The organism is Drancourtella sp. An12 (genome assembly GCF_002160935.1).
GTDB classification, from domain to species: Bacteria; Bacillota; Clostridia; order Lachnospirales; family Lachnospiraceae; genus Sellimonas; species Sellimonas catena.
Map to the genome: position 1 here is coordinate 1 of NZ_NFLO01000026.1, position 51,772 is coordinate 51,772.

Below are 51,772 nucleotides of genomic sequence, written 5' to 3' on the forward strand. Positions count from 1 at the left end.
GGACAAGGATAGTATACTGGAAAAAAGGCAAAAAGAAACCATGAAGTTACAACTGCAACTTCATGGCCCATATGCCTTGTAATTCTAACTGCAACAACCTATGTTGCAATTAATTTTTCAATTAACCATGGTCTTCACTCTCAGGAAGAAATACAACAGGTGGCATACCCACACAACCGCCAGACAGATCCGACCGGCCGGAACATTGCTCATCATCAGAAATCCCGCCGCCATGACCACGGTCACGGTCCCAACAATCCGAATCTTTGTCCTCATAGTCATGGCACGCTGTTTTACAAAACTGTCCAGATGTTTTTTATAAAGTTTCGTTCCGACAAACCAGTCGTGAAGACGCTTTGAGCTTTTCGCAAAGCAGAATACTGTAGCCATGAAAAAAGGCACGGTCGGAAGAACCGGCAGGACGATTCCTGCCGTGCCAAGTCCCAGGCAGAGAAAACCCAGTATGATCCAGAAAATCCTGAACGGATTCTTATTCTTCATTATTATTTCACTCCCGTTAAACCGGACCGGATGTGAGCTGTCACACGGTCAGGACAAATTTTTTCCCTTCAATGGTTGTCACTCCCAGAGAGATCCCGTACAAATCCCGGATGCATTCTTCTGTAATCACTTCATCCGGAGCTCCCTGAACTGCAACCTCCCCCTCTTTCAGGCCGATGATGCGGTCTGAAAAGTGGATCGCCTGATTCATATCATGGAGCACCATGATAATAGTGATCCCATACTCCTGATTGAGTTTCTTCACCAGTTTCAGGATCTCGATCTGATAACGGATATCCAGATAGGTGGTCGGTTCATCCAGAAAAAGGATCTTCGTATTCTGCGCAAGCGCCATGGCGATCCACACCCTCTGACGCTGTCCGCCGGAGAGACGGCTTACTTCCCTGTCCCGGTATTTTAAGATATTGGTAACCTCCATGGCCCATCGGATCATTTTTTCATCCTCGTCGCTTCGTCCCTGCATCATCTTTCTGTGAGGAGTTCTTCCAAAGGATACAAGCCTCTCCACAGTAATGTCATCCGCGGAGGAATTATACTGATGGACAATGGACACCCTCTTTGCGAAATCTTTCAGACCCAGATTCTGGATATTCTTCCCGTAAAGGAAAATATTCCCTTTACGCGGATAAAGATTCTTGGTCATCAGATTGAACAGGGTTGATTTTCCGCACCCGTTCGCTCCCATGATGGTTGTGATCTTCCCTTCTTCTATGGTAAAAGACGTGCCCTTTAAGACTTTGTTTTTCCCGTAGGAAAAAAACAGATCACGCACTTCCATGGACGGTTTCCTCTGTTTTGTATCAGGCTGCATATTTCTTTGACCTCCTTAACAAAATGATAAAGAACGGACCGCCGATCACGCTCATTATAATGGACGCCGACACTTCGTAAGGTGCTGCCACGGTCCGGCCGATGGTATCCGCAAGCAGAAAGGTAAATGCACCTGCCAGCATGGAAAATGGTACCAGTGCCCGGTGGTCGCTCCCGACAAGCAGCCGCCCGATATGAGGTACGATAAGCCCCAGGAAGCTGACAGCTCCCACGACCGCTGTAGAGATACTGGCCAGAAGCACCGCAACCAGAGAAACCAGAATCCGAATCAGATTTACGTTGACACCAAGACTTCTGGCTGTCTTGTCTTCCAGAGACATCAGGTTGCACATCTTTGTAAACAAAAGTGAAAGGACAAGCCCTGTAATTACATAGGGGAGAAGGGTTTGTACATCTTCCCATGTTTTCTGAGTGATATTCCCTTCCACAATGGATGCCACACCGGAGGAAGTTCCTCCGCTCATTGCATTCAGGGCATCTGAAAGACCGGTGAACATGGCGCTTACCGCAACACCGGTCAGGATGATGCGAAGCGGGCTTAATCCTCCTTTCCACGACAGACTGTATACCAGAAAAAAGGCCAGTACCCCGCCTGCGAACGCGAAAAGCGGGGTAAAGAAATAAAGGGCCGGCAAGAAGGCCGTGATCAGTACCGCGACAAAACCGGCTCCTCCGGAAATCCCGATAATTCCAGGGTCTGCCAGCGGATTTTTCAGCACTGCCTGGAAAAGGACGCCCGAGACCGCTACTGCTGCCCCTGCAAACAGGGAGATCACGATCCTCGGGAAACGCAGGTCATAAATAGCCGCCACATCATCGATCCTTTTGATGAACAGTCCCCTGAACAACTCTGAAGGAGAAACCTTCAGGCTTCCGATATTGACGGACACAACGATCAGCAGCACGAGCAGGACTCCTGTGACGATAAAGGAGGCTGCCGCCCGGGCTGTTTTTCGTTTTTTCCGGCTTTGGTCCTGCCTGCCGGATTCTTCTCTGTCTTCACTCATAGCTCATCCTCCTTACTTTTCCTGTTTCTCATCCTCTTCATTCTCCGGATAAAGCATCGGCTGGAGTTCCTCCAGTGCTTCCGGATAATTGAAGTTCGCGCTCATACCAAAATATTCATAGGTCAGATCGTATACCCGTCCGTTCTTCACAGCGTCAAAATGCTGCCAGATATCATCAGTGGCAAATTCTTCGTTGAACATCTCCACGATCTGATCCGGGAGCGCATGTGCCGCACGCATAATCACATCCGGCTCTTTCGTCTTCATATCCTCGGTATTCACCGTAAGGAATTCCTGGTCCGTCCCGGCGTAGACGTTCTCACCCCCTGCCAGTTCCACCAGACTTCCCACATAGGAATTTTCCGTGGCAATGATATAGCTTCCCGGAAGACCCATCAGGATCAGAACTTTCGGAGCATCCTTTCCTTCGTTCTTATTTTTGTAATCCTCATAAAACGCCGTAAACTCGTCCACCATGGTCTGTGCCTGCTCTTCTCTTCCAAAAATTTCCCCCAGTTCCTGAATAGAGCGGTACATCCCCTGAACACTTCTGAGATTTAAAAATGCCCAGTCCGTATTGATGGCTTCGTATTTCGGCTGCAGATCCGACTGAAGGGTGGCAGGACTCAAAATCCAGTCCGGGTCTAAGGAAGCCACAATCTCCATATCAGGAGCCATAGCGGTTCCAACTTCTTTCACTTCGTCATACCGCTTCGGAAGTTCCGAAACAGAACTTGAACATACGCCGGTCAGGTCGAGCTCCAGCCGGTCACAGATCTCTGCCGTAGAAGGAGATGTGGCAATAATCTTCGGTTCTTCCCCCATTCCCTTTACTTTGGCTTTTGCTGCTTCTACAGCGGCCTTTTCTTCCGGATCTGTGATTTCAAGCATGGTACTGACACTCCCGCTCTGCGTGGAAGCACTGTTGTCCTCCGTAGTTTTATCCGTGTTTCCAGCGCTTTGATCCACACATCCTGTAAACAGGCTACAGGAAAGAACCGCAGCGGCTGCAAGTACGGAAATTCTGCTTTTTCCTTTGATCTGGCTATACTTCATCGTCATCATAACCTCCACCCCAGCGTTTCCAGTTCTTTCGGAAGAAAAAGATAATTACTGCCGCTGTACCCATCAGAATCAGACCGGAAACTGTGACTGCCGCTCCGACGGCAAAAGGGCCTCCTACACCGGAACCCGCCGTCTTTTCCGCCTCTTCGGATGCATCCGCTGCCGTGGAAAGACTTAATCCCTGTGCCTCATCAAGTTCCGTATCCGTAGATGCGGCCGGCTGAGCCGCTTCATCTATGGAACTGGACAGTGCCGGTGTCTCCGTACTTTTTTCTCCGGATTCTGTGTCCGCATTTTCGGAGGATGTCAAACCGGAGCCGCCCGAAAGCGAGGAACCTGACAGATTGGAACCGCCCCCGGTGCTTCCGGTATCCGCATTTCCGGTTTCTCCTGATCCACTTTCCGTGCCTGCACTGCCGGAGCTGTCCGTTGTCGCTGTTTCTCCGTTTCCGGATGCTTCTGTCACCATGGTCGCATTCATATTTGTATTGTTCCCGGCAGCGTAATCACTCGGATACAGGTAAAAGACCACGTCTCTTCCCATAGGTGCCACGTACATCGAGCAGCGGACTACACAGTTCTCGCCCGGCACCTGTATGCAGATGTCTGCCGTTGTACCATTGTCGTCCGTTCCGTTTCCGGTTACTCCAACTGCCGGTGTTGCCCAGCCGCTGTCGCCTACATTCTGCACCCAGAAACTGTGTCCGGAAGTCTGATCCATCAGGCTGAACCGGACTGTCAGATAGTATTCTCCGCTGTCCGTCAGTTCCAGAATTCCCGTTGTGTACACCACTCCGTCTACCATGCCCTGACCGGTGGCGTAAGATGCCTCGCCGCCGGAATCTTCTATTTCACCGGTAACCGGATGGGCGTAGCATGGATGAACCGTACAGGTATAAACGTTCCCGGATGCCGCCTGTACCGGGAATGCTGTTGTCCACACTCCTGCAAAAACAAAGAGTACAGCGGCCAGAAACCCGATTCCTTTATTTTTAACTTTTTTTCTTATCTTCATCTATTTTTCCCGCCTCTGTTCCCTGTCTTGTTTTCTTTTCCGCCTGCCGGAACGAACAGTTGTCAGTACACCCGCACCCAGACAGATGCATCCTGCAGCCAGTACTGCGATCCACAGACCCGAGTTTGAAGAAGTATCATCTGTCTTTACACCGGATGCAGACTTCAGACTGCTTCCTCCAAGAGAACTTCCGCCAAGGGAACCGCTTTTCAGCGAATTGCCGCCAAGGGAACTGCCCCCAAGGCTGCTTCCACCCGGAAGTGTACTGTTCCCAAGACCACTTCCACCTGTCAATCCTCCCTGGCCGGAACCGTCATCCTTGTCTCCCGTATTATCGTTATTGCTTCCCGGTTCATCGTCATCTGAAAACGACGGATCATCTTCCTCCGCAGCTTTCAAAGTCGCCCAGTCAAGAGCCAGATAGACTGACTGGTCACCCAGACCTTCAGATATCGATTCCATCACCGGCACATAAACTTTGAGAGGGACAAATCCATCATCCAGAGCTTCCGGAATCAGTTTGAACGTAACAAGATCCGGATAGTCCGTACCGTATTCATCACGGATCCGGTCACCGTTTTCATCTGTCTGATAAGAGTCTACCACTGCATCTTCCAGTTCTCCCTGAGGATATCCGTACTGATCTTTCGTATATCCGGTAAGAAAATACTGAAGCCCGCCAAGATACCCGAGTTTCCCGCTGATATTCATCCCTTTCATATCCAATGTGACTGAATAGACGCCATCTTTTACAGTCAGCCTGATCGTATGGTTGATGGCATTATCTGCCATGGAAAGTGTGGACTGGTCCACCTTTACCATCCTGCCCGTCACTGCGTAAGTGCCGTCTTCCAAGTTGTGAATATCCAGTTCTGTGTCTCCCGGATCCTCCGGATCCTTCGAGTCCTCCGGTTTCTCTTCCTCGTCTATATTATCACCATAGGTAATGGTAAAAGTTGCCGTTCCCGTATAATTTCCCGGAGATGCCGCCGCAACATCTTTTCCTTTGATGGTAATATTTCCGTTCAGTACAATCCCCGTCTCTGTACCGCCCGCTTTTGCCACTCCGGTCTCTGAAGCTGTCTGTGAGCCAAAGTCATTTCCGAAAGGAAGTGTTTTTGATCCACTGTAAAGATTGCCGCCCGCCGGCGCGCTTACCGTGACCGTCTCGCCCGGTTCAACATCAGATACACGGATCTCATAGGGCTGTACATTATCGACAGTTGTCTCCAGTTTTCCCATGGAAAGGGACTCCGGGATCATGATCATGCCGTCCGGCTTCGATGCCTGATTGGAAACATTGGCAGTAATTTCCATAGACTGCTGTCCGGTTTCTCCGCTGCCGTGTCTTGTCAGTGTATTCCAGTACATGGTAACGATAGTTTTTACGCTGAACTTTCCGTTTTCAAAGTGTATGCCGTTGATTTCGCCGTTTAAGGCGCTCATAGCCGGTACATAAATCTTAGTGTTGTTATAATAATACCGGCTCAGCCCGGTAAGCGGAAATGTGACGTCCGTCACCACTTCATAATCTCCCCGCTGTTCCGTTGCATAAGTTACGTTCTCCATGGAAAGTTCCCCGGCCGGATCGTTGCCTTTATAATAGCCGTTAAACCCGAGGATATACATCGGTTCCTGTTCCGTTCCGGAAACCATCGTGTAAGAAAGACTCATTTGTCCGTCTTCACTGACCTTCAGAAGAGCTTTTGCCGTTTCAGTCTGAACAAGGCTGTGATCTACCACATCGCTTCGTACCGCAACGGTCACGTCATAGATGCCCGGATCCGGTAGTTTCTCCGGAACATCCTCCGCAGACTCCTCAGCAAGGTTCAGACCCAGTGCATCTGCGACTGCCTCCTTAATTCCATTGGAGGAATAGGTCGCGCCTGCCACGGCATCCAGATCCCGGATACCCTCTGCGTCGTTATCCGCCAGTCCGGAAAACATCCCGGAAATGCCATCAATGGCGGTCTTTAGTTTGCCCTTGTTTACCTCCGCATATGTTCCGCCGAAATTATCTCCGGTAATCGTCACATCCGTGATTTTTCCGTCTGTAACAGTTACTTCCGCATCAATATCGTATTCGCCAAACTGGTCGATATGATAAGTTCCGCTTTTGATATACGATCCGCTCTTCTCCCCTGGCGCCGCTTTTGCCGCTCCTGCCGGAGTCAAGGCTGTCATAGCAAGCAGTCCTGCCAGGGCAAGGGCGGTCCATCTCTTCCTGTTTCTTTTTCTTCTCATTCTTTCCTCCGTCCGAAACTATCCGTTTTTGAAAAACAGAGATCCCCACAAGATATCGTGCGGGGATCTCTGCATCGTTCGGCTGACATATACTAGTTCGCCGCGTATGAAATCATAAAGGTTGTTGTTCCTGTGTAGTTTCCGGCTGCCGCTTTCGCCACATCTGCGCCGCTAACTGTAAGCTTTCCGCTCAACGTTTTGTCCGCCACATCTTCTGTTACGCTCTGGCTGCCAAAGCTGTTCGCAAATGCAAGTGTATTATCACCGTTTGTCAGGCTGCCGGCTGCCGGAGCAGAAATCGTCAGTTCACCATTCAGATTTGCAGCATCAACTTCTACTGAATACACTGTTACATTATCTTTCTCTGTACTCAGAGTTCCCATGCTTGCAGATTCCGGAACAGTTACCGTATATTCTGGTTCGGAAACCACTTCCTGTACATCTGCGGTAATCTGCATATTCTGCTGATTCTGTGTGTCCCCTCCCGGTTCCTGGCTTCCGCCTGCCGCCTGCAGATCAGTTACCTTTACAAAGAAATTCTGTGTTGAATTCATAACCACATTCACATAGGCGCTGGCCGCTACTGTACCGGCCTCCAGATCATCCAGCACATCCCGCGGAAGCTCCACAGTAAGCACCTGGGTCGGCAGAACGTCTCCGGCATTGACGCCAAACAGCGCTGCATCTGTATCAAATTCTTTTTCCGGTTTTGTAGTAATGTCCGATTCTGCCGTATATTCTGTTCCGTCTACCGTAAATTTCACATCTTTTACAGTTCCATCTGTACCCTGATCCGGGAATGCCGGGATCGGGTAAGCCACATAGAATGTAAGCTCGGCAGAATCCGCCGTCAGTTCTACATCTGCCTCGTGTACAAAAATCGGATCACACATGCTGTTGCTTCCTGTTCCGTTTGCATTCAGGAAATGGATTTCTCCTGTATAGCTGCCGTCCGCCGGCTCCGCTGCGAATGCGGTTCCGCACAGCATCGTAGATATCATCGCCGTTGCAACGGCACCGGATAAAATTTTTCTGAATCCCATAATTGATTCTCCTCTCTGTTTATGTTTTTGTTTATGCTAAAGTGCTTTGCACTGTAACATCATCAGCATCTTTTTTCACACAGTTCTTATGTGACTACAAGTGTGCAGTTGACTTCCGCCCCGTTCCTTGGAGTCATCTCTTCGTCTGCAGTAAATGTTTCATACTTCACCGTCAAGGGATATTCCCCCGTCTCCATCTCCTTTTCCAGCGTGATCTCATAGAGACTCTGTCCCGGTTTGATTATTTTTGACGTGTAGATAGTCTCCTCTGTCTCAGGCAGATAAAAGGAAATCCGGAAATAGACCTGATTCTCTTCCGGGTTATTCAGCTCAACGGACACATCTTTTGTTCCGGAAGGAATTTCTATTGATTTGTATCCCGGAATCCGGATCCCCTCTCCCACGGAAGGAGTTGTAGATTCACTCTCCGGCTTTTCCTGATCTTCCTCAAACGCCACATCATAATTGGTCACTTCTTTTGGCCTGGTATAGAACCAGATGCCTGCGGCCGCAATTATCACCAGAAGGATCAGGATCCCGATTTTTTTCTTACTCTTCATATCATCTTTCTCCATAGTTAATTCAGTTAGTTATTACTAACTCTTGTTTTAAAAAGAATCTCACATAAACAAAGAATGAAATATGTGAGATTCATACACCGGAATTAGTTTCAACTAACTATCGTAATCATATCATACCATTTCTATTTCTGTCAATCCGTGCTAATGATACTAATTCTCATTTATTCTATTTTCTGTTTCTTCTGTTTTCCGGGAATCCACGCACACCGCATGAACCGCGAACCGTCTGCTATATCCGCTGTCAGTGCATGTGGAAAGCGTCATTACTTTATGACTGCTGTCCGGATGAATTCCTGTGTCGATCAGAGAATTACAGACCATACTGTCAATCAGCTTCTGATATTTCTCCCCCGGTTCATATCCGATCTTATAGACATCCCCGCCGTTTTCCGCTTCGTGGCAGGCAAAGATCTGATACCGGTATACTGCCCCTTCTGTGTACAGGGTAAAATACGGATTTTCTTCCCAGAATTCTTTTTTCCGGTATTTTTTCAGGCCGCCGAACATGCTCCCGTCATTCATGTTATGCCCGTATATGACTGTATAATAATCCACGAAATCCGGCCGGTTCAGTCCCTCCAGAAAGATGCTCCCAGCGATGTGGGATTTGCCATACAGATCCCGTCTCAAATATTTCTCATTATCTCCCGAGTAGAAAACCGGATAATCGATTCCTGTATTTTCCGGATCATCTGACCGGATCCATGCCACGATATCCGGATTTTCTTCTCTTAATTCGTCAAACCGGATCATCACATCCGTGAGCCACCAGTCTTTTTCCTTTTCCCCGCCGTCCCCTTTCCGGATCTTTGTATAGCTTTCTCTCAGGTTTTCATAGGTCCAGGATGAATTATGTTTATCAAGATAATCCGGGAGAATGTTCCCGAGAGAAAGACTGATCAGCACAAGGGATACCGGGATCAAAAGTTTTGACAAACTGAAATGTTTTCCCTCTTTACAGTCCTGCTTTTTTCTATTCATTTTCATTTATGCCGCTCTCTCTTTTCGGCATCTCCTGACTATGATAAATAATCTTTGATATTTTCTTTCCCTTGCCAAGATAACCACATTTTCTGACTCCATCCCGGACAATCTGATCCAGCTTTTCTTTTGGCATCCGGAACACAGTACTGTCCTCCAGAATAATCTCGCATCCCTCTTCATCTGTAAGATCTTCTGCACATTCCACTTTGTACATATTTTTTCTGTTGATCGCCCCGATCTCTTCCAACGCATTGATCATACGGTAGACAGTCGCTACTCCGATCCTGTTGTCTTCCCGCGAAGCCTTATAAAAGATTTCCTTGCAGCTTGCACAGTTATTTTCCAGAATAATGTCAATCAGTATCTTCCTCTGTCTTGTAATACGGCATCCGTTTTCTTTCAGTCTCTCAATAATCTCATCTTTTCTGTTCAAGATACTATCCTGCTTTCTGCCCGTAAAACGTAGGAACCTGCACTAATATGTTAGCCATATCTACTCCTCCATACACTGCTGATTATCATTATTCTGTCATATTTTTCTTTCCTTAAATTAGTATAGACTAACTGAATTGAAAAATCAACAATTATTCATGTTGTTTTATATTTGACATGGTATAAAAGAATACTGTTAACAGAAAGAGGGAGATTCCGCACACAACGTGAATCTCCCTTTTTGAATGATTTTTATTTCTTTTCATCAGTCAGCAGATTTCTCATGCTCCTGAGACTGATCAGCAAAGTCGATGTGTTATGAAAAAGAGCTGATGACGTTGGCTGAATCATGCCTGCAACGCCAAGAAGGATCAGTCCTGCATTGATACCGATGATCTGATGATAGTTTTTTACGACCCGGTTCATCATTCTGTTTGCAAGATGTTTCAGTGTAACCAGTTCCCGAAGGTCTTCCGCCGCAATGGTAATATCGGCAATTTCCCTTGCAAGTTCTGCACCATCGCTGATAGCAACACCTACATCCGCCGCAGACAGGGCCGGAGAATCATTGATTCCGTCCCCGATCATGATCACCTTATGCCCCAGCGTCTTCTCTTTCTCCACAAACCCCGCTTTTTCTTCCGGGAGCACTTCCGCATAATATTCGTCTACGCCGACCCTCCGGGCGACTGATGCTGCGGTCTTCTCACTGTCGCCGGTCATCATAACGGTTTTCTTTATTCCTGCCGTTCTCAATGCCCGGATCATATCCCCAGCCTCTTTTCTCAGCGGATCTTCAATACATATCACTGCCGTCAGTTCCTGTTCAATGGCAAGATACAGATGAGAATATTCGTCCGGCAGTGATTCGAATCTGTCCCGGTATTCCGGACGGACTTGACATGCTTCATCGTCAAATACAAAATGGCTGCTGCCGATTACCACTTTTTTCCCGTTAATATGGGAAGAGATCCCATGGGCAACAATATATTCTACTTTGGAGTGCATTTCCTCGTGGGCAAGATTCCGTTTCTTTGCAGCATCCACTACGGCTTTTGCCATGGAATGAGGGAAATGCTCCTCCAGGCACGCTGCAATCCGCAGGCATTCTTCTTCCGGCACATCACCAAACGGAACCACTTCTTTCACCGTTGGTTTCGCCTTTGTGAGCGTGCCTGTTTTATCAAAGACCACCGTGTCAGCTTCCGCGGCCGCCTCAAGGAATTTTCCGCCTTTCACGGTGATCCCGTATCCGCCTGCCTCCCGGATTGCTGAAAGTACGGTGAGAGGCATGGCCAGTTTCAGTGCACAGGAAAAATCCACCATGAGCACGGATAAGGCTTTGGTTACATTCCGGGTCAAAAGCCATACCCCCGCGGTTCCAAGCAGGGTATACGGTACGAGCCTGTCGGCAAGATGTTCTGCTCTGCTCTCCATAGAAGATTTCAGCTTTTCAGAATCTTCGATCATTGCCACGATCTTTTCAAATCTGGTGGAACCTGATACCGCTTTTACCAGAACATCAAGTTCCCCTTCCTCAACTACTGTACCCGCATAGACGGACTGTCCCTGTACTCTGCGTACCGGCATGGCCTCTCCCGTAAGAGAAACCTGGTTTACCATCCCTTCCCCGCCGGATACTTCCCCGTCAAAAGGAATGACATTTCCCATATGTACGGTCACTATGTCACCTTTCCGGATCTTGTCGGCCTTTACAAGAATTTCCTGTCCGTCGCGTTTCAGCCAGACTTTCTTAATATTCAAAGACATGCTCCGCGCCAGATCGCCAACTGATTTCTTATGGGTCCACTCTTCCAAAAGCTCTCCGACTCCGAGAAGAAACATCACAGATCCTGCAGTATTAAAGTCCCGGCGCAGGACAGAGACGCCGATTGCCGCTGCATCCAGAAGTGGGACTTCTATCTTTCTTTTTCGGATGCAGTGCAGCCCGGCTGCAAGATATTTTAAAGACCTGGCCGTCACAACCACCGCCCGGAGCGGTCCCGGAACCAGAAGCCGGCATCCGTAGTGCAGCAGCATTTTTGCAATCAGCTTTTCTTTATATGACGCATTCAAGGATCTCCCGGAATTCCGGATCATGTTTTCCGGTACGTTTACCTTTTCGTACCGGAATTCCTTCAACATCCGGATCAGTTCACCACGGTCTCCTGTATAGCAGATGACAGCGTCTGAGGTGCGTTCATACACTTTGACATCTGTTATATTTTTCTGCCTGTCCAGATACCAGAAAAGAGTATCCGCCTCCTCACATGTCATTTTCTTCTGAACGATGTGAATCCGGAGGCGGCCCTTGATCTCATGCTTGATAATATATTTCATGAGCGGTTACATCTTTCCATTGTCAGAAGAGGCCGCACCGTCTTCTTCCGCCTCCTGGACTGCCGCTTCTTCCACTGCGGCTCTTTCCTCATTGATCTGCTGTGCTTCTGCAAGAATATCCTCTGCGTTTTCCTGAACATTCGTTACCGTTTTCATCACGCAGTCCTTTGCGCGCAATGCAGCCGCCGTACACGTTGTATATACTTTCTTTGCATCTTTACTGGATAAAATCTTTACCCCTGCCGTCCCGAAAAGGACTCCTCCTGCGAATAATCCGATTTTCTTCATCAATGAATCACTAAACATATGTTTTACCTCCTGCTATAAATTTTTTTGATGTTTGAATTACTTATGCTTGTATCCGGTATAGAATACCATTATGAAACAGAACACGGCAGCCCATGCCCAGAATCTATGCTGCTTCATGCGCCATCACTTCCTTTTTTACTGAATTATCATAAGGATACTCTATAAGCATAGCAACACATTTTCAGGCTAGTCAAACCTAACCGGTCTTGTTGATAAATCTTCTCAATATCGCATATAATCATCGATGTTCCCTTAAGTTCTATAACAAAACGGACCGAGGAGATCTGCTCTCTTCGGTCCGTTTGCCATATCTTAATCTATTGGGTTCCTGACGATTACGCCATCTGCGTCGCTGCGTTTTCGATACAGCGGTTTGCATTCAGGCTTCTCGGATATCCGATGTACGGAAGAATCTGAGAGACAACCCGTACAAGAAATTCTTTGTCATTTCCCAGATTCATATTTCCGATGGCATGGGATGTCAGCTGCGACTCACAGCCTCCCTGTGCCGCCAGAAAGCAGAAGGTAATCAGCTCTCTCTGCTTGAGATCCAGTCCTTTTCTTGTATAAATATCTCCAAAACAGTTGGATGCAAGCCAGCGGTTGATATGTCCGGCTTTCCATGCTTCCAGCATCTGCGGTCCGAAGATTTCAGCCTGGGCAGCGGCTCCTTTTTTCAGACGGTCTTCCATCGTAGTCGTTCCGCGGTTCTCATCCGGATTCGGGATTCCGTTTGCTTCAAACACTTCATTAGTTGCTGCAAAAAATGGAAAAACTCTTCCAAATCCAAGATAGTCTACTGCCTGATAAACGACTTCTTTTACCATCGCCGGAGTCAGGGCGCTTTCGACTGCCTTTGGCAGATAATACCGGTATGCGTCAACGGACTGGCTTCCGATCAGCGCAGCAAGGACTGCAAGATATCTGGTGGTCTCATCCAGTGTCTGTCCCGGTTCGTTTACAACTTCGTTATATGCAAATGCTTCCCACCGTTCCATAAATTCTGAATCTGTCTTGTGAAAATTCATTGTTTCTGTCATCGTTTCTGCCTCCTGTTTCTATGTGAATTTCAGGCTCTCCACCTCTTCTTACAGTATAAAACCCCGGTTTTACAAGATCAAATACTTAATCTGAATAGGTATATATAACCAGAAGCTATGCTTCCGGCTTCAGCGGCCCGTAAAAATACGATGCTGTTGCTCCTCCATCAATAAGTATATCTGCTCCGGTGATGAAAGCGCTCTTTTCACTCATCAACAGTTCCGCCACATTGGCCACTTCATCGGCGGTACCCGGACGACCTGCCGGACATTTGGCGAACATATTTTTATAGAAATCTCCACGTGGTCCGTTGAACTCGTCAATTGCAAGCGGTGTCACAATGATACCAGGAGAAATTGAGTTGATACGTGTCTTTGATCTTTTCCGGCTGAAGGATATCCAGCTTCAAAAGTTCCTCTGTCGGTATACAGGCAAGCATTTTACTTCTAATGTCTGTTTTCTTACATATGACCAGATTATGATTGTTTCAAAAGCGCCCGGTTCATATTGAACCGGGCGTGGTATCTAAATATATCATATCTTTACATATCTTTGGTTCCTGCTGTTAGGTTTATCTGGAATTGTCATACGGATAAGATTCATGTCTACTGCCGGCCGTAAATAATTTCTTCGAAAACCTTCCTTAGATTTCAACCCCAGTTTTTCCATAAGTGAATTGCTTGTATAAGGAATATCATATTCCATAACATCAAGCAGTTTCTTAATGTATTCCAAAAGCTGCCCATTATCTTCACTGATCTGAATGGAAATGTCATCCAGAATTTTATCAATTTGTGACAACATAAATTCAATGAAAATTGTTGATGCACCATCCAGATGGCATTTAGCAATCGCGTCATAGTATTCTTCTTGAAATTTTTCGATCTGACTCTCAATTGGAATAAATTCAAATATCGGCTTCCACTTGGAAAGGATCGCAGTATGCCATAATCTTGCCATTCTACCATTGCCATCAGAGAACGGATGGATAAAGACAAATTCATAATGAAATACGCTGCTTAAAATAAGAGGATGAACACTATTTTGTGCTTCTTTCATCCAATCAAAAAGTTCATCCATTAACTGGGGAACAAATCGTGAAGGTGGTGCCATAAAAATGCACTGATCGCCATTAAAAACACCTTCTTCACCTCGACGGAAGTCACCTGATTCTTCTACAACATATTTGGTCATTATGCCATGAAATTTTTTCAAATCTCTTATGTTGTATGGATTGATCTCGGAAATTTTTTCATATGCGGCATAGGCATTTTTTACTTCCTGAATTTCCTTTTGTTCACCAAGCACTGTCTTTCCGTTGATTACATCTCTAACCTGCCCCAAAGAAAGAGAATTCGCTTCAATCTTCAATGAAGAATGAATGGACTTGATACGATTGTTTCTTCTCAAATGTGGTTTGGATTCTAAATTACTGGTTGCCGAAATTCGTCCAATCTTTTCTGAAATCGAAGATACATATGATAATATTTCATTTGTTATTGTAAAAGGCGGTTTATACACTCCCATGACAGTACCTCCATATACTTGCGTATTATCTTGCGTACTTTCTTCCTCTATTATACAGCAAGTCAAAAATTTTTCAACACCTATATGAGTTCATCCACTGAAAAAGGGATCGCACACCAGTAAACGGTGTACAATCCCTTTTCTGCTACTCTACAAATAAAATATGGATCTGTCCTTTTTTATCTTTGACGACTTCTGCCTCCACATCGTAAATTTCCCGGATAAACTCCGGTGTCAGCAAACTCTCCGGTGTCCCTTCTCCTGCGATCCTGCCGTCTTTGAGCGCGTAAATACGGTCGCAGAACATGGCCGCAATATTCAGGTCATGGACGGCCGAGATCACCGTCACATTCCGCTCCTTTACAATCCGCATCAATTGAAGCTGGTGGGTAATGTCCAGATGGTTGGTAGGTTCATCCAGAATCAGGCAGGGTGTCTGCTGGGCAAGGGCTCTTGCGAGAATAACCCGCTGTTGTTCCCCTCCGGAAAGCGTGGAGAAACTTCTATCCGCAAATTCCGACATGCCGACAGCCTGCAATGCTTCTTTTACAATGGTATAGTCTCCGGCATTGTCCCGCTCCAGTGCCTTTTTGTGGGGAGACCGCCCCATCATGACGATTTCCTGTACGGTAAAATCAAAATTATACTGGTTATGCTGAGCTACCACTGCCAGTTTTCTGGCGGAGTCTTTGACGCGGATCGTACTCAGCTCTTTTCCGTCCAGATAGACAGCACCCTGATCCGGTTTCAAAGTCCGGTAAATGCACTTGAGAAGCGTTGATTTTCCACTTCCGTTCGGCCCGATCAGTCCGATAAATTCCTTCTCCTTACTTTGGATGCTGATTCCCTTTAAAATCTCCTGCGCCCCGTAGGAAAGATGGAGATCTTCCGTATTGATTTTCACGCTTCCCCACCTCCAAATCCATAGGATTTCCTTATCATCAGATAAATAAAGCAAGGGGCGCCGATCAGGGAGACTAAAATTCCAATCGGCAGTTCCGCATAGTCCAGAATGACCCTGCAGGCCACGTCCGCCCAGATCAGAAAGACCGCTCCGGTCAATGCGCTGACCGGGATGAGCCTTTTATGGTCTGTCCCCAGACACATCCGCACTGCATGGGGAATGATCAGCCCGACAAACCCGATCATTCCTGCCGCACAGACTGCGGTTCCCACCATCAGGGAGGAAAGAATCAGATACACGATCCGCACCCGGTGGAGGTCGGTCCCAAGTGTCACCGCTGTCTCATCGCCCAAAAGCATCAGATTCAGCTTCCGGGATTGAGTCCAGAAAATCAGTGTTGCGACTATCATGACCGGAAGAACAACCGGCACATTGTCCCAGTCAGCCGTGGCAAGACTTCCCATGCTCCAGTAGGAAATCTGTGTCGTTGCTTCCCGGTTCTGGGAAATATAGATCAGAAAGTTCGCGAACGCGGAGCAGACGGTACTGACCGCCATTCCGGCCAGAATCAGTTTCCCCGCGCTCGTGCGTCCTCCGATGCCGGAAATAAAAAGCACACCAAAGGACGCTGCCAGAGCCCCGAAAAAGGCCATAATCCCCATACCCTGATCCCCGAATACGGAACCGATCCCAAGCAGAATGGATGCCGCGGCCCCAAGGTATGCCCCGGAGGAGACTCCAAGGACATACGGGTCCGCCAGGGGATTTTTGACGACTGCCTGCATGACAACGCCGCACACGGAAAGCCCCGTCCCCACTGCTGCCGCCATCAGCACTCTCGGCAGACGGATCTGCCAGACTACATCGTGGACAGCTCCCTGGCCGTAGGCAGACAGGCTCTCTGTATGAAAGACCTCATATCCAATCACACGGTACACATCCTGAAAGGACAGATCCGCATTTCCAAACAGTACCGCCGTAAAAAGTGACAGTATAAGAGCCGCAGACAGCCCCAAAATCAGAATTCCGTATGTCTTTGTTTTCATCGCTCCTCTTTTCATCATGCTCCCTCTATTCGTTCAGATCCAGATCCGGATACAGGCCCTTGGCAATGGTCTCAATCCCGTCCTGCGTCCTTGTGGCACTTGCATACATCTCACTTAACATAATCGGAACAACCCGGTCATTTTTGACGGCGCTCAGGCTCTGAAATGCTTCATCTTCCAGAATCTTATCCAGATTTTCCTGCTTCACCGTTTCCGGATCATCCCCGGTATATGGCATGTAGACGACAAAAATCACATCCGGATCTGCCGCTAAAATGTCTTCCTTTCCAACCGTGGATGCGTCCGGATTTGCAAGGCTGGCACCAAGCTGGGTCACCATGTCCCCCGCAATGCTTGCCGCGCCATAATTGGTAAAGGTATCATTCATGCTCTCTACCACCATGACAGACGGCTTTTCTTCCTGTTCTTTGACCAGCGTTTTTACGTGTTCTACGGTCTCTTTCATTTGATTTACGATCTCTTCTGCACGGTCCTGCACATCAAAAATCTTTCCAATGTTCAGGATATCGTTATATTCATTTTCCAGAGAATCTTCTTTCACCGCGGTATTCGTATTGATATAGACATTTGTTCCTTTTTGAATCCATTCATCCGGGCTTCCAAGGTTATCCTCATCAAACAGGGATACCCAGGAAAAAATCATATCCGGTTCCAGCATCGTCATTGTCTCTTTGGACGGTGTAAACTCGTCCAGATAGTCTGTTTTGGAAAATGCGGCTTTCTGATCATCCGGCACCTCATTATCAAGCCCTGCCGTCGCTACAATCCGGTCCTCCAGTCCAAGAGCAAGCAGCGTCTCCACCGATCCCTGGTAAACCGCTGCCACCTTTTCCGGCGCCTTCTCATAAGTCATCGTATACTCGGCGCCATCCCGGCCATAAGTTGTGATCGTCAGCGGATATTCGGTTTTTTTCGTACTCTCTGTGGTATCCTTGCTGTCAGACGAACCGTCATCTGCAGCCTGATTGTCCTCTTTCACCTGATCAGAGCTGATTCTGCCCTCATCCCCGCTGTTGTTTCCGTCACTGCCTCCACAGGCGGAAAGTCCCACCGTCATTGTGGCTGTCAGAAGACACGCCAGTACCTTTTTCACCATGTTCTGTTTCATGTTCTCTCCTTCTTTCTTTCGGTATATTTTCCTTTCCTGTTACAGGATCTTTGGTCTGGCCGTCAGATCCATATTCCTACTTACCGGAAGATTCGTTTTGCAGAACAAAAAAACCTGCTTTTTATAAGCAGGCATGACAAAAACATATGGACAGGCAAAGATTGCCGCCCATATTTTCAGATGTCTGCTTTACACGGAAGCTTCATCTTCTCTATCAAGCAGGTTTCCTGGCTTGCCTCTCCTTGCCTGTCCCGGCCTTCTCACGGCATTGCCGCAATGACATAAATTGGGACAGACTCCTTGCTTACAGTGACCGGATCGCCGGAGATTTCCACTCCGTTCCCTTTTAAAATGCATCCTCTTTGACAAAGGAATTCTTCACTTGATAAAGTTATTCAATTCTAACAGGAAATATTACAGTTCCCAATTTAGCATACTTTGGCGTCAATTGCAACCGCAGTTCCCACCGGACATTCTCCCTATGCTTTTTTCTAAAAGCCAGTGCAGAATCTCAGCAAACTCTTCCATGTAATAGTTGCTCCGGTCTTTCTTCCAGAACATGCAATAATTACGCAGAAACGGCTTCCCATCCTTATAAATCGGAATCCGGAGAAAGACGCGTCTTTTCCGCTCCCTCCTCTATCTTCTGATAATATGCTTCTCCATATTGCTGAAGCTGTCGGTCAAGGTAAAACTGTCCTCGATGCCTTCTGTCAGATAGATTTCTCCATCTTCCGTCATCAGAATCATGTCAAATCCCTCGTGGGATTTCCAGTATTCCTGTGCGCCTTCCAGCCCTTTTACGAACATGGAGGTGGAAAGGGCATCTCCCATTTTCCCTTCCTCCGTCACAATGGTCACAGAAGCCAGCCCGTTATCCACCGGGTATCCGGTCTTTGGATCAATGATATGCCCGTATCGTTTGCCGTCCTCTCCGGTAAAATACCGCTCATAATTTCCAGAGGTCACCACGGCGCAGTCCGATACCTCAAGCACGCCGACTTCCCCGTCTCCGTAAGGACTCCGTATGGCAAGCCGCCAGTCATTTCCATCCGGTCTGGAGCCCACGGTCTGAATATTACCGCCGATATTTAAAAGAGCCGACGTTACTCCGCTCTCTTTCACAATCTCTGCTGTCAGATCTCCCGCATAACCCTTTCCTACAGCGCCCAGATCCAGCTCCATTCCTTCCGGCAGACGGATTTCCTGCCCGTTCAGCTCCACTTTTTCGTAGCCAACCCGCTCAAGAAGCGACTGGATTTCCTCACTTCCCGGAATCCGGTTTTCATCGGTCGTAAATCCCCAGGCCGTCAACACCGGATAAATGGTAGGCTCCAGTGCTCCATCGGTCTCTTTTGCCATTTCCAGGGCAAAGCTGACAATACCGGCGGTATCCTCGCTGAGCGTCACCACATTTCTATTGCTGTGGTTGACCGCATAGATCTCGCTGTTTTCATCTGTAACAGACCACTCGGATTCCAGTGTCTGAATCTCTTTCTCCGCCTTTTCCAACGCTTCTTCGGAACCGTCTCCATATGCGGTAAATGTCATATAGGTATCCATGGCAAAAAAATCTCTCGTGGATTCCTTCTGACTGCTGCCGTCCGTATTCTGCGTCTCCTGACATGCAGTCAGAGTCAGACTGCACAGAAGCGCAAATGCTGCCATTCCTGTACGGTAGTTTCTTTCTGTCTTAAAGTTTCTCATGCCTGAACCGCCTTTTGCATTGCTTTTAAAAATTTTTTTACAAGATCTGTCGGCTCCGGAGAATACAGAATTCCATACGGAATCGTATATTTCCATTCCACCGGGATCACTTTCAGAAGCGGATGGACATCTTTCCAGTTTTCCACCGCCATCAAAATATCGTTACTGTTCTCACACTGGTTGAATATATCGAGACTGTAAATGTCAAAATCCACCACATGGATCTGCGGATGATTTTTCCAGATATCATCTCTAAGCTCATCTACATAATTGCTCCATCCACGATGCATCATCAGGAAATTTTCTCCATAAAGATCCTGAAAAGTCAGAAGATCTTTCCGGGCAAGCCTGTGATTGACTGATACCGCACAGCAGATCTGCTGCCTGGACAGTTCCAGCCCGGAGCATTGACGAAGCTTCAGCATCGTTTCATCGAAAATCCCCGCTACAATATCAATATTCTTTCCGAGGCTTTTCAGAATCTCCCTTGCATTCTCCACGCTGTTCATATAAGGAACTATCTGCAGCTTGATATCCGGGTAGTTTTTCTGGATTGTGGACCACGCCTGTACAAAAGGAGCTGCCGGAGTCATCGGTGAAGTCCCGATCCGAATCACATTATCCTTCTCCTGCATGGCCTTTTTAGCCCGTTCGACCGAGTCTTTGCAGTACTGAATAATATATTTCGCATCACGGTACAGAGACTTCCCCGCCTCTGTCAGAGCCAGCCCCCGGTGAGTACGGACAAACAAGGTCAGCCCCAGATCTTTTTCAAGGAGATTGATCTGCTTTGTGACAGCCGGCGGCGTGATATAAAGCGCCTCTGCCGCCTTGTTGAAGCTGCCCAGATCCGCTACTACAATAAAAGTTTCAAGCTGCAGGTTATACATATGATCTCCTCCTTTACCCGGAATTTCCTGTTTCTTTGTCTACTCATTTTTCTTAAGCGGCTCCTGCCTTTTTACCATATAGTTCAGATAACCATATGATTATAGCAGGCGGTTGTTACAACCGGTCAAGAGGTTCTGCAAAATTTTATTCGGTACGAAGCGCTGTCACCGGATCGCTCTTTGCCGCCTTTCGTGAAGGGATCAGTCCGCCAAGCAGCGTAAGAACAACGCTTAAAACAATCAAAATCAGTGCCGGCACTACAGGGAGCACGGCGCTTACCTCATTCGTATCTGCAAGATGATGGATCAATGCATTTCCCGGTATGAGAAGCAGAAGGGTAAGCCCGATTCCAATGAGCCCGGCGCAAAGCCCGATGATAAAGGTCTCCGCATTGAACACCTGGGAAATATTCCCCTTTGAGGCACCAATGGCCCTGAGAATTCCGATTTCCTTTTTCCGCTCCAGCACGCTGATGTAGGTAATGACACCGATCATGATGGAAGAAACCACCAGAGAAATGGCCACAAAGGCGATCAGTACATAGCTGATAATATCGATAATATCCGTAACCGAAGACATAAGAGTACCAACCATATCTGTGTAGGTGATCACCTGCTCGTCTTTTCCCTGTGCCTCCATCTGACTATTATAGCCGTCCAGAATCTTTACGACTTCTTCTTTGCCCTCAAAATCCTTTGGATAAATGGCAATACCTGTCGGGACATCAAAATCCACATATCCCAGATTTCTTAAATTACTGTCATAGGAAGTCTCTCCCGTAGACTGCATGGACATCATCAGCTCGGAGAGCTCCTCCTCACTCATGTTCATTTCAAACGCATTGGCAAAGGCGTCTGCATCGATGGTCATGGCATCTCCCATGGCCTCCTGAAGGCTCGTTCCCACCCGGCTCATTGCTCTTTGCATCACCGTCTCCATTCCGGCGCTTATCCGGCTTACCACCTGGCTCATGGCAGAACTGATCTGGGTTTCCAGCGCGTCTGAAATAGCTCCTGTATAGGCGCCCATAACCTCTTTCATATAGCTCTCAAGGGCCGTACCAACCTGCGACTGCAGGCTCTCCATATCAACTATCTCCGAAATTCCGGAGGAAAGCGCTTCTTTCCCCGCATCTGTATTCAGGTAGCTGACAAAATAGTCATCCATCTTTGTCAGATCCGGCAGCTGATTCTTTTCTGCGTAATCCAGATATCCGGCTACCATCTCCCGGGCAATCTTCTGAAGCTGCTCTGTAGTGATGGAAATATCCTGTACAGAATCAAAGATCCTGCTGCCCCAACTGTTGATGATCTCTGCCGCAGCCGGTGTCTGAAGGTATTCCAGAAGATATTCATCAAACCTCTCCGAATCCGTATATCCATGCTCCGACGCATACTCCATAAAACCGCTTAAAACTTCATGGAAGAGGTTCTGAATCTGTTCAACCGATGCGGTGACGCCGCCGTTTGATTCAATGATCTCCAGAATATTTTCTTTGAGAATCTTCTGTGCGTCCGTACTTTTCAAATATCCTGCAAAGTCTTCGCTCAGCCCCGAATAATCTGCCTCCGGATGCTCTTTTGCGTAGTCCTGATAGCCGGAAATCAGATTTCCCGCCAGTTTTGTCATCCCTTCCGCCGAAACAGTCAGGTTCAGATTCCCCATCAGATCATTCAGATTCAGACTGCCTGCATCCGGAAGCTCGATCTGGATTCCGGAAAGATCCACCATTCCGGAAAGGTCCAGAGTGTTTCCATCCATCTGGAACAGGTCGGAAAAATCCACTGTCCCGGAAAGGCTGCCTGAGAGCGCATCGCTGTTGAACTGAAAAGCATTTTCCAGTGCATTCGTATTGACGGTAAATAACGAGTTCATATCCAGCCCGTTCTGGCTTTCTGTCTCACCGAACGCCTCCCCGGTAAAGACATTGACGTCTGGATTCGCAATCTGCTGTTTTACGATCTCACTGTCTTCCGCCTCTTCTGCCACATGCCGGGTCAAAGAAGACGGGTAGCCGATTCCGGAAGAAAGTGCCACTGCATTGGCATCTTCTGCAGGCTGGACAACACCTACTACCTTGAGATCTTCCCCGTTTTTCACGAGATCTTTCATATAGGTTTCATTGCCGGATTTGTCTGTCCAGACACCATACTGACTGTCGTACGTATAATAGTCCGCACTGTTGACCAGTTTAAAGGTAATACCGAGAAAATCTTCATAGGAATAGCTTCCCATATTTTCCGGTGTTTCGATATCTTCTTCATTGATAAACTGCCGGATCATCTCATCCAGTTCCACAGCATCCCGAAGTCCGAGTGTATAAAGCATAAAGTCACTGACGTTCCCGTTTGCCGTCAGGACGACCACACACTCATTATAATTCTCCGGCCATCGACCGGCCTTTACATCGTACTGCTCTTTATAGAGATTTTCATTTTCCGGCATTTCATAAAACATGTCCGTACTCATCATGGAGGACATCATACTGTTGGACCCGGAGGCTGATCCGAATCCAAGTGCATCAAATGAGCGGTCCGGATTCACCTGCCGGATGGAATCTCCATCTTCACGGTAAATCTGTGGAGATACAGAATAAGAGTATTCCACCGCATTGGTATAGTCTTTGATATCACTCTCACCGCTCTCCAGATACTTTTTTAAGGATTCCAGATCATTGGAATCCATGGTAGAAAACATATTGCTGACCATCTGGATCACATCCACATCGCCGGCCTCTTTCTCTTCCCCGCCTCCGTCTCCGAGCATGGCGGTCATATCAATCCCCGTGCTCTGGATTTCGAGCGGATACTCCGAAAGTGTATCCTCTTCCACTGACTGAATATACTGATTGACACCTGTAGAAAGCGCAAGAATCAATGCAATTCCGATAATTCCGATTGATCCCGCAAAGGAGGTCAGAAGCGTCCGCGCCTTTTTTGTCCTCAGATTATTAAAACTAAGGGATAATGCAGTCAGAAGTGACATGGATGATTTTCCCATGTTCTGATGCTCCGGCTGCTTCATTGCAGTTTCATCCACCTCATATGGATTGGAATCCGACCGGATCCTGCCATCTTTCAGATTAACGATCCGGGTCGCGTACTCCTCTGCCAGCTCCGGGTTATGGGTGACCATGACAACCAGCCGGTCCTTGGCCACTTCCCTTAAAAGATCCATTACCTGGACACTCGTCGCGCTGTCCAGCGCCCCCGTCGGCTCATCCGCCAGCAGGATATCCGGGTCATTGACAAGGGCACGCGCAATCGCAACCCTTTGCATCTGTCCTCCGGAAAGCTGGTTCGGTTTTTTATGTACCTGTTCTCCAAGTCCGACCTCTTCCAGCGCCTTCTGAGCCCTCTCGCGCCTTTCAGCTTTCCCGACTCCGGAAATCGTAAGTGCAAGCTCTACATTTGCCAGAATCGTCTGATGTGGAATCAGATTGTAGCTTTGAAAAACGAATCCGATCGTATGGTTTCTGTAGGAATCCCAGTCTCTGTCCTTATACTTCTTTGTCGATATTCCGTTGATAATCAGGTCTCCGCTGTCATAACGGTCCAGCCCTCCGACAATATTCAGAAGTGTCGTTTTTCCGGAGCCGCTCGGTCCGAGGATCGCGACAAATTCATTGTCTCTTAAATTCAGACTAACATCATCAAGTGCTTTCTGCACCAGTTTCCCCGTCCGGTACTCCTTTCGTATGTGTTTGATCTGAAGCATATACGTTCTCCTTTTTTGTCATTCTTAAATCCAGTGAAAATACTCTCTCTGATAGCGTGCTTTCTCCCCCGTCATCAGAAGAATGTCATCGCAAAGCGCCAGAACCTTTCCTTTCTCCCGAAGCGAGTCCGTCTTTACCGTACTCATCAGCTCCTCGATCAATGCATAGGCTGCCTGTTTTTTCTCCTCCGGATATCCGGTCATCGGCTCTTCAAATTTTCGGCTTTTCTGATAGACCTCACGTATCAAAAGCTCCTCCCTGGCCATGGAAAGCCTGTCCTGCGGAATCTCACCCTTTATCACTGCGCGATAGCATAAATAAAGAAGCCTCGCATCGTTCAGCGCATTATGAAGTGCTCCATCCACCGAGACATTCAGGATTCTTCCCATCTTTTCCAGGGAAAGACTCCCGTCCTTTCCAAATAAAGTAAAAAATAACTGAAGCGAAATATCCCTCATTCCTTCACCGATCCGGTACAGCTCCTCTTCCTCTTCATTCAGAAGCAGATTATCCAGAAAGACCGGCTTATCCGCGCTTCCAAAGACAAAGGTCTGCCGGATGTTCCATTTACGATACAGATCCAGCACTTCACGAAAAACCCGGCCGAATCCAGGCGCGTGGTCGACTTCCACCTGCCTGAGTCCTGTCAGCTCCATGCAGTATGGATTCAGCACAGTATTAAATTTAGGGCGTACAAGAGAATAGTATGATTCTTTTTCCTTCATACTTTTCCTCTCAACGATCAATATCCCGACGGAAATGATTTCCGTCGGGTATTTATTCTGATCCCCTGTATTATATTCCAGATCCAGAAACGCGATATAATTTCCAAGTCTCTCCTTCTGCCAGCCCTGCAGGCCCTGCATGGAAATCCGCCTGATTGACCGGATCTGTCCTTTATATTTTCGTTTAACCGCCGGTATGGACTGCTGCCCTTTTACGAGCTTGACACTTTCATCTTTCAGTGTAATCTCATACCACTTGTTGTCATGTTCTTTCCGGTATCTGTTCATCGTTTCACTCCTGTCATGATGTACAACCATATTATATGGTCTGTATCCGGAAAAATCAAGTAGTATGCCGGACCTACTGATTTGACTGGCTGGAAATCAGTGTCACTGTAATATCCTGGGAGGTGTATTCCCCGTCTGATCCTGCGGACTGTACAGTCAGCGTAACATCTTCACCTGCACGGTAGTAGCCCAGTTCATTCTGAAGATCGCTGGTATCTGAGATGGTTGTTCCATTCAACGCGGTAATAATATATCCACGCTTCAGGTCGGAATCTGTATTATCCTGTGTAAGACCTGTAATATAAACGCCCTGTGGCATTCCGTAACGTTCTGCCGTTGTCTCATCGATATCCATTACCTGAACTCCGAGACTTCCCTGTTCCTCTTCACTGACTCTTGTCTTTGTCTGCTGGTTCATCAGATTCTGAATAATATCAGAAACTTCGGAAACCGGAATGGCATATCCCATACCCTCTACAGACGAATCACTGATCTTCGCACAGTTGATGCCGATGACCTCACCTTTTGTATTCAGAAGCGCGCCGCCGCTGTTACCAGGGTTGATCGCTGCGTTTGTCTGAATCAGAGTTCCGTCATATCCGCTGATCTCTCTGTCCTTTGCACTTACAATTCCGTTCGTTACGGACTGTCCGTATCCAAGTGCGTTACCGATTGCAATGACTTCCTCTCCAACCTGCAGTGCGTCAGAATCTCCAAGAGTCGCTGTCTTGATTGCTGACTTTGTATCACTGCTGATGCTGTCAAGCGGAACAGCTACAACCGCAAGGTCTTTATCGGAATCGGAACCCTTGATATTGGCTTCCAGACTGGTTTCATCATTAAATGTTACTGTCAGGGTATTTGCATTCTCTACTACATGAGCATTCGTCACAATCAGAAGCTCTGTATCATTCTCTCCGATGATAATACCGGAACCTACACTCGTGGATTCCTGCTGGGATGTACCGCCGAAGAAGTTCTGTACTTCTTCCACTGACATATTCTGGATCGATACAACAAACGGCATGCTCGCTTTGACCAGATCCGTCAGATCTGTATCGGTTGTCCCTGAGGAGACCTGGGTCAGACTTGCTGTATCCGCCTGCGCAATCTGATTGGAAGAGCTGCCGCTTCCGCCCACCAGATAATTGACTCCATAAAATGCTCCCCCTGCTATGCCGCCAAAGAGAACGGCCAGCCCTGTAACTGCCGCGACCGTCTTGACGCCTTTTCTCTTCTTTGGGGACTTCTTGTGCGGGTCCTGCTCCGGAGTCTGCTGTCCATATGGATAAAAAGAATCCTGCTGGTAATTCTGCTGATAATCGTTCCGGTAATTCTGATATCCTTCGTATCCCTGTGACTGATCATTTGTCATATTGTCTTTGTTCTCTTCAGTATTTTTATGGAAATTGAAAAACTGTTTTTTCATAATTATGCACTTCCTTTTTTTATCCTTGTTTCCTTTTTACATCTATTACTATAATGTCTCATTGTGGTGATCATGTGATGAAATTTTGAAAAAAGTATGTCCTGTCACTTTTTCTTATTTTTTCCTAAATTTGCTGAAATGCAAATAGAAATCCGATATAATGAATGAAGTATATGTTACTTTTGCATTCTATATTTATTAAGGAGGGAATTGCATTTTATGAGTCGAAAAAGAAGACGTTCTTCTTCCCGGAAGAAATCCATGGTTCTTCCCGTGATCCTGATTGTGGCAGTCATTGTCATAATCGCAGCAGGAGTATTTCTTTTCTTCCGTCTGCGCGGTACAGGAGAGAATCCTTCCGATATTCTGAAGAATTATTTTTCCTATATCACTTCACAGGATTATGAAAAGATGTACAATCTTGTAGATGCCGGGGATGTCTCCAAAGATGATTTCATTTCAAGAAATCAGAACATTTACGAAGGAATCGGCTGTTCCGATGTCCAAGTAGAGATCAAATCCGAAGAAAAGGACAGTGTTTCCTATTCGGTTACTTTGACAACGCTTGCAGGCGAAATTTCTTATGATAATACCGCTCGCTTTACAACTGACAGTGAAAAAGGAACCGTCCTTGTTTGGGATGACAGCGTGATCTTTCCGGAGCTGACTTCGACGGATAAAGTCAGAATCTACACCGATGAGGCCGCACGAGGCCAGATCCTTGACAGAAATAATGTCGTACTTGCAGGTACCGGCACCGCCTATTCCGTCGGTCTTGTTCCTGGAGAGATGAATGAAGATCATTCTGCGGACGTTGAGACACTGGCAGAACTTCTCGGGATGACCAGTGACGCCATCGAATCCGAACTCTCACAGGGCTGGGTGACAGATGACTCTTTCGTGCCGCTGACAACCATCTCCGCTTCCGATGCGGATCTTCGAAGCCAGCTTCTCGAGATTTCCGGTGTGATGCTCTCTACTGTAGAAGTCAGAAACTACCCTTACGGAGAAGCCGCCGCACATCTGATCGGATACGTGTCCAGCGTCACTGCCGAAGATCTGGAAGAACATCCGGACGAAGGATACTCTTCTGACAGCGTCATCGGAAAAAGCGGGCTGGAATCTCTGTACGAGGACGAACTCCGCGGACAAAGCGGTTATACCATAGTCATCGAAGATGAAAACGGGGAACAAAAGTCTGTTCTCGCCTATCAGGAAAAGACAGATGGTGAGGATATCCGGCTGACCATTGATATTACACTGCAGCAGTCTCTGTACGAACAGTTCCAGGAAGATGAAGGATGCTCCGTCGCTATGAACCCGTACACCGGCGAGGTGCTTGCCCTTGTAAGTACACCATCCTACGACACAAACCAGTTCATTCTCGGTCTTACTACCGATCAGTGGGATACGCTGAACAATGACGAAAGCCAGCCTCTTTACAACCGCTTCCGTCAGACCTTCGCTCCGGGCTCCACGTTGAAGCCGTTTACAGCAGCCATCGGTCTGGCAGAAGGAACAATCGATCCGAATCAGGATTATGGAAGCAATGGCACAAGCTGGCAGAAAGACTCCAGCTGGGGCAGCTATTATGTAACTACTCTGCAGGACTATTCACCGGGTACTCTGGAAAATGCACTGATTTACTCAGATAATATTTTCTTTGCCAAGGTGGCTCTGAATCTCGGAGCAGACAAGTTTACCGCCGGTCTGGACAAATTCGGTTTCAATCAGGTCGTTCCGTTTGAGATCAAGATGTCCCAGTCCCAGTACGACAACGACGGCTCCATCACCGAGGAGATCCAGCTTGCCGACAGCGGTTACGGACAGGGACAGGTACTGGCCAATCCGCTTCATCTGGCTGTTATGTATACGGCCTTTTCCAATAACGGAAGCATGATTCAGCCTTACCTGATTTACAAAGACAATCCGTCTGCTACCGTTTGGATTGAAAACGCGATCTCTCAGGAGAATACATCCATTCTCACAGAAGATCTGAAATCCGTAGTCAACAACCGGGCCGGCTCCGGCTATGCGGCACACCGCAACGATACGGAACTCGCAGGAAAAACCGGAACTGCGGAGCTCAAATCCGAACAGGGAACTACCGGTCAGGAAATCGGCTGGTTCAGCGTCTTCACCACCGACGCGAACGCAGCCAAACCAGTACTGCTTGTCAGCATGGTGGAACATGTAGAAGATAAAGGCGGAAGTACGTATGTTGTAGAGAAGGACGATGCTGTATTGGATGAGTATCTGGGATCATGATGGATGAAGCCGGGAAATGATGATTTTGAAATTTCAGGGGAAGGTGTGACTCATAAGAGTCACACCTTCCCCTGTTTAGAACCGGCTATTTCCTGACGGCCCCTTGTCTTATTATTCTACTTTTTCTTTTACTACAGTAACCTGACACCGCTTTTTATAACAGGCAATGCCGTACTTCAGAATCGAGTTGCAGCCCTCTTCCCGTAATTCTTCCGCATATCTGTTTTTATCGATTTGAGCAATGGCTTCCCGACAGACGACTTCAAACTGACTTTTCTCTGCATATTTGACTTCTATAATTATGCCAAGTTCCTTTTCTTCATCGTAAATCCAGATATCGCTGTATCCATTTCCGGATTCCTTATTGGATTTCAAAATCCAGCCATCCTTATATCCCAGTATTCCAAGAAGGATGCCGTGATAAAAGTTTTCTTTCAATGTCTTTTGTACAAACGTATCCCGAATGCTGATGGATTTCTTCAAATAAGAACTAAAGAGCTTCTCTACTTCGGCAGCATTCCCCTGCTCCAATGCATTGCAGAAAGATTCCAGAAGTTTCCCGTCCTTTGCAACTTCTTTCTTAAACATCGCCATAATCTGTCTGATGAAGATACTTCTAATCTCCAGATTTGGAATTACCAGCTTATATCGATCACCATCTGCAGGCTCTTGTCTGGTCAGATACCCGGTCATAAAAAGCATACTCCATAAGTGATTCACAGAATCATAAATCTCATGATACGTCAAATCCTCATGAATTTCTTTCCCTACTTCCTTCCCATCAATCAGCGCTTCCATTTCACCTTTCATCACTCCATTTCCCATCTTTTCAATGAAGTGACGTACAACGTCATTTCCGCTCGTATTGATCCAGTAATTTTTTGGCGCAGCGTCTTTATCATCTATCAAATCATCACAATAACTGATGACGTCCCACGGGCAGTAGACATCCAACGTTCCAAAATGATAGCCATCATACCACTCCCGGACAGTCTGAACTTTCGCTTCCTGTCCATAATATGCCAGCATTTCCTTTACTTCACTGTCCGTAAACCCAAAATATTCATCAAACCGAACGTCTGTAATAGAATAAATCTTGAAATTATTTAGTCCAGTGAAAATACTCTCCTTTGCCACGCGCAGACAGCCTGTCAGCACTGCAAAATAGAGGCTGGAGTTCGTTTTCAAAACCTGCTGAAGCAGATTTCTCATCAAAAACACCATTTCATTATAATATCCCTGCTCGTTGGCTTTTGACAGCGGAACATCATACTCATCAATCAGAAGGATCACTTTTTTCTCATAGTGTTTCTCCAAAAGTGAAGAAAGGGTCTTTAAACTTCCCATCAATACTGAATCCGACATTGCGAAACTGCCCCTCTGTTCATGGTCTGTACAGACTAGCTGTTCATACTGCCGACGTTCCACTTCATTCAGTTTTGGACTGGATTTAAGAAGTTCATAAAACCGAAGTGCTTCATTTCCAATCACAGAACATAAAAGTGTACGTGCAACATCATAGTCGGATCCTTCCACATCCTTCAGACTGATAGAAATCACAGGAAACTTTCCCATATACTTTTCGCACAGTTCTTTCTCCTTTGAAATTTTCAAGCCATCAAACAGCAGCGGGTCCGTTCCGATTTCAAAAAATGATCTCAACATACTCATATTCAACGACTTTCCGAAACGCCTCGGACGCGTAAACAGATTCACTTCGCCCCATCTTTGAATCAAATCCCGAATCATTACCGTTTTATCTACATAATAAAAATCCTGTGTACGGATCTTTTCAAAACTTTCGATTCCTACCGGCAGCTTTTTCTTATTCTTACCGTTCATCCGCTCACCAGTCCTTTCTCATATTATTTCTCTATGTCATCAATGAATTTATTTTACCATGGGAAGGACAGTTCTTCAAGGCTGGCGAACAGCTGCTTCAAGCAATCAATCATAGAATACTTTTCTGCGGATTATTACTATGTATAAATACATCTATCTTCTGTACACTGCCTTCTTTTTGATTCAGTCTATAATTCTTTTAAAGATCTTCTTGAAAATTTCCAGTACAAATGGTTCGCGTGTAATCAGTAAACAAATGAAATACATACCAAAAAAGAGGCATGCAGATACCAATAGAGTCAGAAAGCTTCCAAGATTAAATTTTAAGACCCATACAGAAGCAAAGCTTCCCAAAAAAACTGCCGGCAGTAATTTCCCGTACTGGATCTCTCTGAAACTATCACGAATCCTGTTTCGAAGTGCGAAATACTGAATTACAAAAACTACAAATTCTGCCGCCAAGGTGCCAAGTGCCGCTCCAGCTGAAGCCATTTGAGGAATCAAAATAGAATTAAGAACGCAATCAGTTACAGCACCTGCAATCTCCGAATATAGTACCATTTTCTCTCTCCCCATTGGTATTAATATCTGAATTCCAAGAACATTGGTAATACCAATCAGGAGCAGCGTCGGCATGATAATCTGCATCGGAAGCACAGCTTCTTCATAAGCAGGTCCTGATAAAAAATAGATGCCCTGCCGTGCAAATAAAATAAAGTAGATCATAAGCGGCAAAGATAGTATAAAAACAAAATTTAAACTCCTTTTTGAAATCCTCCGAAATTCTTCAAGCTGTCCTTTTTCTACATAGTAAGATGCTCTTGGAAGCAGAACTGTTCCTAACGAGGTGACAATACTTACTAATACCGTTTTAATCTTTACCGCTGCATTATAATATCCCACGTCCTTATCTGTTGTCATAAAGCCGAGCATAACAGTGTCCAGGTTCGTGTAAATTGTTGTGGCACAAGCCATTGCAAAATAAATGATAACTGCTTTCATATGGCGCATCGGATGATAATTGCCAACAGGCCGCATATCAATGTATTTATGAATATTCAGCAGATTCATGATATTGGATGCAGATGCTGCCAATATAGTGATTCCTCCGTAAATAACATAATCGCTTTGTTGATGAACCAGCAAAAACATTGCGATTAATGCTATCATTTTGAAGGCAACGGAGCGGATTGTAATATATGAATATTGTTCCATTGCTTTATACAGCCACTCCATGCCAATTGCACTCAGTATAATGGAAAAACTGATAATAATGTAAAGAGTTCTCTCTTCACGAAGTCTTGGAACAAATATCAGCCCCAGTATGAGTGCAATATAAGCGAAAACACTCATGACCAGATTAATCATCAGTAATTCATGCGCTGTACGCGTCAGTTCCTCACGATCATCCCGTACTTTTGCACAGGCAGATATGCCGTAGGTTGGTATTCCCAACTGGGCAAACATATTAAAATAAGAAATGAGCGACACAGCAAAGGAGACTTTTCCTGTACCGGCCGGAAGCAGGATATGAGAAATATAAGGAAATGAAATCAACGGAAAGATAAATGAGGATACATTTAAAATAATATTCATCACAAAATTCCTTTTTATCGATGAATTCTGATTCATTCATTGCTCTCCTTTCGGTAACAGTTGCTGATTATGCTTCGACTATTTGGATCGCATGTTTAAGCGCCCGTTCTGTATAATATCCGCTTCGGATTTTTTCCCCCTCCAGTCTGGCAGCTTCGCACATTGCTTCATAGTCTTCCTGGGAAAGTGTGCGGATTCGTTCTGCGATTTCATCAAGAGAAGAAACAGTAAATCCAATATTGTTTTTGCAGACATAATCTGCCAGTGCAGATTCATTCCATACAATTACCGGCATATTCGATGCAAGATACAGTGAAATTTTGTGTGGATTATTATATCTCAGATATTCTCCTGTATTTCCCGCACATGTTTTAGTTGAACAGCCATCCCACACAAGCCCAAAATCCCCTGCTAACTGGCCTGGCAGTTCTTCCGGCTCAAAGGCGCCATGATAATCCATATTTTCTGAAGCCAGGTTCTCCTCAAATTCTACACCATATAAATGAACTGTTAATAAGCTTCGAGGCCAGGCCATCTGATATATATAATTGCTCTTCTTAGGGCTTAAATTCCCGGCAATCGCAATAGAAGGGGGCTCCGATAATGACAAATTACGATCCGGAACACAATCTGTAAGATAATCAAAAACGCCCAGGCTGATCACTTTTTGTGGCTCAAATCCCTGACTGATCAGATATTTTCTCATAGCAGAATTATGACAGATCACAACATCAAAATGCTTGAGAAGGATATTGTCCGCGATATGATCAGTATTTTCTTTTTGTTTCGAGTATGTAACACCTATCCCCTTCCGTAAAGATTCCAAATCGTGGATTAATGCGATAAATTTGCATCTTCTGTATTTCCTCATGAACGGAATAATCCGTTCGATCAGCCGATTGCCGTATAAAGGATGCTGAAACAAAATAATATCGCCTTTATGTACAGAAAAAAAAGTTTTTATCCATGGAAAAGTTCCAACTGTTAATAACCATATTTTCTTATATAATGTAGATGCTTCATTCGGAAAAGGTCGAAAAAACAGTGGCTTCATTCCTGATCGAAAGCATATTTCCGCAATATCCTTAGGTGCTTTGGATCCTGCATTTTTCTTATAAACTTCTGCATACCTATTTTTGGTAATAAACCAATACATGATCATCATTCCTTATTCTATCGTTTCGTTTATATTTACAGTTAAAATTAAAACTGCCGGGGCTGACTCATTTCCATCAGAATCTGTGACATAGAATGCAAGCGGATATACTCCCGGCGAATTTAGATTGTATTCCCCCTCCATACGGCAGTTCTGCAGTAATGTCTCATACGAATCTTTGTCATCTTCCAAAGTAACAAGATACTGTTGCAGATCAAATGACTCTCCAAGCTGCAGGTTTACTGCATTTTCAATCTCTATAACCGGCTTTCCTGATTCATCTTCATTGCCGGTATTGTCCCCGTTCAATTCCTCATTAATGATATTTGCTGCTTCACTGCCGACTGCTGCCAGGACGTCATTATAAATCTGTGCCGGGGTTTTTAAATAAACAAGCCTCTGTTTCACTGCCATATTATTACTGCTGTCAAGTACTCTGTAATTTGCAATTGCATACGAATTATTTTCATATATATTTACTGAATATACAATTACGTTGCCGGAAAGGTCGCCATCTTCCTTATCAGAAGCTGTAACACCGCTCAACAGACACGAATAATCTTTTTCTAATACTTCTGATACCTCTGTTTCGGTCAACTGTACAGATTCTGTCTCTAATGAGATTTCCGGAGGTGTAGTATCCCGGTTTAAAAGATAAATAAGTACTAAAATTCCTAAAATCACACAAAAAACAAGCAATAAAATGGTAATAACTAATTTTCCATTGAATTTTCGAAATATCTTCTTCATATTACTGTGCCTTAATCATAATACTTACTATAATTGCTATAGTAATACTTACTTGTTCCATAAGTTCCATATAATGCTCTATTAGAAAATTTGATCTTGTTTAATACTGCGCCCAGAATCATGCCGCCCGCACGTTCAATCTGTTGTAGAGCACGTCTTACTATACGACAGCTGACCATATCAGATGCAATCACAAATAAGACCCCATCACATTTGGAACAGATAACAGCCGGATCAATTACGCTTGCCATCGGCGGAGCATCAATCAGTACATAATCAAACTCTTGTCTACAGGCATTTAACAATTTTGTAAATGCTTCACTGCCAAGAAGTTCTGCCGGATTTGGCGGTGTCGTACCAGAAAGCATAATATACAAATTCGGTTCATCTGTCTGCCATAACGCATCGGAAATAGAAACTTTCCCGGCGAGGAAATCTGATACACCTTTTTTATCCTGTCTGGAAATACCAAACAGTTCAGACCATCTTGATTTTCGCATATCACAATCCATCATCAAAACTTTTTTCCTGCTTTTTGCTATTTCATTTGCAAGCCGCAGTGAAACTGTTGATTTCCCTTCACCCGGGATGCTGCTTGTTATCAAAATTACTTTCGGCACATTTTTACAAAAGTCGATATTGGCTCTTAAAGACTTATAGTTTTCTTTCAGCCTCGCTGAAATACTTATATATTTTTTTACCTCAATTTTTTTTGCTTCCATGTACACCACCTCCTTTTTTTTGATGTTTCTTCCCTTCATAGGATATCGTGCCCAGTACAACCAGGTTTAGCCTGTTCTCAACATCATCTGCAGATACAATTTTATCAATTACTAGATAACGAATTATGACTATTAATGCAGAAATAAAGATGGTCAGGCAGGCAAAAATCACTGCATAAATCGCAGGTGTTATATTCGGTTCAAGTGGAAGATTTGCCTCTTCCCATACAGTAACCCCTTCGATTCCCATTTGAGTTTCGATGGCTGTTGTCGCAATATCTCTCAGATAAATAGCAAGATTGCGGGCAAGATATGGATCCGTGTCCTTAACTGAAATTTCTATAATTCGTGTATCTGTCGGGTTATTGACCGTTATTTTGTTCAAAAAGCTCTCATATGTTATGTCTAAATTATAATGAGAAATAACAGGTTCTATAACATCCCTTCCCTGGACTAACTCAATATAGTCTGTTGTTAAGAGAGAGCCGACTTCCAGATTAACATATGCTGACTGTCCTTCTGTTTCCTGTGGCATTACATAGATTTTAGTAGTGGATTCATAATTCAGAGGAATGATGGTGGAACATGCCAAATAGGTCAGCAATCCACAGAACAATCCGCATAATATAATAATCAGACTCTTGTCTAAAAGTTCCATAAAGAGAGCTTTAAAGTCAATAGTGATTCCCCGATCTTTAGTTACAGCAAATTCTCCAATTGAATTCTTCACGTTTTACTCCCCTTTACTATTCAAAATATACTGATTCAGAAAACGGTTGATTTCAGAAAAAACTGTCTCATCCTCCAACAGGCTATGAGTCGCACCCGGAATAACCGTTAACTCAGCAGTAACTCCTTTTTCTTCAAGTGCATTACACAGATTTTCAGACAATGATATTGGAACACTTGTATCATCACTTCCGTGCAATATTAGAACCGGTGGAAGATTTTGGGTTATATTATATAAAACATCTACCTTGTTAATTTCAGTGAACACATCGGTTCCATAAACTCCGTCAAATATAAAAGATGCTTCAACAAGCGGAAGTTCTAATCCATCTATTTGTATATTATTGTATACATAATATCGAAGATCACTGGCGGGAGCTAATAAAACAGCCCCTTTTAGCTGGAAAGGATAATTTTCCGGATGATCTGCAATCTGCTCGGAAAGATGGCCAGCCAGCTGTCCTCCTGAAGAATGTCCGATTAACACTACTTTGTTTGTATCAATCTGGTAATCCTCTGCATGACCTGCAAGAAAGTCTGCCGCTGCGGAGACACATGCTTCTTCTTCCGTAATGCTGATACACTCACCATGAAGCGCATTCAACATATTCAGCAAGTCATAATTAACTGACGCTGTTGTATAGCCCAACGCTGAAAAGGTATACAAAAGTGAATTCATATCTTCTTTTGAACCGCTACTCCAGCTCCCTCCATGAACAAAAATTAAAAGCGGTTTTTTCTTTCCATCATCTTTATAAGCAACATCAAGATAACAGTTATTTTGATCTGTTACCTGGTATTGGATATCTTTAAGAAGCGTTATATCCTCTTGAAGATTTTGATGAATCGTGACAGATTCTGAGGCCGATTCCGTCTTGTTTCGTACGATAAAAAAACCCATAACTATGATTAACATAGCAACAACAATCAAGCCAATTATCATCATGGTCCTGCGCTTCATATAGTTATCCTCTCAACCGATCGATTATAATATTGCAAAGTTCACCGACTGTTTTGACATGCTCAACCATCTTTGGTGATAAGTCGATTCCGTATATATCTTCCAGTTCACCCAGCAGCATAAAAACTTCCATCGAAGCCAATCCAAGCCCATGGACGACTTCTGTATTTTCAGTTACTTCTGCTTCTGTTTCTGTAATTTTAATAATAGACTGAATAATATCTTCTTTTGCTTCCTGTACTGTCATAAATACCATCCTTTCTTTTAATAGAATTGAATTTGAAAAACTATATTCTTATCTGATTTCTGACTATTTTTCCTGTTGCACTCTTCGGAAGAGGTGACTGCCAGAAATACAAATCATAAACCTGTTTATATGTAGGCATTTGGTCGTTATATTCTGATACAAAATTATGAATCCGTTGTCTGATGATACTTTTTTCTTTCTCAGTACATTCATCCTGGTAATTCGGCCAAATAACTGCCCAGAGTTTGTCCTGATGCTCTTTAACAATTACCTCTGAAATATCCGGTGATAAAGACAAATTCCCTTCTAACTCTTCGGGACTAATATTTTCACCATTTGACAATATGATCAGATTCTTTTTCCTTCCAGTCAAATAATAATATCCATTTTCATCAACAGCAGCCAGATCTCCTGTATGATACCATCCGTCCTTCAAGGCTTCTTCAGTAGCCTCTGGATTTTTGTAGTATCCTGTCATAATTGTCCTTCCGCGAAGCAACAGTTCTCCATTTTCAATTTTGACCTCAGCATTTTGGGGCTTGCCTAAACTATTCGGTGACTCTTTTGTCGCCTCATGAATAATAACACCAACCGTACTTTCTGTTGCTCCATAAATATTGAAAACAGCTATCTGCTTTTTTCTAAACGTCGGTATCAAATCTGTCGGGAGCTGTGCGCCTCCACATACAATCCATCTCAGACTTTCTCCCATCGCAGAGGAGGAGACATTTTCTTTCTTTTTATTGAATTCATGTTCTATTGCCTGAAGAAGTGAAGGTACTGCAAAAAGTGAATTAGGCTTAATTTGTTCCAGTCCCCTTTTCAATTTCATTGGTCCATCAATAATCCCTAAAGTACAGTTATCTTTAAAAAGAATCGCAAGGGATGTGAACAACGCCCCTGCATGGTGCAATGGCATAACAGTTAAATGAACGGCTGTCTCTTTTAATACTGTTGTCAGATAGTGATGAATACCGGCTATAACTGCACGATTAGATAACATAACGGCCTTTTCTTCCCCGGTGGTTCCAGAAGTATACAAAATACACATGATATCTTCTAAATCGGCATCCGATGATTGGATCGTAATATAATCTTTCTGATTCAATTTTTCCTGTATGCAGAATATCGGATCATTCATATCCTTTGTAGCTTCCTTTATCCGCGCTTCTAAATCAATGTCAAAAAACAGTGCAGATACATCAGTTTGTTTCATTGCTCTTTCAATTTCTCTTTCATTCAGGTCCGGATTCATTAGAACAGCAGTGGAACCTATATTTGCAATAGCACAGAATACAATTAACCATTCAGCGCTATTTCTTCCTATAATACCTATATGCTTTTTTTGCAGATTTTCGTTCAGTAACATGGCAGACACTTTTTTTACTTCGTTTAGGAATTCATCCGATGACATATTGACGAGATTTCTCCGGATCAAATACTGGATGAATGGTACATCATCAGAAGAATGTTCTATATGTAAAAGGATATCATGCATATTTTTTATCGTATTTAAGCTCATAATTTTCCTTCCTTATTTAATAATCATTTTTGAATGGTTTTCTTTCTTTTTTATTTTTTTCAATGTTTTATTGACAATTCCAATCAGCCTAAGTCCTGCAAATATAACTATGCATCGTAACAAGAAGCAAAGAATCACAGCAAAATATGTATTTCCTGGAAACAAATATTCAAAACGATACCATGGAAATACTTTTTCTTCAAAGCCATGGATACAAAGGATCCCAATCGTATTAGAACCAATATATTGGAAACATTTTGTCAGCTTATTTTCTACTTCAAATGAAGAAATCCAGGCAAAAAAGCGACAGAATAGTATTCCCAGGCATGCCGCACCTAAGATGTCCAGAGGACCTAAACGCCATGTAAAGCTGTACATATCACACAATCCAAATGCGAATGTAATCAAAGAAGGTATCGCTAATATAAAACTTTCACCAAAGGATATATTTGCTTTTTCCAACCACTTGTGTTTCCTCATTTGATTTCCAATATAAAGGAAACCAGGTGCAATCAGCATATTCGGAATGGAATAAGCCCATACCTTTGATATCAAAGTAAGTATCCACCCTGCAAAGACACAGCCTATGATAAGGCAGAATTGTATTTTTCCTCTTGTTAGACGGGATATTGCATTATAAATGATCCATCCTCCAAATAAAGCCCAAAAGAACCAAAACATAGATATATGGTCAACCTCTAATCCCATGATTGTGCCTTTCCATCCCTGGTTGAGTGCAAGTAAATAAGAAAAAATGTACTGTCCACCAAACTGCCAGAAAGAACGTTGTTCAATAACTGCCAATCCGAATTTTGCCAGCAACACCAAACAAGCAGTAATAAAATATGGTCTTATCAGCAATTTTATCTGAATTTTTATGCATTTTTTCATTTTTTTAGTATGAAAGCCATAGCCGCTAATAATCAGAAACATAGCCATAAGACCTGCACCTAAATTAAATACTGATCGCCATGTGACTGTATAAAAATAAAATACCGAATGACATATTAGTACATATAAAACTCCACAGCCACGCGCAAAATTGAAGAAGCCAATGGTATTCGTATCTATTGCTTTATGTATTTTCATGAGTATTTCCTCCTTACACCTCATCAAGTATTCTTCCTTATAAAATATAACTTCTGACGTATAAGAAAAGGTTTCACTCAATAACAATTTTAGGGTGTATTCCTTTTCTTTTTTTTCTTTTCATTTGCTTGATAAAAAATTCAAGCATCTTAAGCCCAATGTATATAACTGCACCCCGTAAAGCAAAACATATAATTACAGCAAATATCTTTTTTTCTGAGAATATATGTCCAAGACGGTACCATGGAAACACTTTTTCCTCAAATGCATGAATACAAAGTATCCACAATGTATTAAAACCAATGTTATTAATACTGCGAATAAATAAATTGTTTTTCAAATGTGGATTCAGCCATACGAAAAACATAAGATATATAATTCCAACACACCCCAATCCCAGAATATCAATTACTCCCAGTTTCCATTGATTGTAGTACATATGAACATTGCCAAAAAATAAGGTTATTATTGCTAATATGATCACACCGGAAAGCTTACGAACCGATATTTCTCTTTCAAGAAATTTTGACTTCCACATCTGATGTCCTAAAAACAAATATCCCACGGCAATTAACATATTGGGAATACAGTAAAACCACACTTTCGATATGCAGGTTAATATCCATCCTAAAATTACGCAGCACGAAACAAGTAAGCGCTGTATGATTGTCGATTTTATATTAGCAATCTTATTGTAGATTACCCATCCCCCGAACAGTGCCCAAAAAAACCAGAACATCCCCAGATTATCAACTCGCAGCCCCAGTATTGTACCTTCCCAGCCATCATTAATCCCAAAAAGATAAGAAAAAATATACTGGCTTCCGAATTCTTTAAATGAGCGATTTTCTATAAATGCCAACAGCAGTTTCGCAAGTATGACCATACCTGCTGTAAACCAGTACGGTTTTAAAAGGAGTTTGAATTGTGTCCGAAGACACTTCTTTGATGTTCTTACATGAAATCCGTAGCCACTGATTATAAAAAACATCGCCATAAATCCCTCACCTAGATTGGTCCAGAAGCCATCATAATCAAGCGGAATAAAAATCAAGACCGAATGAAAAAACAATACATATACCATTGCAATTCCTTTTGCAAAGTTAAAGTAGCCAATTGAATTTTTGCTAATTGTATCTTTACGGCTCATAAATCGTTTCCTCCATATTCACCGAATATTTCTTTATCTCCGCCAGATGCACCCCGATCAAAAATGCAAATGGCACGGCCATCGTATTGACAAATGCAGATTCACTTGTGCTGGAGATCAGCAAATATAAAATCATGGTAAGTGCAGATGCAAATAAATATGCATTGTATTTCCTCAGTTTAAACACTACTGATAAGAGAATCACTAATACTACTGCATAGCAAATTGTTCCCAGATACCCGGTCTGTCCCAGAATCATCGGCCAAAAGGTATCAGAGACAAAAGAACTGTAGCTTTTTGAAATTCCCCAGACATTCTGAATATGATAAAGAGAATATACCCTTGAATATGGTTCATCTGAAAATGTAGAAGCAAACGTTCCAAACCCGGTTCCAAACGGGAAATAATCTTTCGCAATAAGGAATGATACCTTTGTAAGTGCCGCCCGGGCTGATTCTGTTCCTAAACTTAAAAAATAGTAATTAAACTGCCTCTCAGCAACCAGGAGCATGGACACGAGTAATACGGCCCATGTGAAAAATCGAAATTCCCGCCTTTTTCTGCAAATAATAAAATATATAAAAAACAGACAGATCATTGCTCCAATTGCTTTTATTCGAAGTGTACATATTGTTACAAATCCCAGCATAATCAGATAAGGCAGAATCTCATCCCTGTAATATTCATATAAACGTAGCAATATTGAACACAAAAAGATACAGGCTGCTGCCAAATATGTGTATACAGAATAAAACAGACGGACAGCTCTTAGTCCCAGGCGCGTATCTGCCGGAAAAATGTGAAATACAAGATCCAGCAGGCACAGCACAAATAAAAAAATTGATAATCTTTTTATCCATCTCCAGCTGTACTGATAAATACTCTCCATATCGACATCTGAAAAAAATAAATAGCCGACTCCAATAGCAAGAAAAAATTTTAAATTCAAATACATATCTGATAATACTGTTGTTAACGGCTGAAATTTCAACGATAAATTGCCGTATAATCCACACGCTAAAAACAAGCAGAGAAATATGATCACTAATATTAATTTTAATGAAACTTTACAACGAAAATTTTGCTTTGTACCACTCATGATAAGTAAGGGAATGATACAGGCAGCAAACAGTTCATCCCAATAGCGCATTGGTGTAAAGATTTCCTGCAGTGGATTTTGGAATACAAAAATCAGAACCAATACTATAAAAATTCTTCTATACCATTGCTGTTTTTGTCTGGTCTCCATCATAAACTTCTTCCTTTTTCAATAATTTCCGGGGATTTTCATTCATAAGCAGTTTAAAATACCCCCGACTGGTGTTCTTTTTAATATATTCAGTGCAGTTTCTAAATTCTGGCGGGCGAAAATCGACACGATGACTGTCTGTTCCAAGAAGATCAATCTTTTTGTTTTTTAACAGCATTCTACAAAACATCGCTGTGCGAAAGCCATTTTTCCCGGTGATACTGTCTGAATTTACCTGTATCCATGCTCCGGCTTTTTTTAGATTATCCACAATTTTCTTTCGCTTCCTGACTACAAGGTAACGTTCAATATGTGCAAAAACCGGTATATAATTATTAGCAGTCAAAATATCAGCCATTCGATACAAGGTATCCTCATCACTGTCTGGTCGATTCTCTATTAAAATGTAACCATCTCCTATAGAACGGCAATCTCCATTCTTTAAATAATAAATCAATCCATCCTCCCAATACGCCTCATTCCACAGATAGATTCGAAAGTCCGGATCAATTTGTTTTGCCAGGCAGCGGGTCTGTTGAAGTGCTATATTCATTCTGTCTGCATTTTGTTTCCATCGCGATGGTTGGAAATGCGGAGTTGCAATGATTGTTCTTATGCCTTCCATATATTCCCTGCGCAAAAGCTGCTTTGTTTCCTTTAAGCTTCTTGCGCCATCATCAAGTCCCGGCAGAATATGACAATGGCAATCGTAAAATTTCCTGGTTCTGATATCAATATTCATAAGATGGTTTCTCCGGTAATCGTTCCTAAAAGACCGACTTTAACTATTAGCTATTTTCAACAACAAATATATAGCTGAATACATCCTTTTCTTTAATAAGAATGATATGAGTGCTTGTTTTATCGGATTTTTCCAGTAAGGATATACTTCCAGCACTTCTCTAAGTGTTTTATCATCACCTATCTGCTTAATTCTCTTAACAGCAAACGACTTTCCTTCTGTTTTAGATTTTGCTGCAATTTGCTTCAGACAAACTCTTGTATTTCCAAGAAACATTCTTTGGGCATTTAAAATCATTGTTTCAGAATTCGTAAATTGCGATATTCTTCTTTTCTCCTCCAGGTACAATGCACAGCACTTTTTAAAACGATCTGGATTATATTTATTTGTCAGCGATGATGGATTATCAATAATATGATAAAATGCGCAGTGACTTATATATCCTAATGATTTCGCATTTGGCAGGGCGTCCAAGTGGAAAATAATGTCTTCAGATATAAACTGCCGTTCCGAAGGAAATCGCAGCTTATTGTCATTCAGCCACGCTCTTCTATAGATCCCCTGCCAGGCAGACATGGCCAACTCCCTGTCAGATTTCGCAGTCGGGCCGGATCCTAACATTCCTGCTAAAACAACATTTACAATCTGCGGTTGTATAAAAATTTTTCCGGCATATTTAGGCTCACTCATCTTCTGCCTTCCATTTTCATCCTCGAGAATATACCCGGCAAAGCAAATATCCAATTTATTATGAATTGCAGATTTATACAGATTTTCGATTGCACTGTTATGTAAGTAGTCATCCGAATCAACAAAATAAACATATTCTCCTGTTGCAATTTCAAGGCCGCTGTTTCGTGCCAAACCCAGCCCTTCATTTTGTTTATGAATGACCTTAATACGATTATCATGCATTGCCGCTTCATCGCACTTTTGAGGGCATGAATCAGGCGATTCATCATCGACTAATATAATTTCAATATTTTTTAATGTCTGATTTAAAATTGTTTTCAGGCACCTGTCAAAATACTTTTCCACATTGTATACTGGCACTATTACGCTTACGCATGGCACTTGCATATCGCTTATCTCCCGCCTTTATATTTTCATTTTATATTTCTATCAAGTAACTTCTGATACAACAGTAACAGCTATGCTTTTTTTATGCGCATTCGAATCAGAAGTTCTTTAACATCCTGCTTAAAACATGGTTTAGGGAAATATCGTTTTACTTCCCTGTTAAAATTTTTCCCGGCCTTGATGGAGTGAAAAAATGCGCTCCGGCATTCAGGCATACGTGAAGGATGATCCAATTGCTGATTATTAGAAACAGCTATTTCCAAATTAACATCCCGCAGTTCAACATCAGCATTTTCCAGTATCTCCAATCCCTTTTCTGTCTGACATAAAACGAGTGAGATTCCATCCTTCTTATCTTCCAACGACAGTTCACTTCCCCAGGAGTCACCCAACGTTATATCCGATACTCTCTTTTTATCAGCGTACCGGCAATCATAGCAATTCTCTGTATAGGTAAGACCATTTAGAAAAGCAATTGTATATCTGTCGCTTACTCCTTTTGTAACAATGCTCTTGCAATCTACTTGAATCTGCATTTTCGCCTTTATACGGAAGATCATGGATCCGGATGACTTTAAGTTCTTATTGTATTGTTTTAAAAAAACATCTAACAGCTTCGGCGAAGGCGTTCCATGACAAATCAAGTCTGCCGTATAAAGATTGATTCCCAGTTTATCCCCCACATAGTTCTTTAATGCTGCCACCTGACATGGTAATCCGATAAATAATACTCTATTGTCTTTTTTTAAATCATCCCGGATTTCTTTGTAGCAACCGATCGGATTACTTTTTACATATTTTGAACCGGTAAATTGTTTTACCTCATCCTCTGTAACTGCTTTTTTAAATCTGAATTCACCATTCTCAAAACAGCAGCTATAAACAGGAGCTCCGGACTTGACAAATGCCAGAGAAACAGCTGTGGCAACCCCGCCTGAAGAACAATTTCCGCGGATCTTGATATCACTCGCCCATCCTTGATACCATTTCACTGGTTCTTTCTGTTCAGGTGTATGATTCTGCTGACAAACCTTGTGGCAGGCATTACAATTCACACACTTGTTTTCATCGATCACTGCATTATAAGAAGATAGAGTGTCCTTGATCATAATCGCTTCTTTCGGGCAGATTTCCACACATGCCATACAGCCGGCACATTGATGAAGTTCACATACTGTTTTCATTCTGCCCCTCCTCATTTTCGAAAGCATTAGGCTTCTATCATTTTCTTTAACGTTGCAAGCGATTCCTTACGCTTTTCTGACAATATTTGCTCTGTTTTCGAGAAATCAATTGACTTCTCCGCCAAAGTAGTATCATCATCTTTATCTAAAATTCTGCCGGAAAGTCCGGTCAAATTAAGAATGCTTATATTCCTCGTACCCGTGTTGTTATTCGGCAGCACTTCAACAAACGGTGTGTGGAAATTAATTGCAAAAGCAGTTCCATGAAAAGAATCTGTCACCAGGCACCTTGCATTCTTTATATAGCTCAAAAATTCTCCTACAGACGGACACCACACAAACTTTCCCTCCCTCGTTATCTGATGGAAAGAGGAAGATATTCTGATAAGAGGCAGCCCCATTGATACTGCAACTTTTTTTGCATATTGTCCCACTCTTTTGTTATTGTGAATCTGATAAACCAAAATATAGTTTCTTACTTTTATCGGAGACATATATCTAATCCAGAAACCTTCATCAAGCAACAAGGTCGGATCTAATACCTGGTCAGCTTTAAGTCCCATATTCTTCAACAATGTCATGGCACTGTCTTCCCTGACAGAAATAAAATCATATCTTCCAAGCCATTTTTTAAAATATTTCTCCACTTCAGGGGACATCTCCGTTCGGCCAAAACTTGCGGCATATGCGATTCTTTTATCAAAGTTATCTGTAAACAACAGGCAATAGGAACTGTCATAGCTTCCATCTCCCACCGGCCCCCAAACTTGATCACTTCCCGTCATATATACATCAGCTATTGGTTTCTCTTCAGCAAGCTGTTTCTGACTGGAGTATCTCTTAGAAAGATTCAGATATTCTTTCTGTTCTTTTTCAAATCTCTTTCCCGCCGCAATACTCTCAGGCTGACGTAAAGCCAGATATAGTATTTTTTTAATGGGATTCCTGTTCCACTCCGGTTTCCCCGTAAGCAGAGTCTTTGCATGATTTCTGCAGGATTCGTCATCACGGACATAATCAATAATTTCACAGGAATATCCTAAATTTTCAATTACTCTTTGCGTGGCAAATGCCTGGAGTAAGGAACCATAATTTGTTATCGCATGTCTGGTTATCACTGCTACTTTCATTTTGATCCCACCTGCTATTTTTTCATCTGGCTTGCAATATCCGCATCCACAATCTCTTCACCCGTTCTGCCTTTCAGCTGCTCTTTCGAAGCTTCACTTAGTCCATCATTAACCACCGCATGAAAGTCACATGTGCTGCAACGATCCAGCTGCTCTTTTGTTACCTTTCCATCCCTGTAATCCCGGCAGATCTTATTCTCGTACATGGAGTATGGCTTTTTCGTAAACAATGCTTTCACCTTATGCCGAAGCACCCACCAGGCTGGTACCCAGATATACTTGTGCATGGCCGGACTCACGCTTCCGATCATCCAGCAGTTCCGGTCACAGCAGCGTACCTTTTTCCGGACTCTCTCGGCTTCCGGGCTGTTCCACAGCTCGTCCCAGGTCTGGGTGTTCAGGTTACCCATCACTTCTTTATCCTTGGTCCCGTTACACGGCATCACGTCTCCATACGGATCGATAAAGAAGGTGTCAAAACTCATATCGCATGGAAGCAGTCGTTTCTGTCCGTAGATGTAATTAATCAGTCCATGGTTGAAATACGCACGAAACCACTTTTTCGGGCTGTTGCTTCTGAGCAGTTCATTGACCAGCTTTTCGAAGTTCTTTGCAACCATCGGACGGTTGTGAATGATATTCTTGGCTTCTACAAAGTAAAAGCTGTTATGCAGGGATGCTGTGGCAAATTCCATTCCCATCTTGTCCGAAATCCGATATAACAGAACCAGATCCTTTGCATTTTTATCCTGAACCGTCATTCCAAAACCTACGTCTTTCATGCCCATCTTCCTGAGGGTTTTTAAGGTCTGATATCCTCTTTGATATCCGTCCTGCAGACCGCGAATCTCATTATTGGTCTGTTCCAGTCCCTCAATAGAAATCCGGATGCCGATCTGCGGGAATTCTTTACACAGATCTACGATCCGGTCTGTAAAAAATCCATTGGTCGAGATCACGATCCGGTCGCTTTTCTTATAAAGCTCCCGGACGATTTCCTTCAAATCCGTACGGATAAACGGCTCTCCTCCGGTAATATTGGTAAAATACATTTTTGGAAGCTTCCGGATGGTTTCAATGGAAATCTCCTCTTCCGGTTTTGACGGGGCTTTATACCGGTTGCACATGGAACAGCGCGCATTACATCGATAGGTGACGATGACGGTCCCATTCAGTTTCTTCTCATTGTTCCTTTTCTTCGTCATACTTTTTCCAGCGGATCCATCTACTGATGTCCTGCCTCTGTAAATCTGCATCAGTTTTTTTGCATAGGTTTCTGCATCATCAAAACGGATCTCTTTACAATTCTGTCTGTACGTTTCCAGCAGTTCCGGATTCTTCCAGAGTTTCTGAATCTTTCTCTTTAACTCTTCCGCGTTCCCGCTCTCAAACAGTTCCCCTGTCTTTCCAACTTCCAGCAGTTCCGGTATTCCTCCAATCTCTGCTCCCAGAACCGGTGTGCCATACGTTTGAGACTCCATAACCGAGAACGGACAGTTTTCATAGCATTCTGATGGACATATTGAAAATCTAGCTTCCCGAATCAGCGTTTCCAGCTCTGCTCCACTTTGAAATCCCGCATTCCGGATATTGGAGATCTGATTCACCTGCTCTTCCAGCGGTCCTGTCCCTGCAAAGACAAACGGGATCTCCGGCAGCTCCCGACAGACCTGAAGGAGTGTCCGGATTCCTTTCTCTTCGGAATATCTTCCAAAATACAGCACATAGTCTTTTTTCTTGGTATCTTTCCATTCCACCTGATCTACAAAGTTATGAAGTGCCACTGTTTTTCCTGCAAACACCGGGTTGGTATCCATCTTTTCTTTCAGGAACCGGCTGCAACAGATGATCCGGTCGATATACCGGTACGCCTGAATTCCATTCCAGAACATCGCTTCCATCATGCCGACAGCCGATTTTGCAGCCGACCCGTGGATACATCTTCCTTTCACGCAATTCAGGAAATGCCCTCCCAGGCATTTTTCGCAGTTTTCATGCCGGCCAGGATTGTGCAGCATATGGTTTGGACAGATCAGCTGATAATCATGTGCCGTATAAATGATCCTGCATGGCCGCTTTTTCTCTTTTCTCCACTTCACAATCTCCAGGATAATAGACGGTGTCAACTGATAATTAAAGTTGTTGATGTGGCAAACATCCGGCTGAAAATCCTCCAGCACAAGGCGAAGCTTTCTTCTCGCCTCCACACTGTAGATGGTCTTGACTGGATAGGTCAGTTTCGACAGCTTGCTGCCACCATGGAAATCCATATCCGATGTATAAGCATTCACACGGTTCCCCACACAGCGGCCCTCATGCTCCATGCCGAAAAACTGGACCTCATGTCCCTGCTTTTCCAGATATTCGCCAAGTTTAAAAATATACGTCTCGGATCCTCCGTTTGGATAGAGGAACTTATTAATCATCAGTATCTTCATTGTTATCCCCTTACAGTTATCGCTCATACAGTCTCACCGTCTCCGCCGCGACTTCATCCCAGTCATATTTCCCGCAGATGAACTCTGCAGCGTCCTTTTTATACTCCTGCACCAACTCTTCCCGGTCGCAGGCGGTCTGCAACTTCTCTCTCAGATCTTCCACATCGCCCCGGCGGAATACCATCGCCTTGTCTTCCACGACTTCGGTACATTCTGCGATATCTGACACCAGACAGCAGTTTCCGTAACTCATGGCTTCCAGCAGGCTCAGCGGCATGCCCTCCAGATCCGAAGGAAGGGTATATAAGTAAGCATTGCTGTACAATTCTTCCAGCATCTGTCCGCGGACAAACCCGGTAAACAAAATTCGCTCATCTCCGGCTGCCAGTGCCTTCAGTTCTTTGACGAACTGGTCGGTATCGGATGTACCTCCCGCGATCACCAGCTTTTTGTCTGTCTGTACCTGGCGGTATGCCTGGAGCAGATAGTGAAGCCCTTTTTCCGGTACCAGCCTTGCCAGAAACAGGATGTATCCATCCTTTTCCAACCCATACTTTTTTCGGATCAGGTCCGCTTCGTGAGGTTTCGGACGGTTCACACCATTGGGTATCCATCTTGTCTTCCGTCCGTAAGTCTTTTGGAAGTAATCCTGTACTCCCTTGCTCAGCACGATCACTTCGTCCGCAAAGCGGACAGCGCATTTTTCTCCCAGCATGATATAGGCGCTGGCAAGCCTGCCCCATTTGGCTCTTTGATGATCCAGTCCGTGAATCGTCGCAATGCATCGTTTTCCCATTAATTTTGGCAGCCAGATCATGGCGCACGGGCCTTCCGCATGAAAATGCACCACATCATACGGCCCGAAGGCTGCCCGGATTGCTGCCACCGTGGATGCGCTCATCGCTGCCAGTCCCCGCCTATCAATCGTAGGGACATTCACGATCCGCACCCCTTTGTATGTTGTTAATCCTTTTTTTCCGCCCTGCTTTCCGCTCCGGTTGTAGCAGGTCACCTGATGCCCCAGTTTTGCCATCCGGGTGCTCAGTTCTTCCACTACCACTTCCACGCCGCCCTGTCCCAGGGCCGGCATGCACTTCATGCCAAGAAAAGCAATGCGCAATCTTTTTTGTCGCTTCTCTCCCATCACATCGATCCTTCTTTTTTCACCACCGCAAGTACCGTCTTCAGCAGAATCCGGAAGTCCATCCCCACACTCCAGTCAGTGATATATTCCGTATCCAGACGGACCACTTCCTCAAAGTCCGTGATCTCGCTCCGGCCGCTTACCTGCCACATGCCGGTGATTCCCGGCTTGATGGCAAGCCTTGCACGATGGTGCAGTTCGTATTTTTCCCACTCATCCAGCGTCGGCGGCCTCGTTCCCACCAGGGACATATCGCCCTTCAGCACGTTGAAAAACTGCGGAAATTCATCGATCGATGTCACCCGGATCAGATGTCCGATCCCGGTCTTCTTCCTGCCGTTCGGCAGAATCTTATTTCCAATCACACGGGTATCAAAGTCCAGCTTGAACATCATACCGTCCTTCACCCTGTTCTCTTTCATCAGTTCCTGTTTCCGTTCCTCCGCATCCGGATACATGCTTCGGAACTTATACATTTTAAATTGCTTTCCGTTTTTTCCCACCCTTACCTGTGAGAAAAAGATCGGTCCCGGCGACTGGATATAGATGGCCGGCGCAAGAAAGACGAAGAGGATTCCCGTCAGAATACAGCCCACCAGTCCCCCTGCGATGTCCAGGCACCGTTTCAGGAATGCCTGCTTGTCCGTCATATAATTGATACTGGTAGTCAGCACCAGATAGTTTCCGATCTTCTCCACCAGCGGTTTCTCACTTAGATGGGTAGAAGGCTGTGCAATATGAAAGTGTACTGTCACTCCGGTTTCTATCAGCTTATCTATCAGGCTTTGCGGAAACGATTCGTCCTTTCCCGGAATGAGGAGGACCTCATCAATCCATTTCCGGCAAACATAACCAGGCGCACTATCAACATTAGCTACTACCGGAAGTTCCCCAATTTCTTCTCCCACGATGTCACGGTCTGCGATTACCAGCCCCAACAGGTTGTACATCTCGTAGTTGTGACGCTTGATGTTCAGCACTACATCCAGCGCAGCCCGGTCGGTTGTCACGATCAGAAGCGAGCGTTTCCCTCCGTTTTTCATCTTACGATGTAAAAAACACTTCCAGAGACTTCGTACCACATAGGTCAGAAACAGATAAATCACCCCTGTCAGATACAAGACAATTCTTGAATAACTGCTTCCTTCCTGAATAGTAAAAAGATATAGCGTTGTAATCAGCAGCACCATAATCACATGATTCAGCGTCGCAGAAAATTCCAGGTAATATCCCCTTTTCAGGACATTTTTAAATGTCTCAAAGAAAAACACGACAACAATATCTGCCATCACCAAAAAAATTGCCAGATTTCGATACAACTGAGAGCCGTATGGATTTTCCATCCCGTACCGGCATAGACAGGCGAGAATAAACGCCGCCTGCAGACAGATCAAATCTAACAGAATAAAATCTCCATGTTTTAACCATCCTTCTGCGCTTTTCTTATACATAGATGATCACTTTCCTCTTCCCTCTTATTCCTTTATCGATTTTATGATTATAAAATCTGCAGCTATATGCTTTTATTGATCTGAATCATCTTCAGCATTTGCCTGAAGTCTTTATCATTCTGAATCTGCATCCACGGGGTATAGCCCAGGAATGCAAACGGGATGTGTCTGGCAAGCCGGATAAATACGGTCCCTGCACTATCCTTCTGACCGGACAGGTCGATTCGGAACATCTTTCGTTCCAGATCCCAGATGATCAGACTGCCTTTCATATCTTTTGTAATATCCTGGATTTCCGGCGTGATGGTCTCTCCGGTTTTTTCATCATAGACTTCCGGATAGACGAGAACCATGGTGTCATAGGGAATCTTCCGGCATACCAGTCCCTTCTCCGTGTCTCTTTCCCAGACCAGCAATTCCTTCTGGCCAAGTCTTACTTTTTCCGGTTTATATACCAGATTTCTGCTTCTTTTCTCCATCTCGCCATCCCGCCTGCTTTTCATTTCCATGCATCCGTTACCACAGAATGGTTATTCCGTGGTAA

The 51,772-nt window shown here is 44.3% G+C and carries 43 protein-coding genes, 2 pseudogenes and 1 riboswitch; of the genes and pseudogenes, 1 reads left to right on the top strand and 44 read right to left on the bottom strand.

The genetic code is table 11. The features are described from left to right. Nucleotides 1-117 precede the first annotated feature (117 nt). The 23 genes and pseudogenes from B5E64_RS16145 to B5E64_RS16255 all read right to left on the bottom strand — a co-directional run bounded on the left by B5E64_RS16145 (nucleotide 118) and on the right by B5E64_RS16255 (nucleotide 26,778). Nucleotides 118-501, bottom strand: a complete 384-nt coding sequence (locus B5E64_RS16145) for a YbaN family protein (RefSeq protein WP_087169488.1) — start codon at nucleotides 499-501, stop codon at nucleotides 118-120. Between the two features lie 40 nt (nucleotides 502-541). Beyond that, complete coding sequence (locus B5E64_RS16150) at nucleotides 542-1,333, bottom strand: ABC transporter ATP-binding protein (RefSeq protein ID WP_242959062.1); 792 nt, start codon at nucleotides 1,331-1,333, stop codon at nucleotides 542-544. Further along, the gene (locus B5E64_RS16155) at nucleotides 1,323-2,360 is read right to left on the bottom strand and encodes an iron ABC transporter permease (RefSeq protein WP_087169489.1); all 1,038 of its coding nucleotides are present in this window, start codon (nucleotides 2,358-2,360) and stop codon (nucleotides 1,323-1,325) included. Before B5E64_RS16155 ends, B5E64_RS16150 begins: the two co-directional genes overlap by 11 nt. Nucleotides 2,361-2,372: 12 nt before the next feature. Further along, the gene (gene isdE, locus B5E64_RS16160; protein ID WP_343284096.1) at nucleotides 2,373-3,422 is read right to left on the bottom strand and encodes a heme ABC transporter substrate-binding protein IsdE; all 1,050 of its coding nucleotides are present in this window, start codon (nucleotides 3,420-3,422) and stop codon (nucleotides 2,373-2,375) included. Beyond that, a complete protein-coding gene (locus tag B5E64_RS16165; protein WP_087169490.1) occupies nucleotides 3,406-4,440 on the bottom strand; it encodes a heme-binding Shp domain-containing protein in 1,035 nt (344 codons plus the stop codon). Before B5E64_RS16165 ends, isdE begins: the two co-directional genes overlap by 17 nt. Continuing rightward, on the bottom strand, nucleotides 4,441-6,684 hold the full coding sequence (locus B5E64_RS16170; RefSeq protein ID WP_087169491.1) for an NEAT domain-containing protein: 2,244 nt from the start codon (nucleotides 6,682-6,684) through the stop codon (nucleotides 4,441-4,443). It abuts the gene before it with no gap. Nucleotides 6,685-6,776: 92 nt separating this feature from the next. Next, nucleotides 6,777-7,727: a hypothetical protein gene (locus tag B5E64_RS16175; RefSeq protein WP_087169492.1), complete on the bottom strand. Its 951-nt coding sequence runs from the start codon at nucleotides 7,725-7,727 to the stop codon at nucleotides 6,777-6,779. An 86-nt stretch (nucleotides 7,728-7,813) separates the two neighbouring features. Continuing rightward, nucleotides 7,814-8,287: a hypothetical protein gene (locus B5E64_RS16180; RefSeq protein ID WP_242959061.1), complete on the bottom strand. Its 474-nt coding sequence runs from the start codon at nucleotides 8,285-8,287 to the stop codon at nucleotides 7,814-7,816. Nucleotides 8,288-8,458: 171 nt separating this feature from the next. Beyond that, nucleotides 8,459-9,295, bottom strand: coding sequence for a class B sortase (gene srtB, locus B5E64_RS16185; RefSeq protein ID WP_087169494.1), 837 nt, complete (start codon nucleotides 9,293-9,295; stop codon nucleotides 8,459-8,461). Beyond that, nucleotides 9,282-9,725 (bottom strand): transcriptional repressor, encoded by a 444-nt coding sequence (locus B5E64_RS16190; protein WP_087169495.1) that lies wholly within the window; start codon nucleotides 9,723-9,725, stop codon nucleotides 9,282-9,284. Before B5E64_RS16190 ends, srtB begins: the two co-directional genes overlap by 14 nt. 251 nt (nucleotides 9,726-9,976) lie before the next feature. Then, complete coding sequence (locus B5E64_RS16195; protein ID WP_087169496.1) at nucleotides 9,977-12,064, bottom strand: heavy metal translocating P-type ATPase; 2,088 nt, start codon at nucleotides 12,062-12,064, stop codon at nucleotides 9,977-9,979. 6 nt (nucleotides 12,065-12,070) lie between these two features. After that, nucleotides 12,071-12,370 (bottom strand): DUF6110 family protein, encoded by a 300-nt coding sequence (locus B5E64_RS16200; protein WP_087169497.1) that lies wholly within the window; start codon nucleotides 12,368-12,370, stop codon nucleotides 12,071-12,073. A 338-nt stretch (nucleotides 12,371-12,708) separates the two neighbouring features. Further along, a complete protein-coding gene (locus B5E64_RS16205) occupies nucleotides 12,709-13,413 on the bottom strand; it encodes a carboxymuconolactone decarboxylase family protein (RefSeq protein WP_242960265.1) in 705 nt (234 codons plus the stop codon). A 115-nt stretch (nucleotides 13,414-13,528) separates the two neighbouring features. Then, nucleotides 13,529-13,856, bottom strand: a pseudogene (locus B5E64_RS16210) (SDR family oxidoreductase); the annotation flags it as partial. A gap of 92 nt (nucleotides 13,857-13,948) precedes the next feature. Then, nucleotides 13,949-14,941: a Fic family protein gene (locus B5E64_RS16215; RefSeq protein WP_087169498.1), complete on the bottom strand. Its 993-nt coding sequence runs from the start codon at nucleotides 14,939-14,941 to the stop codon at nucleotides 13,949-13,951. Nucleotides 14,942-15,086: 145 nt separating this feature from the next. Continuing rightward, entirely contained in the window at nucleotides 15,087-15,845 is a 759-nt protein-coding gene (locus B5E64_RS16220) for an ABC transporter ATP-binding protein (RefSeq protein ID WP_087169499.1), read from the bottom strand. Beyond that, complete coding sequence (locus B5E64_RS16225; RefSeq protein ID WP_242960266.1) at nucleotides 15,842-16,891, bottom strand: iron ABC transporter permease; 1,050 nt, start codon at nucleotides 16,889-16,891, stop codon at nucleotides 15,842-15,844. The genes B5E64_RS16220 and B5E64_RS16225 overlap by 4 nt, the downstream gene beginning before the upstream one ends. 25 nt (nucleotides 16,892-16,916) lie before the next feature. After that, the gene (locus tag B5E64_RS16230) at nucleotides 16,917-18,020 is read right to left on the bottom strand and encodes an ABC transporter substrate-binding protein (protein ID WP_087169501.1); all 1,104 of its coding nucleotides are present in this window, start codon (nucleotides 18,018-18,020) and stop codon (nucleotides 16,917-16,919) included. Nucleotides 18,021-18,219: 199 nt separating this feature from the next. Further along, nucleotides 18,220-18,421, bottom strand: a riboswitch (cobalamin riboswitch). A 238-nt stretch (nucleotides 18,422-18,659) separates the two neighbouring features. Continuing rightward, complete coding sequence (locus tag B5E64_RS16235) at nucleotides 18,660-19,727, bottom strand: FAD:protein FMN transferase (RefSeq protein WP_242960268.1); 1,068 nt, start codon at nucleotides 19,725-19,727, stop codon at nucleotides 18,660-18,662. After that, nucleotides 19,724-20,617 (bottom strand): LysR family transcriptional regulator, encoded by an 894-nt coding sequence (locus B5E64_RS16240; RefSeq protein ID WP_087169502.1) that lies wholly within the window; start codon nucleotides 20,615-20,617, stop codon nucleotides 19,724-19,726. Before B5E64_RS16240 ends, B5E64_RS16235 begins: the two co-directional genes overlap by 4 nt. Nucleotides 20,618-20,762: 145 nt before the next feature. After that, nucleotides 20,763-24,335 (bottom strand): ABC transporter ATP-binding protein/permease, encoded by a 3,573-nt coding sequence (locus B5E64_RS16245; RefSeq protein WP_087169503.1) that lies wholly within the window; start codon nucleotides 24,333-24,335, stop codon nucleotides 20,763-20,765. A gap of 24 nt (nucleotides 24,336-24,359) precedes the next feature. After that, a complete protein-coding gene (locus B5E64_RS16250; protein WP_162610214.1) occupies nucleotides 24,360-25,349 on the bottom strand; it encodes a 3'-5' exonuclease in 990 nt (329 codons plus the stop codon). A gap of 73 nt (nucleotides 25,350-25,422) precedes the next feature. Further along, complete coding sequence (locus tag B5E64_RS16255) at nucleotides 25,423-26,778, bottom strand: trypsin-like peptidase domain-containing protein (protein ID WP_242960270.1); 1,356 nt, start codon at nucleotides 26,776-26,778, stop codon at nucleotides 25,423-25,425. A gap of 219 nt (nucleotides 26,779-26,997) precedes the next feature. Between B5E64_RS16255 and B5E64_RS16260 the strand changes: the two genes are divergently transcribed. Next, nucleotides 26,998-29,046 carry a penicillin-binding transpeptidase domain-containing protein gene (locus B5E64_RS16260; protein WP_087169505.1) on the top strand — a complete coding sequence of 683 codons (2,049 nt, stop codon included), beginning with the start codon at nucleotides 26,998-27,000 and terminating at the stop codon, nucleotides 29,044-29,046. A 111-nt stretch (nucleotides 29,047-29,157) separates the two neighbouring features. Here B5E64_RS16260 and B5E64_RS16265 read toward each other — a convergent pair whose 3' ends face one another. The 21 genes and pseudogenes from B5E64_RS16265 to B5E64_RS16360 all read right to left on the bottom strand — a co-directional run bounded on the left by B5E64_RS16265 (nucleotide 29,158) and on the right by B5E64_RS16360 (nucleotide 51,707). Beyond that, a complete protein-coding gene (locus tag B5E64_RS16265) occupies nucleotides 29,158-30,888 on the bottom strand; it encodes an AAA family ATPase (protein ID WP_087169506.1) in 1,731 nt (576 codons plus the stop codon). Nucleotides 30,889-31,071: 183 nt separating this feature from the next. After that, complete coding sequence (locus B5E64_RS16270; RefSeq protein WP_087169507.1) at nucleotides 31,072-32,520, bottom strand: flippase; 1,449 nt, start codon at nucleotides 32,518-32,520, stop codon at nucleotides 31,072-31,074. Between the two features lie 31 nt (nucleotides 32,521-32,551). After that, nucleotides 32,552-33,640, bottom strand: a complete 1,089-nt coding sequence (locus B5E64_RS16275; protein WP_087169508.1) for a hypothetical protein — start codon at nucleotides 33,638-33,640, stop codon at nucleotides 32,552-32,554. 12 nt (nucleotides 33,641-33,652) lie between these two features. Then, a complete protein-coding gene (locus B5E64_RS16280) occupies nucleotides 33,653-34,390 on the bottom strand; it encodes a hypothetical protein (protein ID WP_087169509.1) in 738 nt (245 codons plus the stop codon). An 11-nt stretch (nucleotides 34,391-34,401) separates the two neighbouring features. Beyond that, a complete protein-coding gene (locus tag B5E64_RS16285; RefSeq protein ID WP_162610215.1) occupies nucleotides 34,402-35,112 on the bottom strand; it encodes a CpsD/CapB family tyrosine-protein kinase in 711 nt (236 codons plus the stop codon). After that, nucleotides 35,093-35,842 (bottom strand): Wzz/FepE/Etk N-terminal domain-containing protein, encoded by a 750-nt coding sequence (locus B5E64_RS16290; RefSeq protein ID WP_087169511.1) that lies wholly within the window; start codon nucleotides 35,840-35,842, stop codon nucleotides 35,093-35,095. Before B5E64_RS16290 ends, B5E64_RS16285 begins: the two co-directional genes overlap by 20 nt. A gap of 3 nt (nucleotides 35,843-35,845) precedes the next feature. Next, nucleotides 35,846-36,787 (bottom strand): alpha/beta hydrolase, encoded by a 942-nt coding sequence (locus tag B5E64_RS16295; protein ID WP_162610216.1) that lies wholly within the window; start codon nucleotides 36,785-36,787, stop codon nucleotides 35,846-35,848. A 19-nt stretch (nucleotides 36,788-36,806) separates the two neighbouring features. Continuing rightward, nucleotides 36,807-37,049: an acyl carrier protein gene (locus B5E64_RS16300; protein ID WP_162610217.1), complete on the bottom strand. Its 243-nt coding sequence runs from the start codon at nucleotides 37,047-37,049 to the stop codon at nucleotides 36,807-36,809. Between the two features lie 40 nt (nucleotides 37,050-37,089). After that, entirely contained in the window at nucleotides 37,090-38,571 is a 1,482-nt protein-coding gene (locus tag B5E64_RS16305) for a class I adenylate-forming enzyme family protein (RefSeq protein WP_087169514.1), read from the bottom strand. Nucleotides 38,572-38,583: 12 nt separating this feature from the next. Next, on the bottom strand, nucleotides 38,584-39,660 hold the full coding sequence (locus tag B5E64_RS16310; RefSeq protein WP_087169515.1) for a hypothetical protein: 1,077 nt from the start codon (nucleotides 39,658-39,660) through the stop codon (nucleotides 38,584-38,586). Nucleotides 39,661-39,733: 73 nt separating this feature from the next. After that, the gene (locus B5E64_RS16315) at nucleotides 39,734-40,810 is read right to left on the bottom strand and encodes an acyltransferase family protein (RefSeq protein ID WP_087169516.1); all 1,077 of its coding nucleotides are present in this window, start codon (nucleotides 40,808-40,810) and stop codon (nucleotides 39,734-39,736) included. Continuing rightward, entirely contained in the window at nucleotides 40,800-42,062 is a 1,263-nt protein-coding gene (locus B5E64_RS16320) for a hypothetical protein (protein ID WP_140398887.1), read from the bottom strand. Before B5E64_RS16320 ends, B5E64_RS16315 begins: the two co-directional genes overlap by 11 nt. Beyond that, nucleotides 42,028-42,801, bottom strand: coding sequence for a CpsB/CapC family capsule biosynthesis tyrosine phosphatase (locus tag B5E64_RS16325; RefSeq protein ID WP_087169518.1), 774 nt, complete (start codon nucleotides 42,799-42,801; stop codon nucleotides 42,028-42,030). The genes B5E64_RS16320 and B5E64_RS16325 overlap by 35 nt, the downstream gene beginning before the upstream one ends. A 39-nt stretch (nucleotides 42,802-42,840) precedes the next feature. Beyond that, on the bottom strand, nucleotides 42,841-43,881 hold the full coding sequence (locus tag B5E64_RS16330; protein WP_087169519.1) for a glycosyltransferase: 1,041 nt from the start codon (nucleotides 43,879-43,881) through the stop codon (nucleotides 42,841-42,843). Nucleotides 43,882-43,952: 71 nt separating this feature from the next. After that, nucleotides 43,953-45,065 carry a Coenzyme F420 hydrogenase/dehydrogenase, beta subunit C-terminal domain gene (locus B5E64_RS16335; protein WP_242960272.1) on the bottom strand — a complete coding sequence of 371 codons (1,113 nt, stop codon included), beginning with the start codon at nucleotides 45,063-45,065 and terminating at the stop codon, nucleotides 43,953-43,955. A 26-nt stretch (nucleotides 45,066-45,091) separates the two neighbouring features. Continuing rightward, nucleotides 45,092-46,195 (bottom strand): polysaccharide pyruvyl transferase family protein, encoded by a 1,104-nt coding sequence (locus B5E64_RS16340; protein WP_087169520.1) that lies wholly within the window; start codon nucleotides 46,193-46,195, stop codon nucleotides 45,092-45,094. Nucleotides 46,196-46,209: 14 nt separating this feature from the next. Beyond that, nucleotides 46,210-47,400 (bottom strand): radical SAM protein, encoded by a 1,191-nt coding sequence (locus B5E64_RS18545; RefSeq protein WP_242960276.1) that lies wholly within the window; start codon nucleotides 47,398-47,400, stop codon nucleotides 46,210-46,212. A 105-nt stretch (nucleotides 47,401-47,505) separates the two neighbouring features. Continuing rightward, a pseudogene (locus tag B5E64_RS18550) lies at nucleotides 47,506-48,660 on the bottom strand (glycosyltransferase family 4 protein); the annotation flags it as partial. After that, a complete protein-coding gene (locus tag B5E64_RS16350; RefSeq protein WP_087169522.1) occupies nucleotides 48,650-49,777 on the bottom strand; it encodes a glycosyltransferase family 4 protein in 1,128 nt (375 codons plus the stop codon). The pseudogene B5E64_RS18550 and the gene B5E64_RS16350, both read right to left, overlap by 11 nt. Next, nucleotides 49,777-51,228, bottom strand: a complete 1,452-nt coding sequence (locus B5E64_RS16355; RefSeq protein WP_087169523.1) for a sugar transferase — start codon at nucleotides 51,226-51,228, stop codon at nucleotides 49,777-49,779. Before B5E64_RS16355 ends, B5E64_RS16350 begins: the two co-directional genes overlap by 1 nt. Before the next feature lie 62 nt (nucleotides 51,229-51,290). Further along, complete coding sequence (locus B5E64_RS16360; protein WP_140398888.1) at nucleotides 51,291-51,707, bottom strand: hypothetical protein; 417 nt, start codon at nucleotides 51,705-51,707, stop codon at nucleotides 51,291-51,293. Nucleotides 51,708-51,772: the final 65 nt, after the last annotated feature.

Excerpts from the sequence above, each read along its gene's own strand:
- B5E64_RS16335 (WP_242960272.1), bottom strand. The coding sequence starts at position 45,065 with ATGAAAACAGTATGTGAACTTCATCAATGTGCCGGCTGTATGGCATGT.
- B5E64_RS16305 (WP_087169514.1), bottom strand. The coding sequence starts at position 38,571 with ATGAGCTTAAATACGATAAAAAATATGCATGATATCCTTTTACATATA.
- B5E64_RS16255 (WP_242960270.1), bottom strand. The coding sequence starts at position 26,778 with ATGAAAAAACAGTTTTTCAATTTCCATAAAAATACTGAAGAGAACAAA.
- B5E64_RS16230 (WP_087169501.1), bottom strand. The coding sequence starts at position 18,020 with ATGAAACAGAACATGGTGAAAAAGGTACTGGCGTGTCTTCTGACAGCC.
- B5E64_RS16155 (WP_087169489.1), bottom strand. The coding sequence starts at position 2,360 with ATGAGTGAAGACAGAGAAGAATCCGGCAGGCAGGACCAAAGCCGGAAA.
- B5E64_RS16320 (WP_140398887.1), bottom strand. The coding sequence starts at position 42,062 with ATGATGGAGACCAGACAAAAACAGCAATGGTATAGAAGAATTTTTATA.
- B5E64_RS16300 (WP_162610217.1), bottom strand. The coding sequence starts at position 37,049 with ATGACAGTACAGGAAGCAAAAGAAGATATTATTCAGTCTATTATTAAA.
- srtB (WP_087169494.1), bottom strand. The coding sequence starts at position 9,295 with ATGAAAATGAATAGAAAAAAGCAGGACTGTAAAGAGGGAAAACATTTC.
- B5E64_RS16265 (WP_087169506.1), bottom strand. The coding sequence starts at position 30,888 with ATGAACGGTAAGAATAAGAAAAAGCTGCCGGTAGGAATCGAAAGTTTT.
- B5E64_RS16180 (WP_242959061.1), bottom strand. The coding sequence starts at position 8,287 with ATGAAGAGTAAGAAAAAAATCGGGATCCTGATCCTTCTGGTGATAATT.
- B5E64_RS16280 (WP_087169509.1), bottom strand. The coding sequence starts at position 34,390 with ATGAAGAAGATATTTCGAAAATTCAATGGAAAATTAGTTATTACCATT.
- B5E64_RS16310 (WP_087169515.1), bottom strand. The coding sequence starts at position 39,660 with ATGAAAATACATAAAGCAATAGATACGAATACCATTGGCTTCTTCAAT.
- B5E64_RS16330 (WP_087169519.1), bottom strand. The coding sequence starts at position 43,881 with ATGCAAGTGCCATGCGTAAGCGTAATAGTGCCAGTATACAATGTGGAA.
- B5E64_RS16315 (WP_087169516.1), bottom strand. The coding sequence starts at position 40,810 with ATGAGCCGTAAAGATACAATTAGCAAAAATTCAATTGGCTACTTTAAC.
- B5E64_RS16295 (WP_162610216.1), bottom strand. The coding sequence starts at position 36,787 with ATGATGATAATTGGCTTGATTGTTGTTGCTATGTTAATCATAGTTATG.
- B5E64_RS16325 (WP_087169518.1), bottom strand. The coding sequence starts at position 42,801 with ATGAATATTGATATCAGAACCAGGAAATTTTACGATTGCCATTGTCAT.
- isdE (WP_343284096.1), bottom strand. The coding sequence starts at position 3,422 with ATGACGATGAAGTATAGCCAGATCAAAGGAAAAAGCAGAATTTCCGTA.
- B5E64_RS16145 (WP_087169488.1), bottom strand. The coding sequence starts at position 501 with ATGAAGAATAAGAATCCGTTCAGGATTTTCTGGATCATACTGGGTTTT.
- B5E64_RS16235 (WP_242960268.1), bottom strand. The coding sequence starts at position 19,727 with ATGAGAAACTTTAAGACAGAAAGAAACTACCGTACAGGAATGGCAGCA.
- B5E64_RS16350 (WP_087169522.1), bottom strand. The coding sequence starts at position 49,777 with ATGGGAGAGAAGCGACAAAAAAGATTGCGCATTGCTTTTCTTGGCATG.
- B5E64_RS16170 (WP_087169491.1), bottom strand. The coding sequence starts at position 6,684 with ATGAGAAGAAAAAGAAACAGGAAGAGATGGACCGCCCTTGCCCTGGCA.
- B5E64_RS16355 (WP_087169523.1), bottom strand. The coding sequence starts at position 51,228 with ATGTATAAGAAAAGCGCAGAAGGATGGTTAAAACATGGAGATTTTATT.
- B5E64_RS16150 (WP_242959062.1), bottom strand. The coding sequence starts at position 1,333 with ATGCAGCCTGATACAAAACAGAGGAAACCGTCCATGGAAGTGCGTGAT.
- B5E64_RS16250 (WP_162610214.1), bottom strand. The coding sequence starts at position 25,349 with ATGAACAGATACCGGAAAGAACATGACAACAAGTGGTATGAGATTACA.
- B5E64_RS16245 (WP_087169503.1), bottom strand. The coding sequence starts at position 24,335 with ATGCTTCAGATCAAACACATACGAAAGGAGTACCGGACGGGGAAACTG.
- B5E64_RS16240 (WP_087169502.1), bottom strand. The coding sequence starts at position 20,617 with ATGTATAACCTGCAGCTTGAAACTTTTATTGTAGTAGCGGATCTGGGC.
- B5E64_RS16215 (WP_087169498.1), bottom strand. The coding sequence starts at position 14,941 with ATGGGAGTGTATAAACCGCCTTTTACAATAACAAATGAAATATTATCA.
- B5E64_RS16360 (WP_140398888.1), bottom strand. The coding sequence starts at position 51,707 with ATGGAGAAAAGAAGCAGAAATCTGGTATATAAACCGGAAAAAGTAAGA.
- B5E64_RS16225 (WP_242960266.1), bottom strand. The coding sequence starts at position 16,891 with ATGAAAACAAAGACATACGGAATTCTGATTTTGGGGCTGTCTGCGGCT.
- B5E64_RS16275 (WP_087169508.1), bottom strand. The coding sequence starts at position 33,640 with ATGTATTGGTTTATTACCAAAAATAGGTATGCAGAAGTTTATAAGAAA.
- B5E64_RS16260 (WP_087169505.1), top strand. The coding sequence starts at position 26,998 with ATGAGTCGAAAAAGAAGACGTTCTTCTTCCCGGAAGAAATCCATGGTT.
- B5E64_RS16195 (WP_087169496.1), bottom strand. The coding sequence starts at position 12,064 with ATGAAATATATTATCAAGCATGAGATCAAGGGCCGCCTCCGGATTCAC.
- B5E64_RS16270 (WP_087169507.1), bottom strand. The coding sequence starts at position 32,520 with ATGAATCAGAATTCATCGATAAAAAGGAATTTTGTGATGAATATTATT.
- B5E64_RS16175 (WP_087169492.1), bottom strand. The coding sequence starts at position 7,727 with ATGGGATTCAGAAAAATTTTATCCGGTGCCGTTGCAACGGCGATGATA.
- B5E64_RS18545 (WP_242960276.1), bottom strand. The coding sequence starts at position 47,400 with ATGACGAAGAAAAGGAACAATGAGAAGAAACTGAATGGGACCGTCATC.
- B5E64_RS16165 (WP_087169490.1), bottom strand. The coding sequence starts at position 4,440 with ATGAAGATAAGAAAAAAAGTTAAAAATAAAGGAATCGGGTTTCTGGCC.
- B5E64_RS16285 (WP_162610215.1), bottom strand. The coding sequence starts at position 35,112 with ATGGAAGCAAAAAAAATTGAGGTAAAAAAATATATAAGTATTTCAGCG.
- B5E64_RS16340 (WP_087169520.1), bottom strand. The coding sequence starts at position 46,195 with ATGAAAGTAGCAGTGATAACCAGACATGCGATAACAAATTATGGTTCC.
- B5E64_RS16205 (WP_242960265.1), bottom strand. The coding sequence starts at position 13,413 with ATGACAGAAACAATGAATTTTCACAAGACAGATTCAGAATTTATGGAA.
- B5E64_RS16200 (WP_087169497.1), bottom strand. The coding sequence starts at position 12,370 with ATGTTTAGTGATTCATTGATGAAGAAAATCGGATTATTCGCAGGAGGA.